We start from the raw sequence: 57,671 nt of genomic DNA, 5'->3' as shown, positions 1-57,671 counted from the left end.
CTCAAGGACCTGGTCTCCCAGGCGCAGGCGCAACCCGGCAAGCTCAGCTATGCCTCGGCCGGCAACGGCAGCTCCGGTCATCTCGCCGGCGAGTTGTTCAAGGAAGCGGCGCACATCGACGTGTTGCACGTGCCTTACAAGGGCGGCGCGCCAGCCATCACCGACCTGCTGGGCGAGCGCATCACGTTCATGCCGATTAACCCGCTCGAAGTCATCACGCATATCCGCGCCGGCACCCTGCGCGCCATCGCGGTGGCGAGCGACCAGCGTGCGCCGCTGCTGCCGGGTGTGCCAACCTCGCGCGAGCAAGGCCTGCCGGGCTTCACCGCTTCTGTCTGGTGGGGACTGGTGGCGCCGGCCAAGACGCCGCCCGCTGTCGTGCGTGAACTCAACACCGCTGCCAATACGGCGCTGGCCGACCCGGACGTGCGCAAGCAGCTCATGCAACTGGGTGTCACCATCCTGCCCGGCACCCCGGAAGCCTTCGGCCAGTTCGTGCGCAACGAAACCTCAACCTGGAACGGCGTGATCCGCAAGGCGGGTATCACGGCCGACTGAAGCCTTCGACGCGACCCAACGGAAATCCCCATGTCAGACATCCACGCCCAAGCGCAATCCCCGGCTCCAGCCGACGCGCAAGCCGACGCAAAGCGTCCCTCTATCCTGGTGGTCAGCGCGCATGCCGCCGATTTCGTCTGGCGCGCCGGCGGCGCCATCGCGCTGTATGCCGAGCGCGGCTACCACGTCAAGATCGTCTGCCTGTCCTTTGGCGAACGCGGCGAGTCGGCCAAGATGTGGCGCCAGCCGGGCATGACCATGGAGCGCGTCAAGGCCGCGCGGCTTGAGGAAGCGCAGCAGGCCGCCGACATCCTCGGCGCCACACTGGAGTGCTTCGACCTCGGCGATTACCCCCTGCGCGTGACCGACGCGGCGTTGCTGCGCCTTGCCGACCTCTACCGCGAACTGCGGCCGGAACTGGTGTTGAGCCATTCGCGCGAGGACATCTATAACTTCGACCATCCTCTCGCCACCCGTGTGGCGCAGGAAGCGCGCGTCATCGCCCAGGCGCATGGCTACAAGCCTGAAGTGCCCGTGATCGGCGCGCCGCCGGTATTCCTGTTCGAGCCGCACCAGCCCGAGCAGTGCAACTGGAAACCCGATTTGTTGCTCGACATTTCTTCCGTTTGGGAGAAGAAGCAGCGCGCTTTCGCCACCATGGCGGCGCAGGAGCACCTGTGGGAGTACTACACGCGGGTGGCGCTGCAGCGCGGCGCCCAGGCCACGCGCAATTCCGATCGCAGGGTGAAGTACGGCGAGGGCTATGCACGTGTGTTCCCGCAAGTATCGGAGAGCCTGGCATGAGGACCGTCGCCTATCGCAATATCCTGCGCGCCGCCGCCGCGGACATTGAGGTGCTGGGTGCCTCAGGCGTGGCCACTGTGCATGAGGCGCAGCGCCGCACGGGACTGATGAAGCCCTATCTGCGGCCGATACAGTCCGGCGTAGCGATGGCCGGCAGCGCCGTGACGGTGCTGATGCACCCGGGTGACAACTGGATGATCCACGTCGCGGTGGAGATGGTGCAGCCCGGGGACGTGCTGGTGGCGGCGCTGGTCAGCGACTGCACCGATGGCCTGTTCGGCGATCTGCTGGCGACCTCGCTCAAGGCGCGGGGCGCGCGTGGCCTGGTCATCGACGGCGGCGTACGCGATGTGGCCACGCTCAATGCCATGGGCTTCCCGGTCTGGTCGCGGGCGGTTTCCGCCCAGGGCGCGGTCAAGGAGACCGTCGGCGCGGTTAATGTCCCGGTGATCTGCGCTGGCGCCAACGTGCGGCCCGGCGACGTGATCGTGGCCGACGACGACGGCGTGGTGGTGGTGCCGCGCCCCCTGGCCGCCGAGACCGCACGCCGCGCCGCCGAGCGCGAGGCCATGGAAGCGGGCAAGCGGGCCACGCTGGCCGCCGGCGTGCTCGGCCTGGACATGTACAAGATGCGCGAGGCGCTGGCGGCCAAGGGACTGGCCTACTCGGATGAGACCGTGGACTGGTATAGCGGTTTCGACGAGGCCTGAGCCAGACGTCGCCCGGCGCGCCCGCATCTGGTATAAGCGACGCAGACAAGCATCCAGGCATCGCGGGGGAGCCAGATGGAACTGCGCCAGCTTCAGTATTTTGTCCGGGTGGTGGAACTCGGCAGCATGAGCCGCGCTGCGCTCGATCTCGATATGGTGCAGTCCGCCATGAGTCAGCAGATCAGCCGGCTGGAGAGCGAACTCTCGACCCGGCTGCTGCTCCGGACCACGCGCGGCGTCGCGCCTACCGAAGCCGGCCTGGCCTTCTTCCGCGAAGCCCAGCTGGCGCTGCGCCATGCCGAGCAGGCCAAGCGCGCCGCCCACCACGCGCGGCTGTCCGGCACGGTCAGCGTCGGCCTGGCACCCACCACCGCCTCCGTGATCGGCGTGCCGCTGATGCGTGCCATGCGCGAGCGCTATCCGGATGTGCGCCTGCATATGGTGGAGAGTCTGTCCGGCCATCTCAGCGCCATGCTCAATGCCCGCCAGCTCGATCTCGCCGTCCTGTTCGATACCAATGTGGCGCGCCGCTGGAGCGTGATGCCGTTGCTGGAAGAAACCCTGTTCCTGATCCGCTCGCGCAAGGTGCTGCCTCCCGGCGTCGATGTCGATGCCCCTGCGCGGCTGCGCATGGCGCAGTTGCAGGACGTGCCGCTGATCATGCCCACCGGCCTGCACGGCCTGCGCAGCACCCTCGACGTTGCCTTCTCCCGCGTGAAGATCGTGCCGCAGGTGGTGCAGGAGGTGGATTCCCTCGCCATGCTGATGGATGCGGTCGACCTTGGCTTCGGTGGCACCCTGCAGCCCTGGGCCGCGGTGGGGCGCTATGCCGATGCCGGGCAGCGCTTTCACCTGGCCGAGATCGCCGATCCCAAGGTGCGGCGCCAGAACGCGCTGTGCAGCCTCTCCGACGATGAGCTATCGCCCGCCGCGCTGGCCTTGCGCGTGGTGCTGGCCGATTGCGCCCGCGAGCTGGTGCGCTCGGGCGCCTGGCGGGGCGCGCGGCTGCTGGGACCGGAGGGCTGAGACGCGGCGGGGCAGGGCGGGGGGTATCACGATTCGTGATGCCCCCATGCGATAAGAGGGCTTAGCAGGGCGCCGGGGGGCCGCTACATTGCGGGCATCCCCACCGGAACCCTTATCGTGCTTTCCAATATTCGAATCCGGGAGCAGTCCCTGCCAGCTTCCCTCAGCCTTGCCGGAGGCGTTCGCCCATGATCGATGTCCTGGTCATTGGCGGTGGCAACGCTGCCCTGTGCGCCGCTCTGATGGCACGAGAAGCGGGTGCCAGCGTGCTGTTGCTCGAGGCGGCCCCGCGCGAATGGCGCGGCGGCAACTCCCAGCACACCCGCAACCTGCGCTGCATGCACGATGCGCCCCAAGACGTGCTGATCGACGCCTATCCCGAAGAGGAGTACTGGCAGGATCTGCTCAAGGTCACCGGCGGCCTCACCGACGAGCGCCTTGCCCGGCTGGCGATCCGCGCCTCCTCCAGTTGCCGCGACTGGATGCGCAGCCACGGCGTGCACTTCCAGCCGCCACTGTCGGGTGCGCTGCATGTGGCGCGCACCAATGCCTTTTTCATGGGAGGCGGCAAGGCGCTGGTCAATGCGTACTTCCGCAGCGCCGAGGCGCTTGGCGTGCGGGTGCGCTACAACGCGCCGGTGGACGCCATCGAACTGGACAGCGGCCGCTTCGTCGCCGCCCGCATCGGTAGCGAGCGCATCGAGGCGCGCAGCTGCGTGCTGGCCGCCGGCGGCTTCGAGTCCAATCGCGAGTGGCTGCGAGAGGCCTGGGGCCAGAACGCGGATGGCGACTGGCCGGCCGACAATTTCCTGATACGCGGCACGCGCTTCAATATGGGCGTGCTGCTGAAGTACATGATCGAGGCCGGCGCCGATGCCATCGGCGATCCTTCGCAATCGCACTGCGTGGCCATCGACGCGCGCGCGCCGCTGTACGACGGCGGCATCTGCACCAGGGTGGACTGCGTCTCGCTGGGCGTGATGCTCAACCGCAACGCCGAACGCTTCTACGACGAGGGCGAGGATTTCTGGCCGAAGCGCTATGCCATCTGGGGGCGGCTGGTGGCGCTGCAGCCGGGGCAGATCGGCTATTCGATCATCGACGCCAAGGCCGTGGGCCGTTTCATGCCGCCGGTGTTCCCGGGCGCGCGCGCCAATACGCTGCCGGAGCTGGCGCTCCAGCTCGGGCTGGACGAGGCCACCTTCGTGCGCACCATCAAGGCGTACAACGCCGCTTGCCGCGTCGGCACCTTCGACCACACGGTGCTGGACGATTGCCGTACCGAGGGCATCGCACCGGCCAAGACCCACTGGGCGCGGCCCATCGACACCGCGCCGTTTTTCGGCTATGCGCTGCGTCCCGGCATCACCTTCACCTATCTCGGGCTCAAGGTGAACGAGCACGCCGCGGTGCACTTCGGCGGCAAGCCCAGCGCCAACCTGTTCGTGGCCGGCGAGATGATGGCCGGCAACGTGCTCGGCAAGGGCTATACGGCGGGGGTCGGCATGGCCATCGGCACGGCCTTCGGCCGCATCGCCGGCACACAGGCCGCAGCGGCCGCGCTCGGACGGCCCGTTCAGAACGAACTACAGGAAGAGCAGCATGCAACATCTTGAAGCGCTGACGCGCGAAGCGGCGGCGCTGGCCCAGGGCGTGCTGCTCACCGGGGACGAAGCCGAGGTTGGCCGCGTCATGCAGATCTGCAATGCCTGCCGCTATTGCGAAGGCTTCTGCGCCGTGTTTCCGGCCATGACGCGCCGGCTGGAATTCGGCAAGGCGGATATCCACTACCTGTCCAACCTGTGCCACAACTGCGGCGCCTGCTACCACGCGTGCCAGTACGCACCGCCACATGAGTTCGGGGTCAATGTGCCGCAGGCCATGGCCAAGGTGCGTGCGCAGACGTATTCCGACTACGCCTGGCCCGCCGCCTTCGGTGGCCTGTACCGCCGCGCCGGCCTGGCCACCGCGCTGGCGCTGGCGGCCGGGCTGGCGCTGTTCCTGGTGATGGTGCTGGCCATGCGCGGCAGCCTGCTGCACGCGCCGCTGGCCGGCAACTTCTACGCCATCTTCCCGCACAACCTGCTCGCGGCGATGTTCGGCGTGGTGTTCGGCTTTGCCGTGGCGGCGCTGGGTGTGGGGGTGATGTGCTTCTGGCGCAAGGTGTCGCCCGGCGAGGCCGAGGGCGAGAAACGCGGTCCGGCCATCGGCGGCGCGGCGCACGACGCGCTGCGGCTGCGCTACCTCGATGGCGGCCACGGCCAGGGCTGCAATAACGCTGACGACGCGTTCACCTTGTGGCGCCGGCGTTTCCACCATTTCACCTTCTATGGCTTCATGCTGTGCTTTGCCGCCACGGCGGTGGCCACGCTGTACCACTACCTGCTGGACCTGCACGCGCCGTATGGGCCGGGCAGCTTGCCGGTGCTGCTCGGCACGGCAGGCGGTATCGGCCTGTTGATCGGTCCCGCCGGTTTGCTTTGGCTCAACCTGAGGCGCGATCCGCGCACAGGCGACGCGGCCCAGAAGCCGATGGACCGGGGCTTTATCGCGCTGCTGTTTTTCACCAGCCTGACCGGCCTGGCGCTGCTGGCGTGGCGCGACACATCGGCCATGGCGTTGCTGCTGGCAGTGCACCTGGGCGTGGTGATGGCGCTGTTCCTGACCCTGCCTTACGGCAAGTTCGCGCACGGCATCTATCGCAGCGCGGCGCTGCTGAAATGGAATATCGAAAAACGCCGGCCGGGCAACCTGTCGCTCAGTTCGGACTGAATACCCAAGTACCCAAGGAGATCCCATCATGGCAAAACCCGGAGTGCTCAGCATTTCCTCGATGCGTGACCAGTGCAGCGAAGCCGAATGGCAGGCGCGCGTTGACCTGGCCGCCTGCTACCGGCTGGTGGAGCTGTACGGCATGGCTGACATGATGGCCAACCATATCTCGGTGCGCGTGCCCGGCGAAGAGGGCGCCTTCCTGATCAACGCCTACGGCATGATGTACGAGGAGATCACCGCCTCCAGCCTGATCAAGGTGGACCATGCCGGCAATATTCTCGCCAAGCCGGATTTCGGCGCGCTCAACTACGGCATCAACAAGGCTGGCTATGTGATCCACAGCGCCGTGCACGAGGCGCGCCCGGAGGTGGCTTGCGTGATCCACACACATAGCTGGGCCTCGATGGCGGTGTCGTCGCTGGACTGCGGGCTGCTGCCGCTCACGCAGACCGCCATGCGTTTCCTCAAGATCGGCTATCACGACTACCAGGGCGTCGTCCTCGACACCGCCGAACAGGCCTCGCTGCTCGAAGACCTCGGCAAGGGCGAGGCCCTGATCCTGCGCAACCACGGCGCGCTCACCGTGGGCAATACCGTTGGCGAAGCCTTCAACTGGATGCACCGGCTGGAGCTGGCTTGCCGCGCGCAGATCGGCGCGATGTCGTGCAACACGCCGCTGCGCGAGGTGGGTGCCGACGTGCTGCAGGAAACCTGGAACAACTACCAGCCCGGGACGCGCCGCCCCTACGGTGTGATGGAGTGGCCGGCGCTGCTGCGCAAGCTGGACCGGCTGGATCCGAGCTTCCGCGACTGAAGCCAGGCTCCGGTGCCCCGCAGCGGCAAGATATAGAAATAAAAGACGGACGGAGAGACAAGATGAACAGAAGACACATGCTGGCGCAGGTACTGGCGCTGGGCGTTGCCTCGTGGGTAGCAGCCGCCCGCGCCCAGGCGATGCCGAACAAGCCGGTGACCCTGGTAGTGCCGTTCGCCCCCGGTGGCAATCTCGACGTGGTGGCGCGCGCGCTGGCGCCGGCCCTGGAACAGGCGCTGGGGCGCAATGTGATCGTCGACAATCGGCCAGGGGCGGGCGGTGTGCTAGGCGCGTCCGCGGTGTCCCGCGCCGAGGCCGACGGCAGCATGCTGCTGGTGACGACGCCGAACGCCATCGTGGTATTGCCGCGCATGACCCGTACCGCCTTCAGCCTGGCGAGCTTCCAGCCGGTCGGGCTTGTGTCCACCACCACATTGGTGATCGTGGTCAAGGGTAGCGACAAACGCTTCGCGGATGTCAAGGCGCTGCTGGCCTATGCACGGGCCAACCCCGGCAAGCTTGCCGCTGGCCACGCCGGGCCCGGCACTACCAACCACGTGGCCACGCTGCAACTGGAAGACGCTGCCGGCATCAAGCTCAACGAAGTGCCGTATAAGGGGTCGGCCCCCGCGCTGATGGACCTGATGGGCGGGCAGATCGATATGGTGGTGGACCAACTCACCAGTTCCGCGCCGCATCTCCAGTCCGGCGCGCTGCGCGTGCTGGCGGTGATGTCGCGCGAGCGGGATGCCACCCTGCCTACCGTGCCGACCTTGCGCGAGGCCGGCCTGGTGAATTTCGAAGCCACTACCGCAACCGGCTTGCTGGCGCCGGCGGGGACGCCGGCTGCARCCATCGAGACGCTCAGCAAGGCGCTGCGCAAGGCACTGGCCGAGGACAGCGTCAAGAGCCGGCTGCTGAACGTCGGCAGCGTGGCGCGCAGTTCGAGCCCCCAGGAGCTGCTGCAAACACTGCAGCGCGAGGATGTGCTTGCGCAGGCGCTGGCCGCTTCCGGGCGGCTGAAAGCCGACTAAGCCGTATTTCGCCCCCCAAAAACTGCCACCATCATGACCCGACCCTGCCTGCCTTCGCTGGACCAATTCACTGCGCCTGCCTTCCGTGCCCCTGCCGGCGCCTGCGACAGCCACGCCCATGTGTTCGGGCCTTACCAGCGCTTTCCGCTGGCCGCCGAGCGCAGCTATACGCCCGCCGAGCACCCGGCCGAGGCATTCATCGCTCACCTGGAGCAGCTCGGTCTTGCGCGCGGCGTGCTGGTCACCGCCAGCGCCTGCGGCACCGACAACGGCTCCGTGCTGGAGGCACTGCGGCGCTACCCGGACCGCCTGCGCGGCATCGCCGTGCCGGCGCCCGATACCAGCGATGCCGAACTGGACGACTGGCACGCGGCCGGCGTGCGTGGCATCCGCATTAACCTGTACCAGGTGGAAGGCCACGCGGTGTACCGCAACGGCGTGGGGCTTGAGGTGCTGGAAGCGCTCGCGCCGCGCCTGGCCGAGCGCGGCTGGCACGCGCAGATCTGGATCCACGCGCCGGACCTGCCGGCGCTTGCCCCGCGCCTGCGCGCGCTAGGCGTGCCGCTGGTGATCGACCACATGGGCCGCACGTCCACTGCGCGCGGCGTGGCCGATCCAGGTTTCCAGTCGCTGTGCGCGCTGCTGGCCGAGGGTGCGGCGTGGACCAAGATATCAGGGGCCGATCGCCTGAGCGCGGCGGGTGCACCCTATGCCGATGTCGATCCATTCGCCGCCGCGCTGCTCGCGGCCAATCCAGAGCGCGTGGTGTGGGGCTCGGACTGGCCGCATATCAATTACTTCGAGGCGCGCCAGGTGCCCGACGACGGCATGCTGTTCAACCTGCTGGCGCGGTGGCTACCGGATGCCGAGGCGCGCCAGCGCGTGTTGGTGAGCAACCCGGCGTGCCTGTACGGCTTCGGCTAAGCGCGCGCTTAGCCCCCAGGCCCTTCACACCCGGCGGTGCCGGTTTCGGCGGCGCCGGCTATGCAGAACACACGGCGGACGCGGCGCCGGCCGTCCATAGGAGACACCATGCATTGTTTTGCCCCAACCATTTCCACGGCCCTCGCACTGCGGTCTGCCGCGGGGCGGGCACGCGCGGCGCTGACCGCCTTCGCTGGCTTCCTGACGTGCGTCGGGGCCGTCAACGCCCACGCCGCCGGCAATGACTACCCCGCCAAACCGGTGCGCGTGGTGGTGGCGTTCACCGCCGGCGGCACCACCGATATCCTGGCGCGCAGCATCAGCCAGGTGCTGGCCCAGCGCTTCAAGCAATCGTTTGTGGTCGACAACCGTCCGGGCGCCGGCGGCAATATCGGCACCGAGGCCGTGGTGCGCGCGCCGGCCGATGGCTACACGCTGCTGGTCACCTCGGTTGGCCCGATCTCGATCAACCAGACGCTCTACAAGCGCCTGAACTACGATCCGCTCAGCGACCTGGTGCCGGTGGTGCAAATTGCCGACGTGCCGAACGTGCTGGTGGTGCATCCCTCACTGCCGGCCAAGAGTTTCGAGGAGTTCGTCGCCTACGCCAAGGCCAACCCCGGCAAACTCAACTACAGTTCCACCGGTGTGGGTACGTCGTCGCAGCTCTCCAGCTTCATGCTGACGCAGCGTATCGGGACCGAGGCTACCCATATCCCATACAAGGGTGCCGATGCGCTCAACGATCTGCTGTCCGGTCGGGTACAGTTCATGTTTGCCACGATCCCGTCGGTCATCGCCCATATCAAGGTCGGCAAGCTGCGCGCGCTGGCGGTGAGCAGTGCGCGCCGTTCGCAGTCGCTGCCGGATGTGCCCACCGTGGCGGAAAAAGGCTTCCCCGGCTTCGAAGCCGGCTCCTGGTTCGGCGTGTTCGCGCCCAAGGGCACACTCAAGCCTGTGATCGCCAAGCTGAACCAGGCAATCAATGAGGCCCTGCCTTCGCTGCAGGCTCAGATGGTGCGGGAAGGGGCCGATCCCGTGGGTGGCTCGCCGGAGCAGTTCGGCAAGTTCACGCACAAGGAATACGCGAAATGGAAAGTGGTGGTGCGCGAGTCGGGTGCTTCCCTGGAATAAGCATGAACATGAATACTAGTAACCCTGCAGCCGCGCAACCCTTGCGGATTCTGCTGTCGGAGGCGGCCTTGCAGCAATATGGCGAGGATATCGGCGCTGCGCTTGGCGGAGCGGCTTTCGTGCCGGTGGTAGCGCCGTCCGGGCAAGGCGCAGCCGTGTCATCCGAACCGGATGCCGATATTGCCTTTGTCTCGCGCGACGTCACTGGCCTGTCCACCAAGCATGAAATCCTGCCCGCTACCCGGCGCTTCTATGACGCCATGCTGGCAAGCCCCGGGCTGCGCTGGGTGCATACCCATTCGGCCGGTGCGGATCGCGCGATCTTTGGCGTGTTGCGCGCGCGCGGCGTGACGGTGACGACTTCGTCAGGCGCCAACGCGGGCGTGGTGGCGCAGACCGCGCTGGCCGGGTTGCTGGCACTGGCGCGGCATTTCCCGCAGATGCTGGCCGCGCAGCGTGATAGCGTGTGGGCCCCCCTGATCGGCTCGGGCCTGCCACGCGACTTAGCCGGGCAGACCGCCACCATTGTCGGCTGGGGCCCGATAGGGCAACTGCTCGGCAGTCTGCTGCAGACGCTGGGGATGAAGGTGATCGTGGTACGGCAGAGCGCCGTGCCGGCCGGCCCTGGCTATGAGACGGTGGCATTCGATGCGGTGCGCAGCGTGCTGCTGCGTACCGACTGGCTATTGCTGGCGTGTCCGCTGACGCCGCAAACGCGCGGGCTGGTGGATGCCGCCGCGCTAGCATTGCTGCCTGTGGGTGCCAGGCTGGTCAACGTGGCGCGAGGCGAACTGGTGGACGAGTCCGCGCTGATCGAGGCGCTGCGAGCCAGACGCCTCGCTGGCGCCTATCTGGATGTGTTCGCGCACGAGCCACTGCCGGCGGATTCGCCGCTGTGGACGCTGCCCAACGTCATTGCCACGCCGCATAGCGCGGGCTTCTCGGATGGGAATGCCGCGCGCGTGGTGGGCATCTTTCTGGACAACTTGATGCGCTGGCAGGCGGGCGAGGGCTTACGCAACCTGGTTGCCTGAGCTGGCAGGCTGGCTACAGGGCAGGCATTTGGAAGCGCTTTGTCACGTTCGTCAGTGAGCAGCGTAAGATCCGGCGATGCAATAGACAAAATCGCTCTATCACGACTACCGGTTTCCTGCCGTTGAGGGAAGCTAACGGCTGCCCTCAACTGAACTGACCATACGAGTGTCGCCAGATGAAATCGAGGAGCCATTTCACGCCAATCCGATGCCAATTTCTGCATGAATGCGGACGATTTCGCGCCCGCTTCGGGTCTGCTTCCCGATTCCGGGCGCACTCATCCCTTGGCTGCCTGCAAACTTCGTCGGCGCATCATCCACAGATTGCTCAAGGCAAACAGTGTGTGCAGTTGCTCGGGTCATCGAATGGAAGGGACTTCCATTCGATGACCCCAACTTAGAGGCCCTCCAAGACCACGCCACAAGCCAATCGCGGAACGACTGCCAGTCAACAGTGCGCGACCATGGCATCCTGCATATCCGGGCTATCGAAACCCTCGGTGAATGTGCTTCGGATCCCATCCAGCAACGCATTGACCGGCTCCGTCCTGCCTTGTTGCCGCCAGAGCCGTGCCAGACTCAGCGTTGCCCGCAACTCAAATGACCTGGCATTCTGCTGGCGGGCTATCGCGATCGCATTGCGAAAACACGCTTCGGCTTCCGTGTCACTCACAGCCTTGAGATCGTGGGGACTCGAATCTTGAAATATCAACTCCCCTTTGATGCGATGCCACTCGGCTTCGCAAAAGTGCTCTCCGGCCCTTTTCACCGCGTCTGCCGCCTCGGCCAGCGCGCTCAGGCCTGACTCGAGCTGTCCCATGCGTCCATAGGCCTGGGCCAGCAGTTCCTGGAAATGAGAATGCCCCAACGCTGCCCCCGTGGCGTGATAGGCGGACAGCCCCTGGTGGATCTGCGCGATTCCCTCCTCATGCTGTCCCTGCTCGGTCAGCGCCCAACCGCGAAGGATGGTCGCCCACGCAAGCCAGAACGGGAAGCCTTGTTCGGTCGAGAGCGCGATTGCGGCGTCGGCGTATTCCTGCGTGAGTTTGAGATCACGGCGGAACTGATGCAACTCCGCCGCCAGGCAGAAGGTGTGCGCCAGACTGAACGGGTGGGAAAGGTTGCGGGCCAGCGCAAAAGACTCCTGCGCTCTCTTGCTGGCCTGTTCAGGATAGCCGAGAGTCCAGCGGACGAGGGCCGAGGTGGATAGCGCACGCACTTCCGGATCCACGCCATGAAAGTTGGGGTGCGGGTGGCGCGGTTCTGAGCCGTAAATTGCCAGCGCATCGATCAAATGGGCATCCGCGGCCCTGAATTTACCCGAGTAATACAGGGTTGTTCCAAGCAAGACATGCGCTTCCCCCAATAAATCCGGGTCTTTCGCGCTCTCGGCCAGGCCAAGAAGTTGCTTCCCTAGCTTGTATGCCTTTCCATGTTCTGCTCGCAGAGAGAAATAGGTTCGCAATCCCACCTGCGTTGGAAAGAGCTGTGGTGTTTCCCCAACCTCGCCGCACAGTGYCAAGGCACGGCTGTAAGTCGCCTCCACCTCAGATGAGGCAAATCCTCTCGCAGCAATCAACGCCGGCCCGATGGCAAGTCGCAAAGTGAGCTCCTGGCGTGTGCGGTCGGGCGTATCGGGCTGGCGTTTGAGCAGTTCCAGGGCTGCATTCAGATGGCGGATCGCTTCCTGATAGGCTGAGCGCTGGATGGCCTGCTGTCCGGTGCGCTGAAGGTACTCCACAGCTTTCGGATCATTGCCGCTAAGGCTATAGTGCCGCGCCAGCTCACTGTAGTAGTCTTTCAGCTGATGCTGGAAGAGGGTCTCAATTGCCTGGGCCGTGCGTTCATGCAGCGCGGTGCGTTGTTCCATCAGCAGGGAGTTGCCTGCGACTTCCTGGGTCAGCGCATGCTTGAACGTGTACTCTGTGTCGGGAAACGCGGGCCGCTCGTAAATGAACTCGCCAGCTTCCAGATGGGCCAGGAGGTGGCGCAGTTGGTCATCCGACTGCGCGACAACCTGCTGGATCAGACTCAGGGAAAACTCCTTCCCGATCACGGCAAGGCTCTGCAACAAGTCCTTCTCGGCACGGGGCAGCCGATCGATGCGGGCAGCCAGTACGCCCTGTACCGTGGTCGGGATATGTAGCGCAGTTGGGGTCTTCTCAATGCGGTAATGGCCAGGCTCGCCGAGGAGTGCCTTCTCCTCAGACAAGGTCTGCACCACTTCCTCCATGAAAAAGGGATTGCCCTCAGTCTTGTCCTGGATAAGTGTCTTGAGAGGCGTGAGCGAGGGTTCATCTCCAAGCAGGGCAGTGAGCAGTTCCTGAGCCTCTACCTGACCCAATGGATCCAGCCGCAACTGGGTGTAGCCGCTCTTGTGCCTCAAGTCATGCTGATACTCGGGCCGATAGTTCAGCATGAGCAGAATCCTGGCGTCTCGCAGGTGGTCGACGAGGACATCGAGGAAGGCCTCTGTTTCGCTGTCCAACCATTGCAGGTCCTCGAACAGCAGTTCGAGTGGCTGGTTGCGGCTCTCGCGGACCAACAGGCGTGTGATCGCTTCGAACGTGCGCTGGCGCCGGATCCGAGGGTCCATGTTCGGTAATGCCGAACCAGGCTCGCTGATGCCCAGCAAGTAGAGCAGGTAAGGCAGCAGGTCTTCCAGTGTACGGTCCAGCATCAGCACCCTGCCTGCGACCTTCTCCCGGCACCTCCGTTCATCGTCGTGCGCCTCGATCTGAAAATAGTTCTTCACCAGCTCGATCAATGGCAGAAAGGCAAAGGACTTGCCGTGCGAGACCGAGAAGGTCTCCAGCACCATGCAGCCTCGCTGCGACAGCACCTTGAATTCGTGGAACAGCCGAGATTTTCCGACCCCGGCGTCGCCAACCACCCCGACAATCTGTCCGAGTCCTGCCTTGGCGCGAGCCAATGCACCATGCAATTGCTCCAGTTCGCCCTCGCGTCCCACGAACCGAGCCAAGCCGCGACGCTGAGCCACTTGCAGGCGTGTGCGCAACACACCGAGGCGCAACACCTCATAGACGGCAAGCGGCTCCGGAATGCCTTTCACCTGGGTCGCCCCCAGGGCTTTGAAGTCGAAATATCCCTCGGTCAGCTTGCAGGTCGCCTCGCTCACGAGAATGGACGACGGCGTGGCGATGCTCTCCATCCGTGAGGCGATGTTGATCGTGTGTCCTACCGGATCGTAGTCCGTGTGCAGGTCGTCCCTTCGGATGGAACGTACCACCACCTCTCCGGTGTGGATCCCCACCCGAATCTGAAGCGGTATGCCTTGTTCGAGACGGATGCGGTCACTGTGACGGCGCATGGCTTCCTGCATCCGCAGCGCCGCATACAGTGCTCGCCGGGGATGATCTTCATGGGCGATGGGCGCGCCGAACAGGGCCAGTATGCCGTCGCCCAGGGACTTGGCCACATAGCCCTCATAGTGGTGCACGGCCTCCATCATCAGGGCCACGACGGGATCGATCAGGCGGCGTGCCTCTTCCGGGTCCAGATCGTGGATCAGCGCCGTGGAGCCGGCCATGTCGGCAAACAGGGCAGTGATGGTCTTGCGTTCACCAGATGGTGCTCCCCTGGCTTCCATGGCAGCCTGTTCGGCCAGAATGCGCTCGGCCAGGTGGCGTGGCGTGTAGTCTATGGGGGCGGGAGCCGTCGACTGGGCGCCGCCGGGCGGCAACTCGGAGAAGAAGGCAAGGGACACGCCGCATTCGATACAAAACTTGTCGGCGGAACCCGATTCATGACCACATTTCGGGCAGTGCCGGGAAAGCCTCGCACCGCAATCCTTGCAGAATCTGGCTCCAGCGGGGCTTTCGGAACCGCAGTTGGTGCAGTGCATATCGCTCTCTTCCCGTCCGGCCTTCGTCTATACGATTAAATGCCTTCTCCTCTACGGTATCAATGGCCGGCACAGGGCCATCGCTACTTCCTCCCAAGTTGGCATCCCCCGGCTCAGAGGGCTTTCGAGGACTCCGCGTGGCCCCGGCCGAGCGGTCAAGATGCGCGGGTCGTGGTCTACGCCTTGGGCTTCGACGAAGCCAAGCTTGCTCGCGTCTCGTTGCTATCGATCCACGAGAAAGTTGGAAGCGTATGGCACAGCACAAGTACGCTGGGCACGCTCAACGGCGAGCCGAACGCGAGCAGTGAATGCTGGTGCGCCCCCCACGGATGCCGATGATGACTAGGCTGCCTTGGGGCTAAAACGCAATTAATCGACAAGATGCTAACCCCGCCTCAAATTGTCGGAAGACTGGCAGAAACACCGCGGCGGCGCTCGTGCCGACTATTTTCGTGGGGTGCCGACATCCGCTAGCCGAGATCCATTCTCGCCGCCGTGATGGGCGGTGGCCTTGCGTCGAAACCCGGGGCGCTCGCGCGGGTTCGTCATCGTGCCGACGCTGGCGTATCTAGGTCTGTGATCTGTGGTCGCACGACGTCCGAGCCGACAAGGCGCGCGCCTATCCCAGTTCAGCCGGGTTTCGACGCGGTTTCGGGTCGAGATAACGCGCGCGCCGCAAGTTGGGTTTGTAGTCCCCGCGCCCGCTTCGCATCGGTCTGGGCAACGTGTCCCGCCGCCTGACCCGCCAGATCCACGCGCGGTGCGCCTTCCACCAGGCAGGTCCAGTAGCGGGTCCCGCGGCACCAGGTCCGGATCGCGTCGCGCAACACCGACTCCGTCAGGCCAAGTTCCTGCGCGTGTTGGACCAGGTCCTCGAAGATGCCGATCTTGAGCGGCACCTTGGGCGCAGGACTCTTCGGAAAGGTCTGCGGGAAGCGCTTTTGCAGCTTCTGTTGAGGATCAGAGATCGTGCGACCGGTGCTCACCATATGCGAGACCAATCACACAGTCCAACCGCTCTKATTTCTATCCGGATTTCGTCCGCAAGTACGCTTTTCGACCGTTGCTGGAAGGCAACAGCAGGGCGAATGACGTGAAGTGTAGTAAGAGTAGTACGTCTGGGACTGAGAGAAAAATTAATAAAATCAAGAGGGTAGCCATTCATGTGCGGACACGCGTACCAACATTGCGACGATTTTGCGAGTAGTAATGTTGGTACTTTCCGGCGCGGAGTAGTAATGTTGGTACTTTCCGGCGCGGAGTAGTAATGTTGGAACTATCACCGGTCCATCACTTGGTAGCATCTTTACTACAGTGTCTGACCTTGACGATCCCTCGCGCCTGTACAGTCACCCACTAGCCTTTGCACGCAATGGATGGCGGCGGCGCATTGAGGTGTTCAGCCCAAAGCTTGGGCGTCGGTTGAGTCTCGGCAGCTATGACGCCTATCGGACCTGGCTGATGGTCGAAGCCAATCCCGCCATCGAAACGTTCACCGAGCGACCGGCCCAGGTCGGCGACGCGGGCAGCGCGGTGATTGATTTCTGGGTGCAAATCAGAGATGCGCGTGCTGGGGAGTTCTGGCTGATAGAGCGTCGTCGTGCAGAAGATGGTAACGAGCCCGGACCTGATGAACCCCCGAGTACCTTGCATGGTCTCCCTGTCCGCGTCATCCATCAAACTGAACTGCAGGCCTGGACAGTGCCGATCGCCAACTGGTCGGGCATTGTCCCTTACCTCGTCAGTTACCGTCGATTCCGCGCCCCTGTGCTCGAGCAGGCTATCGTGGTCTTCCTGAATCAACCGAGGGCGTTGGATGCGATCCTTGAGCGCTTCGCCGAATACGACCCGGCGAGCGTGGAGGCTTCGCTTTTTGCCTTGTTGGCATCCGGCCGCGTTGTCAGTCCTGACTTGGTGGCAGCGGCATTGAGCGGAGCGACTTCCTTTCAAAGGGCATAGGGGGTGTGCAAATGGTCGATCCGTCTCGCGGAATCGATCCGAACGCAATTCGTTTGTCGGATTGGCCCCAATTGGACGAGCGTGCTCTCACGGGTGAAGCGCGGACGACGTTTGGACAGCGCCGCGACGCTGTTGAGGCCTATGCCAGCGGCAGTTCTCTTTTGCATATCTACAAGACCTGGGGCATCCACMGTTCCACGCTACACCGTATGGTCCGTCGCGCACTAAGCGCACACCCGGACGGCCGCCTGTGGGGCTATCGCGCATTGGTACCGCATGTTCACGTACAGGCCTATGAACGGAACAGGGCGCCTCATGTGCTGGTGCACAGCACAGCGGGAAACGCAGGAGTCTTCGGACAGTTGCTGCAGCGTCACCATAATCTGGCCGAGCAGTTGCGCAAAGAGATCGAAACGAGAAAGGTCCATTTGCAGCCTGGTGAGAAAGGCCGTCTGGTAGGCCTCAAGGCAGTGATACAGCGCTTCCACCAGTCCTGCCGTGAATTGGGTCTCGGCGCTGGCGACTATCCGCTGAGCCAGCATGACAGAGCTGCTCGTTCCTTGGCCCGTACACTCAGGGGATGGTTGCAAGACGATTTCGATTTGGCTGCGCGCGCTGCCGGCCAAAGGATCAAGCCCGCATCGGCGCTGCGGCAGTTGCCTGAGCGGGGTAGCGCTGACGCGTTCGATACGGTCGAGTTTGACGCCCATAAGATGGACGTGCGCCTGAAGGTAATCGACAACGATCCACTAGGCGGCGAACAAAGCTATGAGATCGAGCGCGTATGGTTGCTGGCCATCATCGATGTTGCTACGCGCTGTCTTTTGGGCTACACGCTTTCGCTCTCGCGCGAATGTAACCGCTTTGACGCCATCGAAACCTTCAAACGCGCCGTGACGCCGGCGAAGGTCCCCGAACTCACGCTGCCGGGCCTGCGCCTGCTGCCTACCGGTGGTTTCGTCTCGCAGGTCTTGGAGCAAACCAGCTACGCCTGCTGGCGACAGATCCGGCTAGACAATGCGCGAGCGCACTTGGCGGCCACCAGCCTCGATGTCGTCTGCGAGGCGTTGGGTTGCGCGGCCGATTTCGGTCCGGCGTATCAGCCCGATGACCGACCATTTATCGAGCGCTACTTTGGCACGGTCACCGCAACACTTTCGCGGCGGCTCCCCGGCGCGATACGAGGAAAGGATGCGGCAAAGGTCATGCTGAAACGTCTGCGCGACCCGGACGACACTCTGCGGTTACTCGTCACCACGCAGGAACTGGAGGAGCTGCTGCATGTGACGGTGTGGAACTACCACGGCTCGCCTCACGCTGGTCTGGGGGGGCTCACCCCATTGGAGATGATGCACCGGCACGTGCTTGGCATCGGTCGCGACGCGATCCGATTGCGTCTGATCCCCAAGCCGCTACGGGAACATCCCGAACAGCTGCATGACCCGGTACTGTGTCGCGTCCATGGAAACCTCGGCCGCGGTGAACGACCATACATTACCTTCTATCACGTGCGCTACACGAGCCAGAAGCTTGCCCGAAGCAGTGGCTTGATCGGCCAGCGGCTGCGCATCCACTATGACCCGTCAGACTTGCGACAGCTGTGGGCCAGTACTGAAGACGGCCACATGTTGGGCAGTCTGTTCGCTAGCGGCAAGTGGCGTGACGAACCGCACTCGCTGCGAGTGCGCCAGCAAATCTTCAAGGCCAAGCGAGCGCGCGAGCTTGACTTCGGCCCCGGCGACAATCCCATCGAGGTCTTCCTGGCCCTCAGACGCAAGCAGGCCAAAAAGCGTAGGAGGGCGGCCAGCGACATCGCGCAGGTGCAGCGCGAGCGCCGGACAGCAAAGCCCCCTCCCACGGATTCCGCAAGTGAAACTGTGACACCCGAACAGCCGCCTTCGCCACTGGCCAAGGGTCCCGTTAAAGGCAAGGCGTTGCGCATTACCAGGGGGTACTCCCGCTGATCATTGGGGCACGCGCGCAAACGGGCGCTGGCCGGGCCCGACTATAGCCGGCCATGAAGGGCGAAGAGGGACTGATCTCGCCGGCAAGGAGCAGGCATGAACGAGAAGACCACCACGGCCTCGAAAGGCGCACCGCGTGCACGTGTCAGCGCGACCCGAGTCCGCGCAGCCAGCCGCACGCCTCATGCAACGACGGTGAATCCGGCAGACCTGACGGTGCACAATCACCCGCTTGCTCGCCGGCACTATCGGGTGGCGACGGCAGCGATCGAAGGCTTCGTCGACCTCGTCGAACACTGCGTGCGCGTATTGATCCCGGGCGCGTTAATCTACGCCAGACCTCGCATGGGCAAGACTCACGCAATTGACTATTTGGCATTGCACCTAGGCAGGAACCGGGGTGACATCCTCGTGCTAAGGATGTCCTGCGAATATCATCGCACCGACTACGAGGGGGCGTTCTTCAGTGCATTGTTGAGCGCCGCTGGTATCAGGGACCCACAACCCAGGTTCATTGCGGACAAGCGCTTCGCTTTGATGCGTCGGATTAACGAACAACTACAAATGCGCTCGGGTCACATTGTCGTGCTCTTTTGCGACGAAGCACAGCGACTTTCCAAGCACGCACTGGAATGGCTGCGCGACGTCCATGATCAGCTCGCCCACCACGGCGTGCGCCTGATCACCTTTCTGGTAGGGCAGCCGCAACTGATGGAACAGAAGGCGAAATATCAGCTCTCCGGTGACGAGCAAATCGTCGCTCGCTTCATGATCGAGCAACTGCACTTCAGGGGCATTACAGGCGCCGTTGAAGCAGCAACCTGCCTGGCTAGTTACGACATGACGCGCTATCCAGAGGACACCGGGAGCACCTTCACGGCCTTTTTCTATCCCGATGCATACGCCGCCGGCTTAAGACTGGAGCAATCGGCCGCGGCGCTGTGGAATGGCTTCGTGAACGCCCACACGGTCGCGCAACTGGCTGGGCCGATCGAACTGCATATGGATTACTTTAGTCGTGCAGTTGAGTCGGTGCTACTGAATGGCCCTCAGTGGGACAGTGCGGGATTGGTACTAGATTCGGCGCATTGGGAGCGAGCAGTGCGGGAGTCCGGCTACGTCGCCGCGCAACAGACCGTCCAGCCGGAGGTATAGATCATGGTCTTGCCGATCCTTGTGCCGGGCCTGACCGAGTCCGCTCCAGCGAAAGTGTGGATACCACGCCCGTCTCCTGATACCGCCACGCCGGTTGCTCCGCTCAATCGATCGCCTCGGGTGCGTAAGCCCGCTGACTTGAACATGGCGGTGCGAATTGTCACGGAGCGAGAACGGGCGATTGTGAGGATCTTACGTCCGCTGGGGATTGGTCCCCTCTCGCGTGAGCGAGCTACGAAGGCTGGGGAATTGCTTGGGCTCCATTGTTCTTCTGTGTATCGCTTGCGGCGGCGCTTCCTCGCGAATCCTGTAGCGAGCGCGTTGATACCGCATAGCTCGGGACCCAAGGCGGGAGATCTTTTTTTTGCAGCGACGGTTGAGAATATCGTGAAAGAAGTGCTTACCGATTGGCTGCCACGCCAGCCTTATTTCATACATCCGCTTCTTGAGATCTGCGTCGAGATCCGGAAGCGATGCGCGGGGGCGAGTGTTTGTCCGCCCAGCAGAGCTACTATTTCGCGACGCTGGGCCGCCCATCGGAAGGCAGAGGCGGCGGGCAATGCGAGAGTCAAGCCTCCGCTCAGCAAATCGTCTCGGGCGGGTAAGACCACGGAATTGAACATGACGGACACGAATGCAACGGAGCGCGAGCGGGCGATTGTGAGGGTCTTACATCCGCTGGGGAGGGGGCCTCTCTCGCGTCAGGAAGCCAAGAAGGCTGGCGAGTTGCTGGGAGTCCATAGGTCTACGATCTATCGCTTGCGCCGGCGATTCCTCGCGGATCCTGTGGCGAGCGCGTTGATACGTCATGACCCAGGTCCCAAGGCGGGGGTGGAGAGGCATCTAGCAGCGCCGGTCGAAAAGATCGTGAGTAACGTGCTTACCGATTGGCTGCCACGACAGCGTCATCTCACGCATCCTCTTCTCGAGCTCTGCGTCGAAATCCGGAAGCGATGCGCAGCGGCAGGTGTTAGTCCGCCGAGCAGACCTACCATTTCAAGGCGTTGGGCCGCCCAACGGCAAGCGGAGGCCCAGAGCAGTGTGAGAGTCAGGGTACGTCGGTGACGTTTTCGAACAGCATGAGCATTCGCGTGAGCTTCTCATGAAGCTGGCGGAAAGGAAGGGTGCGTCGAACGGCAAAGCCGCCAGATCGTTGTTGCGATGAAGGCCGACCGGCAAGTTGTCGCATTGCTGCCTGAATTGCTGCAGTGAGAAGACTTGAGTCGTGAGAGACGAAACCGGTACAGCCCATGGAGCGTACCAACATTACTACGAAAACGTACCAACATTACTACAGTTCACGATATCTGTTCGCCGTTCTGGAAGCGCGAGTGGCAGGATCCAAATTTTTCAACGTGCGTGCAACATCCCGGCAAGCTTGAAACGACTACCTGGCACTGGTACTACCTTAAGCTTGACAACTTTAATCGGCTGCTTCGAAGAGCGCACGCAACGCGCCACAGGGACATCGTTTCGTATTGAAAAGATACAGTCGCATGAATGCTGAGCGTAAAAAAGCTACAGTCGCATGAACGTTGAGCGTGGGTCGCATTAACCTCGATCTTCAACAGACGTCACACAAATTGCGGAAGCCCCATCATTACTACACTTCACGAATGCCGATAATTTACTTGAGACTGGCCGTTTAAACGGGCGGAAAAGTTATTCAAGCAGCACTCAATCTGCGGGCGACTCGAAGATCCATGGGAGTGGAAAGAAGCTGGGGATGAACCAGGAACTCAGCAATTGACACGGTCAATCCATATCAGTGTACTGTTCCTCCGCCTATCCGACAGTCTGCGTCAGCTGATACGTCGTTGAATAGCTGAAGCGGCTCGCCGGGTGAACCCCCGTCGTCACCGCGATCACCTTGTCGCGTAAGAAATAGGTCCGGATGATGCGCAACCCAGCCGATTTTTCCGGTACTTTCAGGACATCGGCTTGTGTGCCTTCGATCAGCAATCCCTGCACTTCCTGCTCGACTCGCGTTACTTTGATGCCGTATTGCTTTTCGACCATCGTGTACACGGGAACGGCCAGTGTTTCTCCTAGCGGGGGCAGTTCACTGAAAGCCCCCTCGACGTAGATGTCAACAAGTGCGATTGCTTCGTTTGCGGGTGCCCCGCCATATCGCGTGCCGGCAATGTGCAACCAACTTGCCCCAGGCGCGCAGCGCAGCAAGGCTGCATGGGCCTCGTCGGCTTCTATGCGTTCGTAGGCCGACTTGCGCAGCGTTGTACCTTTGGCGTAGCCGACGAGGTCGGCAGGCGAGTCCATTACCTGCAGGAAGCGACTCTGGGGGCGGTCGGAGACAACGCGCGTACCGACGCCGGCCTGTCGGGTAACCAAGCCGAGGCTGCACAATTTCTGCACCGCCTGTCGCACAGCGTAGCGGCTCAAATTCCACTTTTCGCACAGTTCAGCTTCAGTCGGGAGCAGTTCGCCCACGGCAGGATGGCCGTTGTGGATGTTCTGCATCAGGGTGCGCGCCAGGTCAAGGTGGCGGGGAGCTGTAGTAGCCAGGGCGGCTGAATAGGCTTCGATCTCGTCTTGCATGGCGTTCAAAGCGATAGGTATTTTCGGCCTGTCGTCGCGGGGCGGAGGGCAAACTGCCTGCTCTGAGGACCATAAATTTTACCATGGTAGGCAGGGTTATTCCTAATATTCGAATGTTCGAACAAACTTCTATAGTTCGGCCATCGATGCGATGACGGGTCGGTTCGTCCCGCATCCCATCGCCTTCGTTTACTGGAGATACCCTGAGCATGTACCCCATCGACTTCCTGTGGCGCGCCGTTGACCGGCATCCGAACCGGGTGGCCATCATCAGTCCTGCTGGCGAACTTTCCTTCCGTGAACTGGCGCGTATGGTGCTCGAACGGGCGGCCGCACTCACGGCCATCGACCCGGCTCCTCRCAGCCTTGTCTGCGTAGGGGCGGCAAACACCGTGGATCATTTGGTGGGCATCCTGGCCATTCTGGCTGCAGGCAAGGTATGGGTGCCGCTGAACCCGCGCAATGGCGACCCTGAATTGCACCGCATCGTCGAGTTTGTCGAGCCGTCGCTCGTGCTTGCCGATGCCGACATGGCAGAACGGTTGGCTGGCATCTCCGCGCGCCTGCGGCCGCTTGAGGATTTGATGCGCTGTCAGGGTGAGACAGCTGCCGTGATGATGGGCCCGCACTCGCGTGGCGGGATTGGTCTTGACGAACCGCAGGCTATCAAGTTTACCGGGGGCACCACTGGGTACCCGAAGGGGGTCATCCAGCCTCTGCGCGCATGGAACACCAATATCGCAACCCAGGTCCACGAACTCGGCCTGGTTCCGGATGATAGATATCTGGTCGCTGCTCCGATTACCCATGGCACTTCGACATACATGCTCCCCGTACTGGGGGCTGGCGGAGCGCTGATATTTCCGGAGTACGCCAAGGCCTCTGCGCTGCTCGACGCCGCAAGTACGCACGACGCGACCTTGTTCTTCGCGCCGCCCACACTGATTCTTTCGCTGGTGGAGGAGCAGCGCCGCTCGCCCCGTCCACTGCGCGCCTTGCGCTATCTCGTATATGGCGGCGCGCCGATGCGACCGGAGYAGATCCGCGACGCTCAGTCTGTGTTCGGCTCCGTCCTGTGCACCTCGTTTGGCCAGACCGAGGCGCCCCAGATCATCACATTCCTCCCGCCCGCTGACATGGCCGGTGAGAACCTGGCCTCCGTGGGGAAACCATCGCTGCTCACCCGGGTGGCCATCGTCGACAAGAAGGGTACCCCGCTTAAAGCCGGGGAAGAGGGCGAGATCGCGGTACGCGGCGATCTGGTGATGAGCGGCTACCTGAAGGCGGAAGACGAAACACGCAAGACACTGGTCAATGGCTGGCTGCGTACAGGCGATGCCGGGATCTTCGACGAGCGTGGTTTCCTATTCCTGCGGGACCGCATTCGCGATGTGATCATCACCGGTGGCTTCAATGTTTATCCCAGCGATGTCGAGGTGGTGCTGTCGGCCCACCCGGCTGTCGCGGATTGTTCGGTGGTCGGCATCCCGGACGCGAAGTGGGGAGAGGCCGTCCATGCTGCCGTGCAATTGCGTCCGGGAATGAGCGTCGACACCAACGAACTCGTCGCTCTTGTCAAGCGCGAACTCGGCTCGGTCAAGACGCCCAAGCACGTACATCTGTTCGAAGCGCTGCCGCGTAGTTCAGTCGGCAAGGTACTAAAGCCTGCGGTTCGCGAGACCATCCTGAGCAATCGGAGCCACTAATGACCAATCCGAACGAAGCCAAAGCGGCACGCACGAAGCTCTGCCACTACACCACGCAGGCTGTCTATTATGGCGACGATGATCTGGTAGGCGACCTGCTCGGCCAGGTCAGCTTCGTTGATGTCTTCATGAAGCAGACCTTTGGCATCGTGCCGACAGCGGCGCAGCGCCGGATTGTCGAAGCCGTGCTCGTGACGCTGATGGAGCACGGTATGACGCCTAGCGCGATCGCTACGCGCATGATCTACGCGAGTTCACCGGAAAATCTCCAGGCTGGCGTCGCAGCTGGCCTGCTGGCCGTAGCCAGCCGCTTCGTCGGTACGATGGAGCCGGCAGCCGAGCTCCTCGGTCGCATCGTGGATGCCGGCAACCAAGGGCCGACCGAAGCGCAGCGTATTGCCCAGGACTTCCGCACGCGGCGGGAAGCGGTGCCAGGCTTTGGCCACCACCTGCATCGGCCAGACGACCCGCGTGCGATTGCGCTATTGAAGCTGGCGCGCGAAGTCGGTACCCACGGACCACATTGTGCAGCGCTGGAGCAACTGGCTGCCGAGGTCGACGCTGCAGCCGGACGTCACATAACGATCAATGCAACGGGTGCAATCGCCGCCATCCTGGGCGATATCGGCATCCCCGCAGCGCTCATGCGCGGCTTCGCTGTCCTTAGCCGCGCGGCTGGCTTGATCGCTCATATTGCCGAAGAACAACGCGAGCCTTCGGGACGATTCATCTGGGATCTGGTCGACGGCGCGATGACGCCTGAACATTCGGCGGAGTGACCATCCCCAAACGGCACGCGAAGTCTTCCTGATTTTTCGTACCATCCAATCCGCAGTAGGAGGAGACAAAAATGACCCAAGCAAATCATTCCATTCAGCGCCATCACCATATCACCCTGAATGTCGGCACGGCCCAGGAAGACTATGACTTCCACACCAAGGTGCTCTCACTCAAGAGCGTCAAGAAGACCCTGATCTACGATGGCGGTACGCCGTTCTACCACCTCTACTACGGCAATGACCTCGGCGAGGAGAGCACGCTGATCACCTGCTTCCCGGTAGCTCATTTCGGCCGGAAGGGCAAGCGTGGGGCCGGGCAGATCGGCAACTTGGCGCTATCGGTGCCAGCGTCAGCCATTCCGTTCTGGGAGAAGCGCCTGGCCGACCACGGCTTTGAGGTTGGTCGCTCCGAGCGTTTTGGCGAGCAGGTCATAACGTTCGCGCATCCCTGTGGCATCGAGTACGAGCTGATCGGTATCGCCGACGACGCTCGCAAGCCTTACTCCAATGGCGAGGTGCCGGCCGAGTTAGCAATCCGCGGCCTGCACACCATCGCAGTGAACGTGCGGGAGATGGAACCTTCGCAGGAGTTCATGCAGGACGGCTGGTCTGCCCGCGAGGTGGCGCGAGACGGCAAGTACGCTCGCTATGCATTCGGCGAGGGCGGCTCCGGCAAGTTCGTCGACTTTGCCCTGGAAACGAGCATGCCCCAGGCGAGCTGGACCTATGGCGAGGGCACCGTGCATCACTGCGCGTTCCAGGTAGCGGACCATGTTGTCCAGGACCTGGTCAAGGCCAGGCTCGAGGGCATGGGTTTGACCGACACCTCCGAGCGCAAGGACCGCGGGTACTTCGAATCGATTTACGTGCGCACGCCCAGCGGCGCGATGTTCGAGGCCACAGTATCCAAGCCCGAGGGCTTCCTGATCGACGAACCGTACGAGAAGCTCGGCACCGAACTGCAGATCGCACCCCAGTTCGAAAGCCAGCGCAAGACGATCATGGAATCGCTGGAGACCTTGAAGTACTGAGTCCGAGCGGGCGCACAAGCTGCGTCCGACTGCACGCTACTGGAACACCCCGCGCAACGCCACATGCAATACGCCAATCCTCATATGCATCAACCGGTAAGTAGCTTCGGAGCAGCCGCAGCGCGCGATGCGGCGCTTGCTGTCATCCTTGTGCATGGCCGTGGCCAGTCGCCCGCGCTGATGCAGGAGATGGTGGTCAGCCGTTTTGCGCGCCCAGACATCGCATGGCTTGCACCGTTGGCGGCGGAAAATTCCTGGTACCCGGAGCGTTTCATCGAACCACTTGAGGTCAATGAGCCGCGGCTTTCGCAGGCGCTTGAACGCCTGGATACGCTGTCGGAGGAACTGCGGATGCTTGGTTTCCCATACGAGTCCCAGGTCCTGATGGGGTTTTCGCAGGGCGCGTGTCTTTGCAGCGAGTTTGTCTGGCGTCAACGACGACGTTACCGCGCGTTAGTCGCATTCACCGGCGGATTGATCGGCCCGCAGGGCATGCTACGCGACACTTCGCATCGCAATTTTCAAGGAATGCCCGTGCTGTTTTCAACCTGGGAGCAGGACCCGTTCGTACCTGCGAAGAGTGTGCGGGAATCAGCCGCACAATTCCAAACGGTGGGTGCTGACGTGACTTTGAAGGTGGAGGCTGGCACGGAGCATGGCATCCGCGATGTCGAAATCGGCTATGCCAGGGCCACCGTGGACCAGAGCGCGTCGCAAGTCCACTTTAATTCCGCCCGGAGCCGTTAGCATGCAGCCCTTTGTGCACGAAACCCACGGAGCCCGCGTTGTCTTTGGCGGCGGGGCGCGCCACTTCCTGCCGCGCGAACTGGAGCAACTCGGGGTCAAGCGGGTGCTGGTGCTGACCACGCCTGAGCAGGTCGCTCTTGGTCAGCAGTTGGCGGACATCTTGGGCGATCAATGTGTTGGCGTCTATGGCAAGGCAGTAATGCACGTGCCTGTCGACGTCGCACGCGCGGCAGTCGATGCCGCGAAGAGCTTGGGCGCCGACGGATGCGTCGCCGCCGGTGGGGGATCGACCATCGGTCTCGCCAAAGCGATCGCGCTCGAATCGAACCTGCCGATCATCGCCTTGCCGACGACCTATGCTGGTTCAGAGATGACGCCGCTGTACGGGATTACCGATGCGGGAATCAAGAAGACCGGGCGGGACTGGCGCGTGATGCCACGCGGCGTGATTTATGACCCGGAGCTGACGCTGACGTTGCCCCAGGCCATCAGCATGACGAGTGGGATGAATGCCATCGCGCATGCCGCCGAGGCGCTGTACGCTCGCGACGGCAATCCAGTCTATAGCTTGATGGCAGAAGAAGGAATTCGTGCCCTCGCGAATGCATTACCGCGTCTGAGGCTCGATGCCACAGATGTCGACGCCCGTAGTGACGCGCTGTATGGTGCCTGGCTGTGCGGCACCGTGTTAGGTAACGTGCAGATGGGGGTGCACCACAAGCTATGCCATACGCTGGGCGGTAGTTTCAACCTGCCGCACGGAGAAGTGCACACCGTCATTTTACCTTACGCGCTCGCCTATAACGCTGCGGCGGCGCCACAGGCGATGGCACGTATTGCGCGTGCGCTGGGGCGAGAACACGCGCCTGCCGGGCTGCGTGAACTTGGTGAGTCGCTTACCGTACCGCGTTCGTTGCGCGAAATCGGTATGCCAGGCCTCGGCCTCGATCGCGCAGCCGATTTGGTGGTGGAGACGCCCTATCCCAATCCGCGTCCGATTGAACGAGGGCCGATACGCGAGCTGTTGCAGCGTGCGTACGAAGGGGCCGGCCCGGCCTGAGTAGCTGACGCTAAAGACGCTGTTGCCGGCGCAGCTATGATTTTTAGCGACGCCGATACTAATCCCGTTACCCAAGCTCAGGGCCGGATGCCTGAGCGCCCCAGTGGAGGGAATTTGCCATGTCATACATTATTCGCGCGTACTTTCGCCAGCAGATGGAGGAGACGCGCCTTAAGCTTCGGCCTGAACACATCCGCCACGTCATCTCCAAGTTGCCAGGGATTGTCTGCGCCGGTGCCTTGTGTGGGGAGGATCTGCGCCCGCAAGGGTTGTTCCTCGCCGTCAACTGTGCCGACAGGGAACAGGCGGAGTCGTTAATCGCCGATGACCCTTATTACCGCGCAGGATTGCTCGAACGGGTAGAGGTGGAACGCTTCATTCAATTTGCTCCCCACGCGAATCCACGCATCTTGCACGAAGAGTTGGAGCGAGCGCTGCAAAGCGCTAATTCTGCTGCGAGCTGAGGGTTTCAGGCGCCATTCTTCCAGCTTGCAGCGCACGCTACAGAGAGAAAAACGGTAAGAGACGGCGGAGCGCATGCGCGCATCCGCTGCCAACCAAAGGCTAGGAGACACCATGTACGACTTCACATACTCGGCACGGATGCCAAGACCCCGCGCTGCCTAGTGTTCACCTAGGCGCCGCGGCAAAGACTCAACTCTGCGATTGTGCCGCGAGTGCCTATTTATCAGATTCAGCAAAGAAGCGCAGTGCAACCCTGCAGGGCGGCATTCGCCCACGGCAGGCATGTGCGCACGCGATGGCAAGCCGCGGGGTGCATTGCCTACGCGTGCCATGTGCCGCCCACACAAGCAGCCTTTAGGTGTCCTTTTCAGAAAGAAGACATGAGTCATGGAACGCATCAAACGCATCATCCTGTCGGGATTACCCCTCGCCATTATTGGGGGACTCCTTTATGCCGGCCTCTTCGTCAAGCCCAAGCCGGTCGGCAAGCCTGTCGAGCAACCGCTCGTCGAACGAGGTGATGCCTTCTTCGGCATCGTCGCCCTGCCTAATGGGCCCATGTGGGCAGTTGGTTCCAATGGGAAGATCCTGCACAGCGAAGATGCCGGGCAGAACTGGCGCAAGCAACGTGCGGCCAGCCACGAGACGCTGCAGGATGTCGCCGCCTGGGACGCGCGCCGGGCTGTTGCCGTAGGCAACGAAGGCGTGGTTCTAACGACGGAAGACGCGGGGCACTCGTGGGAGCAGGCGCAGGCACCGAAGTCGGCCATCAGCAACAAGCTGATGCGCGTCCACGTCAGTCAGGACGGCGGCGCCTGGGCGGCTGGCAGTGGCGGTGTGCTGTTGCGCTCCCGCGATTATGGAAAGAGCTGGCAATCCGCGGCGCACGGGGAGGACACCGCCTGGAATGGCATCGCCTTCGACGGGCAGCGCGGATGCGTGGTGGGCGAGTTTGGCCGCATCCGCATCTCAAATGATGCTGGCGAGAACTGGACAAGCGTTGCCAGTCCGGTCAAGCACAGTCTGATGTCGGTCAGGTTCAGGGACGCCGGCCACGCTGTCGCCGTTGGTCTCAGCGGCACGGTACTGGTGAGCGATAACGGCGGGGCAAGCTGGATGCAGGTCGGCAAGGCGACAGAAGAGGATCTCCTGGACGTTGCGTGGGATGGCAAGCAATGGATTGCAGTGGGCGACAAGGGTGTCGTCCTGGTCGCCGGGGAGGATGCCGGCAAATGGCGTCTGACCCGCTTCGCACCACAGGACCGCGGCTGGTACACCAAGGTGCAGACACAGGGGGGCAAGTACTACGTCGCCGGCTCACGCCTCGCCGTTAAAGACGCCGCCGCTTTGTAAGGCAGCACAGAGAGCATTTGGAGGAGAACATGAATACGATGGATCGAGGCAGGCTCGAACGCTTTGTCGAGTACTGCATACACCGGCGAGCTTACGTGACCGGCATCTTCTTTCTGGTGACGGCCGTGATGCTGGTGGCCGCCTTGCGGGTGGAAGTCAGAACCGTTTTTGAAGACCTGCTGCCGCGCAGCCACCCCTATATCCAGGTTCACGAGCAGTACAAGCAGGCGTTCGGCGGCTCGAACGTGGTCAGCATCGTGCTCGAAGCCGAGAAAGGGGACATATTCAACACCCCGTTCCTGAGCAAGGTCAAGACGGTGACTTCTGCCTTGCAGCAGGTTGATGGCGCAAATCAGTTCCAGATTGTTTCGTTGGCGTCGCGCAAACTCAAGGAGATTCGCGGCTCGACCGAGGCCATCGAATCGAACCCGCTGATGTGGCCGGATGTGCCGAAAAGCCAAGCCGGACTGGAGACTTTGAAGCAAGCCGTGCTGAACAATCCGCTCGTCTATGGCGCCTATGTCTCGAAAGACCTGAAGGCTGCCCTGGTCACGGTGGATTTCTATGAGAAGGCGGCCGACTACAACAAGATATTCCCGCAGGTGATGGCCATCGCCGATGCGGCGCGCGGCGACGGTGTGCGGGTGCGCGTGACTGGCGAGCCCATTCTCTACGGCTGGGTAAAGCACTTCCTGCCAGAGACTCTGCACATCTTCCTGTTCACGATCGGCTGCCTCGTGTTGCTGCTGTTCATCATTGCACGTACCTGGCGCGGAACCCTGCTGCCACTTCTGGCAGGACTCAGCAGTGCCATCTGGGCCCTCGGCGTCGCGCGTCTGTTGGGCTTTAACCTGGACCCGCTTGTGATTGTGATCGCGTTCCTAATCACGGCCAGGGCTATCTCGCATTCCGTGCAACTGGTATCTCGCTTCGATGAGGAGATTGCCGCGGGCGCCAACACCACAAAAGCGGCTGCGAAGGCAAGCATGCTGCAGCTTTTCAAGCCGGGCATGCTTGGCGTGATTGCTGACGCCGGCTGCATGGTCGTCGTGGTGCTGACCCCCATCCCGCTGATGCACAAGGTCTCAATCATCGGTACGGTGTGGGTGATGACGATCGCGCTAAGTGCCTGCGTCATGACGCCGGTACTGCTCTCGTGGGTGCGTTACCCGCGCGGGTACGCCCACCGCCTGGACCTCGGGCGTTACCTGGACCGCATCCTGAATGTCTGCGTACGGAGTGCGACCTCGCGGTGGCGCTATGCAGTGCTCGCGTCTGCGGTTGCTGTGTTTGCGGTCTCCGCATGGTACGCCACCCGCATTCAGGTAGGGGACGCGCAGCCCGGCTCTCCGATTCTCTGGCAGAACTCCTCCTATAACCGCGATGCGGCAGCGATCAACCAGCAGTTCCAGGGCGCTGACCGGCTGTACGCCGTGTTCTCGGGAACCAAGCCAAATGCTGTGAAGGAGCCCAAGGTTCTCGAGAACATTACCGGATTGCAGCGCTACATGGCCGCTCAACCCGAAATCGGCGGCAGCGCCTCGATCGCGGATGTCATCCCCATGGTGAGGCGAGTCCTGAACGAGAACAATCCGCGCTACCAGGAACTGGGCCGTACCGCACAAGAGAATGGGGAACTGATGTACATGTTCGTCTCCGGATCCGATCCCGGCGACATGGCCCGCTTTACCGATGCCCAATCGCAGAACGCCTCGGTGACGTTCAACTTCCGCGATCACCAAGGCGAGAGCATTCGCACGGCAATGGCACGACTTAAGGCCTATGTGGATGCCCATCCCCTTGCCGAAGGCACTTATCAGTTGGCGGGCGGCCTGGTTGGTGTGCTGGCGGCGGTCAACGAGGTGATTCTCGCAGGACAGATTGAAAGTATCGCGCTTGCGCTACTGGTGCTTGTGATTTGCTGCGCGGTGGCCTACCGCTCCGTGACGGCCGGCATCTTCTTCATGGTGCCCGTGATTCTCTCCAACACCATCACGTTCAGCTATATGGCGTGGAAAGGCATCGGCATGAACCTGAGCACGCTGCCGGTGGCGGCACTGGGCATCGGCTTGGGGGTGGACTACGCCTTCTACATCGTCGACGGCATCAAGGAGAAGCTCGGCGAAGGCAAGGAGCTGCCGGCGGCCACGATCGCCTCGCTGCACGGTGCCGGTCGCGGCGTGGTGGTTACCGCGCTCACGCTGACTACCAGCGTGGTGCTTTGGTGTGCCTCGTCGCTGCGATTCCAGGCTGACATGGGTGTGCTGATGGCCATCTGGCTATTCGTCTCGGCGCTGAGCGCCCTGTTCATCATGCCGGCGATGGTACTGGTGTTCCGGCCGGCGTTCATTGTAAAGACGGCGGGCAAGGGGGTGACGCCGGGAAGTCACAACGTCGCAATGAGCGCGGTGCCGGAGGTCTACTAGGCACCTGCTTCGGTGAAAAAAACAATAAGAGAACATTAACAGGAGGAGACAGTGAAATTGAATTCTTGGTATGAACGCGGCATGAAATCCGGTGCGGCTGGTCTGGCGTTGGCTCTTCTAGCCGCCTCATCGAACGCTGGCGCCGCCGAGGCGGACGAGTCCGCCACGGTCAGTGCGCAAAACGCCGCGGACAGCGAGAGCAACTCGGAGAACTACAGCTTCCACCTGGGCGGATACGCCCGGGCCTGGGCCTCGTTCAATCTGCAGAACCCGCCGGAGACGAGCAAAAACGACAGGTATTCGCCATCCATGGTACGCGGTTCGCTGCTGCTCGATGCCGATGCGAAGACTGGCCCGATTACATGGAAGGTCGTGGGGCGGGCGGACCAGGAATATAAGACGCCCTATCTCAAGGATCTTGAGCGGCTGAACCAGGAGCATTCGCAAGGTGGGCCGGGTAGCCGCTTGATGGACCAGTACAACCAAGCGGACCTGCGTGAATACTACGCGGATTTCTCACCTGTAGAGCGCGTAAATTTCCGCATCGGCAAGCAGCAGGTTGTTTGGGGTGAAACGGACTTTTTCCGTGCACTCGATCTGGTCAACGGTTTCGACTACCGCTGGCGTTCCTTCCTGGAACGCGAAGGCGACGAACTGCGCAAGCCGCTCTTCCTGATCAAGACCAAGATCAATGTCCCGGAGGCGGACGGGAGCCTGCAGCTGCTGTTCCGCCCCGGCATTGATCGCAATCGTGACGTAGGCAATAGCTACGACCTTTATGGCGGCCGCTGGGCGGGACAGCCCTACAAGGGTGTGGACTTTCTTGCGCCCGGGGCGCTGAACTACAACTATCGACAGCCTGGCGCCAATGTGGAGGACAAGACGGGCGGCGTCCGGTGGGAGGGTATCGCGGGGCCGGTCAACTATTCGTTGGCGTATCTCAAGACCTTTAGCAACGATCCTGTCGTGAACTCCGCCTTCGCGCCGTCCGGCGCCACGCCGACCGGCGCGCTGGGCGATTTCATCTTCCCGAAGATCGACCTGTTCGGCGCGACCGTCAGCGGCTATGTGCCGGCCATCGATTCGGTGCTGAGCACGGAGCTCGTCTACACGCGCAATGCACCCTACAACGTCGGTACCAACTTCTTTGGCGGGGCCCTCCCTGGATTCGGCGGCATCATCAAGAAGGACCTGGTCACCACCATGGTCCGAATCGACAAGAACCTGAACCTGACCAAGCTGATCGGCACGAGCCGACCGTCATTCTTCTCGGTCCAGGTGTTCGATAAGTGGATTCAGAACTACAAGCAGTCGGACGATATCGTCAACATGGTCGGCTATGGCGCGGCGGCGAAGGAGCACTCCACCATTGCCACCGTGATTCTTGGCCTGAACTACAAGAACGACAAGATCAATCCCCAGCTAGCCGCAGGTGTGGACCTGCAGGGCCGCGGAGGCTTTCTGATCCCGAGCGTCGAGTTCGTCTACGGCAACCACTGGCGCCTGGTGCTGGAGGCGGACCTGTTTTTCTCGAAGAACCAACGATTGCCCGGCCAGGTGGAAGGTTCAACGCGCCTGTTCGGTTCCTTTGCCAACAATGACCAATTCATCGCTCGTTTGACACGACAGTTCTAAGCAGGAGACATAAACCATGTATCGCATTAAGAAGACCCTCGCGCTGTGCATGTTTGCGGCATTCAGCGCTGGCGCCACGGCAACCCTTGCCGCGGAACTGCCCGCTGGCACCGTGATCGACAAGGCCAACATTGATAAGGTCAAGAACGAAACGTTCGATGGCCATACCATCGCGAGCCTGCTGACCGAGAAGCTCGAATGGCAGATCCGCAATACCGGGCTGAAGATTCCACTTGGCCACGCCAAGCCTGTGCAGCTTGATCCCAAGTACCTCGAGGCTACCAAGAAGAATGCGGGCAAGGCGCAATTCGATGAGAAGACGCGCGAGGTCACGGGCTGGGTGGCCGGCATCCCCTTCCCCGAAGTCAGCCAGAGCGACCCGCATGCGGGCGACAAGCTGATCTGGAATTTCTACTACGCCTCACCGGAGGGTGACGTCATCAACAACAAGGCGACCTTCCTGATGATCAGCGGCGAGAAGGGCCTGGAGTCGACGCAGGACTGGCTGTTTCAGCGCTACTACATGAAGGGACGGCTTAGCGGCGACAAGCCGGTGCTGGGCGACGGCGGTGTACTCAGCAAGACGCTGTTTGTAGCGACGGCACCCGAAGACATCAAGGGGGTGGGCACCTTCACCATCCGCTACGACGATCCGAAGCTGGAGGACAGCTGGGCCTATATCAAATCGGCGCGGCGCACCCGTCGCCTTTCTGGCGGCGCATGGATGGACCCGGTTGGCGGGCTTGATGTCCTGAATGACGATATCTATGTATGGAACGCCAGGCCCTCGTGGTATCCGAAGACTAAGTTGGTGAGTCGGCGCTGGATCCTGGCGATTTCGGATGCCAAGCTCGGCTACACGCCGTCAAAGAAAGGAACACCGGAAGAGTGGAAAACGGTGGACTTAAAGGAGCCGCCGTACTGGAACCCGGTACAGACGTGGCAGCCGCGCGAGGTCTGGGTCATCGAAGGTACACCCCCGACGGAACATCCCTATGGCAAGAAGGTGGTCTACATGGACGTGAATTATCCGCGCGTCTATATGGGCGAAGCCTATGACAAGAAAGGGGAATTCTGGAAGTTCATTAACTTCCACATGACGCCTTCAGTGGGTGAGGATGGCACGAAGTACTCCTCGTCGATCCAGGGAGACATCATCGACTTCAAGGCACGCCACGCGTCCATCTATCTCTTCCGCGGTTACAAGCTAAACGAGGCGAAGATCAAGGAAAGCGATATGACCTATAGCGCGCTGGAGTCGATCGCCAAGTAGCACATGAAAGGTGTCCACCGGCGTCCACGTGGGGCGGGAACCTTCTTGCACTGTTCACGGCCAGAATGCCGATCATCCTCCGGGGAAAAGCGATGCGCAAACCGGTCGCAAGCTACGGGGATCATTATGAGATTGCCGTGGACGGAGCACGGAACAGAATGTACCTCACTATCAAGGGATACTGGGCCTCAGCGTCAGCCGTACCCAATTACCTTCGCGATATCCGGAAGGCCATTGGCCTGTCGACTCTCGGGCTCGCTATTTTGGCGGACCCTACCTCTATGACGATGACTGCGGGTGATGTCGGCATACCGCATCAAAAGGCTCAGAAGCTGTGTGCGGCAAGGGGATTGGGGGCCGGCGCGGAGGTATGCGCCAGCGCAACCGCTAAGATGAGCGCAGACCGGTTCAACCGCAACTCTGGCATTCGGAAGCGGGTCTTCTCCAGCGTGGGCCTGGCTGGATTCCCTCTGACAACAGGTCTACAAGCATCCTAAAGCGGGTGAGTGATCATGGAAACTAGAACAATGACGGATGAGCAGCGCAAGGCGATTGCGCTGGAGTACTTCAAGCGCATGGACAGGGGCGAGAGCGTCCTTGACCTGTTTGACGAGCACGCTGAGTTTTGCTTTCCCAAGTGGGGTATAGCGCAAGGCCATGAGCAGATCGGCCAACTATTCCAGGATTTGATGGGTATCCTGGAGTCGCTTGCGCACGATATTGCCCATGCGAACGTCATACAGCAGGGGGACCTGTTGGTGGTTGAGGGTACATCCAGCGGAAGCCTCAAAAGCGGCGAGATGTGGCGCGCGGGGGTGACCCACGCGGGACGTTGGTGCGACGTTTTCGAGATCCGAGACTTCCGGATACAGCGCTGCTATGTCTATCTGGACCCGGACTATGGAGGCTTGGACGTAGAACGTTATCCCTGGCTGCGGAAGCGGGGCAAGGACGCTCGTTAAGAAGGGACACACCAAACATAAGCGCGGGTAGCGGATTCAATCGCCATCTATCCTATGTTTCGTCAAGCTTGCTAAATCGTGCGGCTAAATAGTCGATCAGCGCGCGCACCGAGGGTAGGAGTCCGCGCCGGGTAGGGTAGACGGCGTGGATAATTCCACCTCGCGGTTGCCAGGCGGGAACGAGGCGCACAAGCTGTCCTTGCCTTAGCTGATCTGAAACGAGCATCGACGGCAAAGGCACTATGCCCGCGCCGGCAATCGCAGCCTGGCGGAGCGTGAGCATATCGTCGGTTACCAGTCTCGGCACATGCCGCACTTCGGCCGTTGCACCGTTCGGCCCCTCCAGCTTCCACACATGGCTCGGTTGGGCAGGGCCGATGTCCAATGTCGGCAGATCTGCAAGGTCTGCCGGAGTCTTCGGCGCCGTTCCATCAGGCACCAAGCGTGGACTGGCCACCATACACCACGCGCGCTCTGTCAGCACTTTCATCACGAGTCCGCTGTCTTCCAGTGGCGGAACACGCACGCGAATGGCGACGTCAACCCGTTCCCCGATGACATCCACCCTCCGGTTAGTGGCATCCAGGTGCACCGTGATCTTTGGGCGGGCGGCCATGAAATCTGCCAGCATTTCACCGACGCGAGTGTGCAGCAGCGCCACGGGGCAAGAAACACGGACCGTACCCTGTGGCTCCGATCGGGTGAGATCAATGGCCTGCTGTGCCGCGTCAGCTTCCACCAGCATGGCCTTGCAATGCCCGTAGTAGCTCTCTCCAATCTCGGTCACCGTGAAATGGCGGGTGGATCTATGGATGAGCCGCACGCCCAATCGTTCCTCAAGTGTGGAAATGCGTCGACTTAGCTTGGACTTCGGGATCCCGAGCGTGCGACTCGCAGCGGCGAAGCCCTGATTGTCGACAACCTGGACAAAGTAGTAGAGATCGTTCAAGTCTTGCTGCATGACTGCATCATCGTCCTATTTGTAGAACACAGAGGATAAACCAGGAGGGCTACCGGAGCACTCGCCGTCTACCTATGCTTACTGCATGGCAATACCGGCTTGCCGGTTGATCGAACAGGAGCATTAGATGAAGGAAATTCGTGGTGTGTACAGCAGTCCCCGCGGACACTGGGTTGGTGACGGTTTCCCGGTACGTACACTCATTTCGCAGGACAATATCGGCAGTCACGCCAGTCCCTTCCTGATGCTGGACTTCGCGGGCCCAGCGCAGTTTACGCCGACGGCTCATCGTCGTGGCGTTGGCGAGCATCCGCATCGCGGCTTTGAGACCGTCACCATCGTTTATGAGGGCGAGTTGGAACATCGCGATTCGACCGGGCAGGGCGGCAGGATCGGTCCGGGCGACGTGCAATGGATGACCGCGGCAGCCGGCATCCYGCATGAGGAGTATCACTCCGAGGCTTTCGCGCGCAGTGGCGGTACCCTCGAAATGGTGCAACTCTGGGTCAATCTGCCCGCGCGTGCAAAGCTGAGCGAGCCCGGTTACCAGACGTTGTTGAATGCCGCGATTCCGCAAGTGGCGCTACCGAATGGGGCGGGCTTCCTGCGTGTCATAGCTGGCGATTATCTGGACGCCCATGGGCCGGCCAGGACTTTCACGCCGATCAACGTGTGGGATGTGCGTTTGCAGGAAGCCAGTCAAGCCCGATTCAGTCTGCTCGCTGGGCACACAGCCATGCTGGTCGTGCTGCGCGGCAAGGTGATCGTGAATGGCAGCCAGGCGGCACAAGATGCGCAGTTGGTTGTACTGGATCGTTCGGGCACCGAGTTTGACTTGGAGGCTACCAGCGATGCCACCATCTTGCTGCTCTCGGGCGCGCCTATTGATGAACCGGTGGTCAGCTACGGGCCTTTTGTCATGAACTCGACGGAAGAGATTGAGCAGGCTCTGTCGGACTACCGCAGCGGGCAGTTTGGACAGATCCGGGCCAGCCATACATGAATACATGATGCCGTCACCGCAGCAACCGCTTCGCGGCGCGCAGGTCGCGCGCCATTCCAGGCACGGTGGCGCTTCCGCCGCCCTGCAAATTACCGCTCCAGGAGATATACCATGAGCAGTCCCGCCAACTTCAACGGCAAGATCCCCACCATTGACGTCGACGACTCGGCCATGCTGCTGATCGATCACCAAAGTGGCCTCTTCCAGACTGTCGGAGACATGCCGATGACCACGTTACGTGCGAACGCGACGGCACTAGCCAAGGCGGCGACCTTGGCAAAGATCCCGGTCATCACCACCGCATCCGTGCCACAGGGGCCAAATGGTCCGCTCATCCCCGAAATTCACGAATTTGCGCCGCATGCGAAATACGTGGCGCGCAAAGGCCAGATCAATGCCTGGGATAACCCGGATTTCGTCGATGCGGTCAAGGCGACGGGCAAGAAGACTCTGATCATAGCCGGCACGATCACCAGCGTGTGCATGGCGTTTCCGAGCATCAGTGCCGTCCATGACGGCTACCGGGTGTTCGCGGTGGTGGACGCATCCGGCACCTACTCCAAGATGGCGCAGGAAATTACCCTCGCACGCGTGGTGCAGGCTGGCGTGGTGCCGATCGACACCGGCGCAGTACTTTCCGAGTTGCAGAAGAGCTGGAACCGCGAGGATGCGCAGCAGTGGGCTGAAGCCTATGCCGATGTGTTCCCGCCCTATCAACTGCTGATCGAAAGCTATATGAAGGCGCAGCAAGTTGTGAAGAATAACGAAGAACTGGACTCGATGCGCAAGTAAGTCACGCATATTGAATGATGCTTGAAGGCGCGCGTCATATGCGTCTTCAAGCGCGCATCCAAGGCTGCACCGACTTGGCTGATCGCGAGCCGATTGCCTTGAAACATTTGACGGCTTCGATGGCCAATCTAGCGAAAGTTAAAGGCGGCACGGTCACCCCGTCCCTCCTTGCGGTGAGAAATGCCCATGATTGCAAAACTCGTCAGCCGGAAGCTGGTCCGGCAAGTGGGGCAGAGCAGCATTGCGCCGTCGATTCTTGCTGGCCTCGCGTTCTTTGTTGGCACGAACGACATCCTTGCCCAGCAAACGCCCGCCACCGCTGGCATCGCGCCGCCGTACAAGTCGCTACGCTACGATGAGAACTATTCATATCATCGGATCCCACGAAGCGAAGTGATCTTTGGGATCCGGCATTTGGAGAGAGACGACGAACGACGCTGTCTATACGGCGATAGCCACTCCCATCGCGGGTACGGCGGGACGGCCTGGCCGCTACTCGGGGAGCCAGTTTTCTGTTGACTTGTTCTGGCAGATGGACCGGCACATTGCGATCAATGCCGGCGTCGTCCATGTGGATGTGGCAAAGATACTTAGCAATGTTGGCGGCCACAATACGAATTTCACCTATATTTCGGCTGACTACAAGTTCTAGCAAGCCGCCGCTTTCCGTTGGCATGTCGACGGCAAAGCTGCTGGCGGGACCGCACACGAATACAACCCCCCTCTGATCCCATGACGATGCGCTCCTAGTGTCCCGTTCCGCTGATTCGTTTGCAAAGTCTGCTGAACTTGGCGAGGATTGAATCAGCGGTAGCGGTCCAAGTGAATGGTTTGCAATTCTGTAAGCGCTAAATCCAGCACACCTTGAGTATTCAAGGAGTTCCGGACTTTGGGCGACGATCAGTCTCGCTCAGGCTGGGCGCGGCGGCGCGGTATGGTGGCGTGCGAAGTTAAACGGCAACAGGTCGCTGATGTCAGAGTCCGGCGCGCGCTGTGGCAGCTCTGTGAGGACATGAAGCAGATAGGCATACGGCTCGACGTTACAGGCGCGGCACGTAAGCATCAGGCTGTAGACCATGGCGCTCGCCTTCGCGCCAGCGACGGTGTCAGCGAAGAGCCAGGCCTTTCTCGCTGTGCAGAATGGTCGGATGTCTCTTTCTATCGCGTTATTGTCCACCGGGGCCCGTCCCTCGGTGACGTAGCGGCTCAGATATTCCCACTGGTTGCGCGCGTAGGCGATGGCCTTGCCCAGCAGGCTCTCTGGCAGTACCTGTGGCGCCTGCTCATCCAGCCATGCCTTGAAGGCGTTCAGCAGCGGCGCGCTGTGCTGTTGACGCAGCCGGTACGTGTAGTTGACACGCGTTTCGCCTTCGGGCAACTCTGCCTTGGCGAGCGTCTCGACCTCATAGAGGGCTTTGAAGTACTCGAGCGCCTTAAGCACTCGCGCGCTGGGCTTCTTCTGCCCCTTTTGCGCATCAACGAACATCCTTCTCGAATGCGCAACACAACCGAAGTGCGTGACGCCTTCGAGGGTACGCCAGGCACTGTAGCCATCGGTCATTAGCATGCCCTCGTAGCCTGCGAGAAACGCCTGCGGATACTCCTGCCCGCGCCCCCGCTGGTAGTCAAACAGCACCACGGGATGCTCGCAATCCTCGGCGCTGCGCTGGGTAGCCGGACGCAGTTGCCCGCGCCCGGCCCCCTAAGAACTGTACGTGCGAGTTTCCCCGCATACAGCTCAAGCCCCTACAAAGGCACCTTTTCGGCACCCGTTTTCACCACTTGTGTTCCAGCGTATTACTGATTTCCATGGCAATTGGGATGGTGCAGTTGAAGATTACTCGCCGCGTCCGACCCRCCTTCAGTTCGTTTCACGATGAAGCGGGTATCCCAAGGGGTACCCTTTGTGAGCGGTTCATGACAGGTCGGACACAGACCATCTTGCCTTACCCAAACTCGGTAAAGCGTCGCGCGGCCACGGGGCGAGTTCAGCATTTTCTTACCCCAGCGGGTTTCGAAATATGCTTCCCACTTCGGGTCGTGCGGATTGGCATTGCCTTTGATTTTGATATGCCGCTGTATTGGCGTATCCGATTCTTTCAGTAAAGTGATCGTTCTTCGACTTCCATCCTCATTTTTTTCTGTCGCAGCAAATACCCAGTTTCGGAGGCCTTGGGCTTTGAAATATCTATCTTTCACCCATCTGGCTCCCTTATCCGGATGCCTTCTTACTGCCCATTGCCACAGCATTGACCAGACATTTGAATCAACCCGAGCAAAGGTTTTCTTGGCAACCACATGGCGGTGATAGTTCGCCCATCCCCGTAAAATCGGGTTGAGCAGCCCTATCAAATTTGCCTGTTTGGCCGTCTTGTTGCCTTTGATGACTTCCCGGATTTTGTCAAGATGAGCTTCGACGTTTGCTTTCGACGGCTTCATCAACAGCTTGCCGTCGTTGTACTTGCGGATATTCCATCCGAGGAAGTCGAACCCTTCGCTGATGTGTGTTATTTTGGTTTTTTCCGGCGATAGGATCAACCCGCGTTCCGCCAGAAACGCAACCACTGCGGGCTTGACCTCGTGTTCCAGCCATTCTTTCGAGTGGCCGGTGATGATGAAGTCATCCGCATAACGCACCATGTTCATTTTCAAGCCCCTCTGCTTCGCCCTCGGGAATTTTTCCGCAAGCATCGCTTCGAGACCATCCAACGTCATGTTGGCCGCGACCGGTGAGATAATCCCACCTTGCGGTGTACCGGCATCGGTCGGGAAGAGCTCGTTCTGATACACATATCCCGCCTTGAGCCATTTCTGTAAGATCACCTTGTCCGTGGGGATATTGGCGAGCATCCATTCGTGGCTGATTTGGTCGAAACAGGCTTTGATGTCGGCCTCTAACACCCATTGTGCACCCGCTTTTTGCGCCAAGCATACGAAGCATTGCGCTCCCGCATCGGCGGTCGAACGTTCCGGCCTGAATCCATACGAATTCATGTCGGCGGTGGTTTCCGCAATAGGCTCCAGTGCCAGTAGATGCAGTGCTTGCATCGCCCGACACCGCATCACGGGGATGCCCAGAGGTCTTGTCTTGCCGTTCTTCTTCGGAATCAATACTCTCCGAAGCGGAAGAGCCGAATAACCCCGTCTCTTCAACGACCCGATCGCGTTGGTCTTTGCCCTCGGTGTTTTCCAAGTCGCCTTATCGACGCCGGGGGTGTTCTTGCCTTTATTTTCAGTCACCCGCTTGACGGCTAGTGCCTTGCCGCTAAACGAGTGGGTCAGCAGCCATTGCAGGGCTTTCGCCTTGTTATGCCTGCCGGCCTGTGTCGACTTCACAATACGGATTTGCAGCCGTCTTACATGACGCTGGGCATCGGCCCAATTGATGCCGTCCCATGCCACGCCGAGAGGCGCACACGCCGGTGTTGCTGCGTCCATTTGCTTTCCTCCTGTGCAGATGGTTCTATAAACTCTCTTGTGACGAGAGACCATAAGGAAGTCTGCCCGCTTTCGCGTGGGATGATGTTGCAATCCCTATCCATCCGATTACAGGATGGCGTTCGCTTTGTCCTCGTTCCTACGCCCGCACCGCCATGGGCAGACCTTACGGTCTGCTGCCCCCGAAGGGAGCGATACGGGATTTCCACGTTCCAATTGCAAAAGTACGTCGACTTAGGCGTCTGCTGTCGGCCGGAAGGCGTATGGGTCACGAGGACGTATCTATCAAACGCCGCTCCCACCTTCGTTACCGTTTTGGTTCAAGCGTAACAGCCACTTCCGCTTGTCATGTGTTACGACCTTTAGCGCAGATTTACTTGTGTTCGCCATATCGACTATCTAGCACTCATCCGGCGTGTGGCTGCCAGAAGGGTATGTCTCTCACGATTGATACCCCGCACCCTGCGGTGCTTCGTTGCGTTGTCAGGACCGCTCTTTATTCAGGTCCCTAGATTCATCCGGTGACACGGATGGTTCCCTCCTGTTGAAGTGGAAACAACTTCTGCAAACGACTTCGTGTCGCAAGGTAGACCCACATGTACGATTTGCTCTGCGCGGCTTTGCCTTCCTCCTTGAGGACCTGTATCGTCGTCTCGTCGCCATGGATTAGTGTCTGCGCCAGCAACGTGCGGCGCAGCGCCTCGTATAGCCGGCTGTAGTGCAGTTGCGCGGGCCGGATGATCCAGTTGGCCAGCGTGCCACGGCCAACTGCAATGCCGGCGCGACCCAGCGCGTCTTCCATGCGATACAGCGGCGTGCCATCCACGTACTTGGCGGTGGTCACCGTCGCCAGCATCGCCGGGCTTGCGTTGCTGCCCGGCAGTGGTTGCGCTGGCATCGGCGCGGTCACCACCGGCGTGCGTTCGGCATTGCGCTCACAGTGCCGGCACGCGTATTTGAAGCGGACGTGCTGCAGTACGGAGACCTTTGTTTCGATGTGCAACTGCTCGCTGACTTCCTCGCCCAAGCGGTGCATCGAGCCTTGGCAGCAAGGGCAGATCTTCTGGTCCTCGGTCAGGTCATACTCGATGCGCTGGCGCGGCAACTCCGCCGGCAGCGGCTTGCGGCCACGTTTGCGGCCTGCAGGTTTATCGGGCACTGGCAGGCCTGTGTCCGGCGGCGCGAGCGCGTCGTCCTCCTCCTCCTCATCATCGTCGTCGGCCGGCTCCGCAGCGGCCATTTGTTCGGCTTCGTCAAACACGCGATCCTTGAGCTTCTCACTACTTGGCGCGAAGCGTTTGGACTGCGAGAGCCGGAACTGTTCTTCAAGAAGCTTGATGCGATCGTTCAACTCGGCAATGTGCTGAGCGTCGGCCGCAGCCCGCGCTTCGAGTTCGCGGATATAGGCCTGGGCGGCCGGCGGCAATTGCGAGAGGTCGTGTTCGTTCATGCTGAACACGATAGTGCAGCCGCCCCTCAATCGGGTATACGTCACACCGAACGGCCATCAAGCCGTGTGCTGATATTTGCGCGAGGGGTGCCGCTTCACGGCGTCCAGGTCGATGTCGTCCAGTAGCCAGTGCAACTGTTCGGTCGTGAGCTCGATCACCGCGTGCTCACGCCGCGGCCACACAAAACGGTCTTCCTCCAACCGCTTCATCAGCATCCAGAACCCGTTTCGATCCCACAGTAAAAGCTTGATGCGGTTGCGCCGACGGTTATGAAAGGCGTAGACGGCGCGGGAAAACGGATCAAGCTGCATCGACTGCTCGACCAAGGCAACCAACCCATTTATCCCGAGGCGGAAGTCCACGGCATTGCGGTGCAGGTAGACCTGCAGATCAGCGTCGAGCCGGAACATCAACGCGCTCCCAACGCTTCGATCATCGCCTTTACCAGCGTAACGTCCTGTCCACCACATTCGAGTTCCACCGTCACGCCGTTGGGCAGCCGCGCCGTGAGTAGCGCGGTCAGAGGTGGGCGCGGCGATGTTTGGGGGGAGGCAGACGCCCGGGCCGGCAGGCATTCCAGCGATGCCGGAGATTCCGGAACGCGCATCGCGCCGCCAACCTCGACGACCGGTACGAACGCTGGCAATGCCGGTTCCCCACTATCGGCCGCCGCGGCTTCCGTTGTCGCCTGGTACAGCCGAATCCACTTGCGCAACTGGTTCGTATTGATGCCGACCTTAAGTGCCATCCCAGCTACCGATACCCCTGGCCGTAGACACGCTTCGACCAGTTGGCGCTTATCCCCGGGGTCAAAGTCTCGCTTTCCGTTGGAGCGAACCCGGATCACCCTCAGTGGCGGAACTTCACATTCGAATTCCATCATGGCTTGCGTCCGCAAATAGTGGTTGCGGACGCAAGCCTGCCCACTTTCAGCAGCAAACGCTAGGTGTGCTTATTTTCGCGCTTACGCAATTCTGGTTGTAGTGAGCGACGAAGTGATCGATCTTTTGAACCAGTTCCCTGACCGAGGTGAAGGAGCCGCGACGGATTGCCTTGTCAGTGATGATCGAGAAGAAGCGTTCGACTTGATTCAACCAGGAACTGTAGGTTGGGGTGAAGTGCATATGCCAGCGCGGCCGGGCCGCCAGCCACGCCTTGACCTTGGGGTGCTTATGGCTGCTGTAGTTATCCACGATGCAATGCACATCAAGATCGGCCGGAACGGCCTTGTCGATCGAGCGCAAGAACGCGAGGAATTCTTGGTGCCGATGGCGCGGCTTGCACTCGGCCAGCACCGCACCGTTGAGTACGTTCAGCGCGGTCTACGGCTGTCCTATTCAATTTCCACCACATCTACCATTTGCTGCTGATTCCTGTAGCGGACTTCCTGACGCATGACGAATCGCCGGGCGGGACAATACCAGTCGGTCATGTCGAGCACCGTCGGCTCCAGTTCGATATCAGTATCGACCAACCGAAAGCTGCCTGGATCAACGAACTTGGTATATCGGATGGGCCAGCAGAGTAGTGTGCCGGTGGCAAGTTGCAAACGCTGCAGTGGCCCCACCGTCCGCTCGGACAAGGTCAGGCGGACATTTGAACCGAAGAAATCGGAGACCTTGGTGCCGGTGCGGCGATCCACGATACGAAAGTCGTAGCGGGACACAAACGTTTCCGCAGGGAGTACCTGGCCCTCGACCAGCGTCGGCGGGTAGAGCAGCAGTCCGTTCGAGTTGGTACTCATTTCCCCGTCCAGATCGGTGTACTGGCCGTGGGCCTGAACACGTGCGTTCAGACTGTGTACGATCGGTTGTCCTGAGCGCTCATCAATCACGAGCCGGTGACGCTGCACTGTCTCGACGGGCGGCCCCATCAAGCGCCGGAGGGCTGACTTGGAGTAGATATCCAGATCGAGCGAACAAATGTCGCGCTCGAGGTCGTTGACGTTCCTGAAGAAGGCTATCGTCGTCATCGGCGTCAGTCCATCCGCTTCGAAACGGATCTGCCCGCCCTCATGAACATAGGGCGCGTCGCATATTTGTCCGGCGTACACGCGGTGACACGCGATCCCTAGCAGACCACTTGCGGCGAGCCAGGCCGCCGCAAGTGATTGCCAGAGCGGCTTGCACCGGCGTGCCGGCCATCCCGGTATATGAGCGATCCTGCCGTAGGGTCTTGGGTCATGAGTCAATTTCATATGGATAACCGTGCAGAACGTGGTGGCATGCTCGAATCCGGCGGTGCGCCTGCAGATGACCGGTCCAGTGTAGTCGTAATCGGCGGGGCGAAACAGGCGTGCCGGCCCGGAGCGCCGCATAATTGAGCGCGGGTGCGCGGAGAGCCTCGTTCGGCCTGATGCAACCTCGCGTTCTTCGCATCGGGGCTACTTCATCGCGAATCTTTCCCGTACACTCGGGCTGGGCCTCGACGTCATCCGGTGGGTGGCACGCATGGAGCGCTCACGCAGATATCACGCCGCCTGCCGGCATTTGCAAATTCCTGTGACGCAATGCGTCTCGATTTCACGAGGATCATGATGTTGAGCAAAATTCTGAAGACAGTCCTGGTAGCAACCGTTGTCACTGCAGGCGCAGCTGTGCCAGCCTTCGCCCAGTCGAAAAAGGCGGACCCGTACACCGATGGTGCCAAGGTCGACAAGGCGAATCCCTACACCGACGGTGCCAAGTCGGGCAAGTTCGACCCCTATACCGATGGCGCAAAGCAATCGACGAAGAGCAACCTGAAGCCGGGAGACAGCACGGCGAAGGCCCGCGATCCGTATGTGGACGGCGCCAAGGCCGGCAAGGCGGATCCGTACACGGATGGGGCGAAGAGTGGAAAGGCAGATCCATACACTGACGGTGCGAAGAAGCAGTGAGCGGTGGCCGCGCAAGTTGCGCGGCGTAGTAAAGGATGTTCGATGGCAATCGGGTTTCATATACCGGTTGCCATTTTTATTTCCAGGACGGGTTCCAGGCCATCTGCGCGATAACAAGCCGGCATGGGCTTGAACGAAAAAATGATAATGGACTCGCCCAGGCGAGGTTTCTAGAATTCCATCACGCTTGCCGCCGGGAATTCGGCCGAATACCCGAATCTGATTACTGAACTCATTTGCCGACGTCAGGCCGGCACGGATTCGTGCTGCCTGCCGCCGCAGCTTCGGGGTTGGCGTCTTCGCAAGCCGCGATTGAAAAAATAGAGCGAGATGGAGACAGAACGAAGGAAAGACCGAAAAGTGCTGCGATCCATGTATTCGGCATGAGGCGGCCGCTTCTGAGTGGCATCCGCCTTCTGTATCGCGTGCATGAGCAGCCGCAAGGCCCCAATCCATTCAGGAATCGCCCCGAAATGCAAATCAGGAAACTGTTGCGCGCCGTATTCTTGTCAGTACTGTGCAGTCCCATGCTTGCCAGCCTTGCTGTCGCCGATGAATATCCCAGCAAAGCGATCCGTCTGATCGTGCCATTTGCCGCAGGCAGTGCTACCGATTTGCTGGCGCGTATCGTCACCGCCGAGATGACTACCGGTTCGAACTACCAGATGGTCGTAGACAATCGCCCCGGTGCGGGAGGCACCATTGGCACCTCGGCAGTGGCCAAGGCCCCGGCGGATGGCTACACCCTGTTGCTGGTATCGGCAGGCGACGCGGTCAACCCCACGTTGTACCCGAAGCTTTCCTATGACACGACGAAGGACCTGATCGGGATCTCTACGGTGGCGACGATGCCATACCTGCTGGTAGTGGGCGCGTCGAGCCCTTACAAGACCCTAAAAGACCTGTTGGCTGCCGCGCGTGCCAGGCCGGGTGAGGTGACGTACAGCTCTGCCGGGAACGGGAGCTCTTCACATCTGAGCGGCGAGCTGTTGGATCTCAAGGCCGGAGTGGAAACCCGGCATATTCCGTACAAAGGTGCTCCGGCCGCGATCACGGACGTCATGAGCGGGCGTGTAGATATGTTCTTTGCGCCCGCCATCACTGCGATGCAGTATGTAAAGGACGGCAAGCTGCGCGTTCTCGGCGTGGCGACGCCTTCGCGGGTGCCGTCGATGCCGGACATCCCCACTATTTCTGAAGAGGGCGTGCCGGGTTACCTGTTCGATGCCTGGTTTGGCGTGCTGGCACCGGCAGGGACGCCGAAGAATGTGGTCGCACGCCTGAACGGCGCCATGCAGAAAGCGCTGGCTTCGCCTGCCACCCGGGAGAGGCTTGGCCTGCAGGGCGCCGACCCGATGCCATCAACTCCCCAGGCGGTCGATCGGCTGATCGTGGCTGAAATCGCCAAGATGGAGCCAGCGGTCAAGCGGTCGGGCGGGATTGCGGGCCAGTAGGCATCGGCAGCCGCATGTCGGGCCGTAGCCGGTTTGGCATGCGGGCCCAGACACCTGCCACGCCGTGGCAGTGCGGATGATGCCTTCGTGCATGCCACGCTTGCGGTTGCGCGCGGCCGAAGCAGGGCGGTATTGGAGCGGGTGGTCAACGAAATGTCCGATACCCTGGCCACATTTTTCTCGCAGCTCGATCGGCAGCGCTATCTCGCGCTGTCGATCGAGCTGCGAGAAAAATGTGGCATGTGGGCATACAAGAGCCTGAACAACATTCATCAGCGCTATACGGGATGCGCTGATTCATTCAACGGACGCTAGCAAGCGGCTGTATGGCCAACTGCCGGTGAGCGAGAGTTCGTTGGCGATGGTCTGTATCGCCTCGATAAGGGCCAGCGTGGCACGTGATGGCGGCCGCGCCAACGCGTAGCCGATCAGCCTCTGCAATTCCAGATCGCGGATCGGCTTCGCCTGCAGCTGACCGGCGCTCAGTTCGTCGCGTATGGCTGCTGCGAAATGCACGGTCCAGCCAAAGCCGCGCGCGACAAGGCGCTTCGCTACCTCGATCGACTCCACTTCCATTGCGACCTGGAATTCCACCCCCCGGCGCGCCGCAGCGGCTTCAAGCGCGAGCCGCACGCCCGACTTCGATACGCCGGTCAAAATCAGCGGGATGCCCTGCAACTGTTCAATATCGACTGCCCCATCACCAAGGCTGTTGTCACCCGGCACACCAATTACGCATAATGCTTCTGCCACCAGTGGTACGGCACTGATGCCCGGACTTGCCACCGGGCCGCTTAGCAAGGCAACGTCCAGCGTGCCCTGCAGCAGGGAATCCGCGAGCGCAGGAGCAAAGTTCTCCACCAGCCGGAGCCGGATCTCGGGAAAGCGCTGCCTGAGGACTTCTGCCAGTGGCACGAACAGCAGCGGCGCAAGGGCCGGCGTCAGCCCTAACGCGACAAGTCCCCTTGGGGAGGCGGCAAGGTCGGCGATATCGACCTTGACCTGGTCAGCGTAGCGCAGCAGGAAGGAGGCCCGGTCGAGCAACACGAGCCCTTCCGGGGTTGGCGTGGCGCCCCGCGCGTGGCGTTCCACCAGCTTGACGTTGAGTTCCTCTTCAAGAAGGCGTATCTGGCGGCTGAGCGCTGGCTGCGCGATATGCAGCGCGGCCGCTGCGCGCCCGAAGTTCTCTTGAGTGGCAAGTACTTTGAAATAGCGCAGTTGTCTCAGGTCCAATGTGACACCTCATGGCTTGGCGGCATTGCCGTCCTCAGTTGCGGGCAGCTAACTGATTGAACCGGCTTGCCAAATGCAATCGATTGCATTAATGGTTGAATAAAAACATCCGGCTCGCACCGCAAGCGCTTCAGACGGTCCGCGTGGATGCGCGCACGATCAGCTCGGGTTCGAGCGACATTTTTGCCGTACCGCTCGTGTTTCCGTCGAGTTCGCCCAGCATGAGTGCCGCGGCGCGCGCCCCCATTTCATAGAACGGCACCCGGATGGTGGTGAGGGCCGGGGAGATCGCGTTCATGAAGATCATGTCGTTATGGCCAACTACGGAAAGATCGTCGGGGCAGTTGCGGCCCGCAGCCTGCAGCGCGGCGTAGCAGCCGAGCGCCAGAAAGTCGTTGGCGGCGACAACGGCCGTGATCCGATGGCGGCCGGCAAGCAACTGCTCGCATGCCGCCCGTCCCGCCTCTACGGTGTAGGCCGGCGCGCGCGCTACCGGACATGCCGAGCGCGGCAGGCCGAATGCGGCAACCGCCTGCAGGAAGCCGGCCTCACGCTCGCGCCCGGTGGAGAGGTTGGAGGGGCCGGCCAGGTGCCCGATCCGCCTGTGCCCCAGGGCATGGAGGTGAGCCACGGCGAGCGCCATGGCCTTGTTGCTGTCGCTGACCACGCTGGACACACGCCCAGCATCGTCGCTGCGGTTCACCGTCACGATTGGTACACCCTGTTCCAGGCAATGGGAAACCACCGGATCGTTGCGCTCTGCCGTAGCCAATATCAGGCCATCCACCTGGCGGCCCAGCAACTGGTCGACGATAAAGGTCTGCCGTGCCTTGTCGCCACCGGCATTGGCGACAATCCCAACGTACTGTCGCTTGAACAGCACATGCTCGATGCCGAGCACAATGGGCGGGAAAACCGGACTGCCGATATCGGGGACCACAACGCCGATCGTGCCCGAACGCTTGGTTCGCAAGGCCGCGGCTATGCGGTTTGGCGAGTAGTTGAGGTCATGTGCGGCCTTGAGTACACGCGCGGCAAGATCCGCGCCGATGCGGTGGCGCGTTTCGGGATTCAGCACGCGCGACACCGTGGACGGGTGTACATCCAGCGCATCCGCAATCTGCTTGATCGTAGGCTTTCTGATTTGGTTCATGCAGGATCCCGGGCCTTGCGAGTTGGTGTCATATCACTTTGTTATCGGACGCAGCCAAAAGTGCTATTGGATGCCCTGTCGCAAGGGCGCCTAAAATTTCCTGGAAGCACTTCGTCAACTCGTATGGAAATCGCGTTGGCTACTTGCGCAATCGATTGCATTATAGAAAAATTGGGTTCGGATGCCAAGGCAAGGCATCCCACTTCACACAGCATCAGGGCATCAGGAGACTACGGTGAGAGCAGCCGTTTCGCTGGCAGGCCGCCAGCCCAAGTATGAAGAGTTCGGCGACCCCGTCGCTGGCGATGGCAAGGTCGTCGTCAGAATGCATGCAGCGGCGCTGACGCGCTTTGATATGGCGATCGCCAGCGGGCGGCATTACTTCAAGCCGCCCCCCGGCGCCTTTGTCGTGGGCCGCGAGGGTGTCGGGCGCCTGGCCAGCGGGCAGCGCGTCTACGTCAACGCCAAGGCAACCGCGGGCGTATTCGGGACCATGGCGGAGCAGGCGCTGGTTGATCCGGCGCTGGTCCTTCCCGTGCCGGATGGCATTGGCGACGACTATGCCGCTGCCCTTGGCAACGCCGGTCTGGCTGCATGGTTGCCGCTGTCCTGGCGCGCGCGCATGCGACCCGGTGAGACGGTGCTCATCCTTGGCGCGACCGGCGTTACGGGGCTGCTCGCGGTCGCGTCGGCAAAATTGCAGGGCGCCGGGCGGGTGATCGCAGCTGGCCGTGACAAGGCGGCACTGGCACGGGCCAAGCGGCTCGGGGCGGACGCGGTGGTCGAGCTCGATGATGGTCCTGACCTGGTGAGCGCGTATCGGCAAGCCGCGGGCGGAGACATCGATATCGTTCTCGATTATCTGTGCGGCGCCCCGGCGGAAGCCGCATTGCAGGTGCTGGGGACTGGTGGCCGGCTGGTGCACATTGGCACCACCGTAGCGCAAACGATGACATTCGCGGGAGGATGGGCGCGCAAGGCCAACTTTGACATCATGGGGTTCGCCTACTATCACGCCCCGGTTGACCAGCAGGCGGAGGCCTACGCCCAGTTATGCCGCCATATGGCTGCGGGAAGGATGGAGGTCGATATCTCGACGGCACCGCTCGCCGACATCGGGCGGGTCTGGGCAGCGCAGTCGGCAAGCGCCCGCCACAGGTTCGTGCTGGTTCCATAGGCAGCGGGCGCAGTGCTGCTGCGGGATTCGCATTGAGTCCCGAAGGCCGGCCCGCTTGCCGGCTTTCAGCATTCCCGCGGCCGGCAAGTCCGCATCCAGATGACGCAACCGGCGCGGGACCCGGAAGCTGGCATCAGCGAGAAGATCGTACGGCGCCGAGCCGGAGCGGCACCGGCCCGGCTCATGTTTCAGCAAGCCTGGACCTCAATTCCACGATGCCATTTTGTTATGGCGCCGGAAGAAAAATGCTACTGGATTGATGCGGGCGTGCTGCGTAGAGTTTCGGGTACAGAGTGCCGGCAAGCGGCATCTGCGATAACTCAACGACATAGAAACAGGAATGGACATGGACATCACGCCAGCAGAAATGGAAGCCACCCGTATCGCCCGCTGGGGCAAGGTCGAACCGTACGGCGAGACCTTTATCGAGAGCCGCCTGCCTGGCATGGAGAAGCGCCTCTACAAGCTGATCAACCGCGGCGTGCTGGAGAACAAGGGCGTGCAGCCGGCCATCCAGGGCGAGCACAGGTTCGGCGTCACGCTGATCGAAGTTCCCGTGGGGCAGGGCGCGAGCCTGCACTCGCATGTGACAGAAGAAGTGTTCTTCCCCCTCAACGGAAAGATGCTCGTGGTGTGGGGCGACAAGGGCGAGCACTCGATCATGCTCAACCAGTGGGATTGCATTTCCATGCCGGTTGGCGTGATGCGTGGATTCCGCAATCCGAACGACCACGATCTCGTTGTCTACTCCGTGGTGGGTGGAACGGATATGGAAGTCGGCCGCATTGCCTGGCATCCGGACGTCATCAAGGCTGCCGAAGGCACCGGATTGGCCTATGGCAAGGACGGCTACCTTGAGCAAGAGGCGGCAAAGTAGTACGACGAAAAGCGCCGCGGCAGTGGACCGGCCGCCCGGCCACAGCATGCCGGAGATGAGAAGAACGGACGCCTTGCAGCGTCCGTCAGGAGACGACGGATGTCACAGCCGAAGATATGCGCCAGGGACTGCGATGCGATGGACGCGCCGGCATCGCCGCGCCGCCGCAGCCTGCTGCGGCTCGCTGTGGCGGGCCTTGCGACGATGCCGGCAGTGCCGCTCTTCGCAACGGAGGTTCAGCGTCAGCCGCGCTGGAGCCCGGATGGCAGCGTTCGGATCGTCGTGCCGTTTGCGGCAGGCGGGACTACAGATATGGTTGCCCGCCTGTTGGCAGACGGGCTGGGCCGGCGGCTTGGCCAGCCCGTGATCGTCGATAACCGTGTCGGGGCCGGCGGCAACATTGGTATCACCAACGTTGCCCGTGCAGCCGGTGACGGGCGCACGCTCTTGCTGGCATCAACGGCTTTTCTTACCAATCCGGCCTTGTATCCTGCCAGGCCGCCGTACGACCCCGTGCATCAGTTTGCTTCGATCAGCGAACTGGTCAGCGCACCGGACGTCATCCTGGTTCGCGCCGCCAGCCCGCTGGCAAGCCTTGGCGACCTGATTGCACAAGCCAGGAAGAATCCCGGCGCGGTGAGCTTTGCAACGCCTGGCAAGGGCAACAGCGTGCATCTTGGCGGCGAGCTGTTATGGCAGAAGGCTGGCGCCGAACTGATGCATGTTCCCTACAACGGTGCCGCACCGGCCATCCAGGCAGTCCTCGGCGCACAGGTCGATTGCGCACTTACCGCTTTGCCGCCGGCGCTGCCCTTGCTCAGTGCCGGCAAGCTTCGCGCGCTTGCTGTAGGCGGACGGACACGGTGGTCAGGCATGCCTGGCGTGCCGACGATTGCGGAATCGGGGTTTGCCGGCTATCGATCCGAAACCATGCAGGCGCTGTACGCACCGGCAGCCGTGCCGCCTGCCATTGTTGAACGCCTTTACCACGAAGCCGCCGATGTCCTCGCCGGAGCGGACGTCCACCGGCGCCTTGGGGAGATGGGCTTCGACGTAGTTGCCAGCTCGCCGGATGCGCTGGCGAGGCGCGTGGCAGAAGAAGTGCCACGCTGGGCAAGCGTGGCGGCAAAGTCCAATATTCGGGCCGACTAACAACCCTGCGCAACGCGCGCAAGAATCCGGCGCTGCGACCACAATCGTAGCGCACGGCACACAGACCCATAGCACAGGAAGCCCTACGATGTCAGAACTCAATCCGGCCGCATCGCGCGCCCACGATTCTTCCGAGCAACGTTCCATACCGGCCGATCCGGCTGCACTGCTGCAGGCAGTACTCCGCGCGAACCAGGGCACCAGCGATCCTCGCGCACGCACCGTACTGGATGCCGCCATCCGGCATCTGCATGCCTTTGCCGCCGAGGTCGAACTTACCTACGAGGAACTGCACGCCGGCCTCGACTTCATGGTCAGCATCGGCAAGGCGACGGGCCCGAAGAAGCATGAGGGCATCCTTCTCGCAGACATTCTTGGCGTGGCGACGCTGGTGGTCTTGATGGACGCCAAGGCAGCACTGGCCGCCGGTGGCACCGAGCCGGCCCTGATCGGGCCTTTCTGGCGCGAGAATCAGCCGGTGCGGCAGAACGGGACCAGGATCGCCAGCGAGGACACTGCCGGTGAGCGGCTGGCGGTGACGGGGCGCATTCTGTCCCTCGACGGTACGCCCATCGCCGGGGCACGCGTGGAGACCTGGCAAGCTGCGCCTAGCGGCTTGTATGAGAACCAGGATCCGGAGCAGGAAAGCATGAACCTTCGCGCCTGCTTCGAAACCGATGCACAAGGCCGCTTCTGGTTCGAGAGCGTCAAGCCATCCGGCTATGGCGTTCCCACCGACGGGCCCTGTGGAGACCTGCTTGTGCTGCAAGGCCGTCACCATATGCGCCCCGCACACCTGCACTTCATCGTGATTGCGCCGGGCCACAAGATGCTGGCGACGCAGATCTTCGACTCCCTGGACGACTATGCGTACAGCGACGCCGCGTTCGGCGCGGTCGGCTCCCTGTTGCGCGACTTCGAGCCGGACGGTGAAGGCGGCTACAAGCTGGATCTGGAGCTGCGCCTGGAGCTGGGCGTGACTCGGGTGCCCCGTCCGCCGCTGCCGTAGCCGGCTGAACGGAAGGGCCTTTCGTGTGCACCTGGAGCAGTGCACACGAAGCATGGTGCGCAGGCACACGTGCCGGATCTGCCCGGCAACGGCCTTCGCGCATCGCTTTCATTATTGTTGAGGTTTCCCTGATTCGCGACAGCGCAAAAACAACCACCGTCATTCCCGCGCAGGCGGGAATCCAGCGTCGTTCACTTTCCCTTCGGGGAAAAGTCACTGGGTTCCCGCCTGCGCGGGAATGACAAGCAAGAAACGTTGTCGTGAATTTCGGAAAACATCAGTAAGCCAGCGCGACCAGCCGCCGCTGCTGGTCGCCGAATTCGCTGGGTATGACGCCCGCGTGTCGCGTCGAACTTCCGGCGGCCAATCTCACTCGGTCTTTTGCCGCCGCCAGGCGGGCCGGCTGTGCCATCTGGCCTCAATCGCTCAAGCCTGCCATGACATGAACATGCCGTACAGGGCGCGCTCCGTTGCCACTTGTTGCGCCACGCCGGCATTCAGCAGAGCATTCGAGATCCGTCGAAATGGCGCTCCGGAATTCAACCCGGTTCATATCAATTTGTTATTGCATCAAGACGAAAATCATAATTGACGACGGTTCTAGCCGCCTTCTACACTTCGGCTCCATAAGCTCCATAAGCTACATAATCTCCATAAGAGCCGCGACGGATTTATTGACCGGGATCTAATTCCGGCGATGCCTGGCCTTAATTCTGGCTTCCGATAATCGTCTTCAGCTCAGCGTTAGCACATCGAGCTTGGAATGAGTTCTCGCTTCCGCCTGTTCTTGTTCATTGCTGTAACTCACGATCCGATTTGGATCTTTGCTGAAATAAAAATACAAGGAGAAAAAAGTTGAAAGCCAGATGTTCTTTCCGAAAACGACTTCCCGTGGCTATTGCGTTCCTCGCCTGCCTCGGGTCCTCACCTGTCGTCCACGCCGCCGACGGCGTAAGACTATATGGTTTGCTCGATACCTATGTTGGCAGCATCAAACCAAGCGGCGCGCCGAAGAGTTCGTTCCAGCTTGACAACGGAGGCGAGACAACCCCGTTTTGGGGAATGGGAGGAGAGGAGAATCTCGGCGGCGGGCTGAGCGCCGTATACGCGCTTGAAAGCTATTTCGCCGTCGACAGTGGGGCTGTCGGAAGAACGCCAACCGATTCCTTCTTCGCCAGGAGTGCCTATGTAGGCCTGTCAGGAGGAATGGGTGAGATCCGGTTCGGACGGAATTCAACGCCGCTTTTCTATATTACCGGGCAGTTCGACCCGTTTTCCGGATCCACACGCTTCTCGCCACTCACCAATCAGAACTGGACGCCGAATTTCGGCAGGCTGATTCACGGCGATACCGGCTGGAGTAATTCGGCACGGTATCTCTCGCCAACCCTTGGCGGCTTCAGTGCCCAGATCATGTACGGGCTCGGTGAAGCCTCGGGCAACAATGGCACCAATAATATTGGCGGCATACTGCGCTACCAGAACGGCCCGATTGATCTGGCAGGCGGCGGCAACCATACCAAGGTCGGAACGGCCATCACTGCCTTGGAGCCGGCCCAGAAGGTGCTGTTTGCCGGAGCCTCCTATGACTTCAAGGTCGTTAAAGTGTTTGCGACTTTTAACCTGACGAAGAACGAAGGGTCAGAGCTGCGTACCTACACTTACCATGTCGGCGCGTCGGCTCCGGTGGGACCGGGCCGGCTTAATGCCAGCTACGTCTGGACCAAGAACGACAGAAGGACCCTGGCAGACTTCAATCGCGCGACCGCGGGGATTGGCTATAACTACAATTTCTCAAAACGGACGGATGTCTATGCCAACTATCTCTATGACAAGCTGAGCACTGCCGGCACCGGTAATACCTTTGGTGTCGGCCTTCGTCACAAATTCTGACTGCGGCGTCGGGTTTTGTTGCTGGACGGGAAGCCTGGTACTCATCGAGTCCCAGGCTTTTTGCCATTTCGCGAGTCGACCGGAGGCGTAGCCGGGTGGTCACTGGCACTACGCGCGGCAGCGCTGGCATACGGAGGAAAACGGGCAATCCATCCGCTATGCTTGCTCGATAGTGCCCATCGCGCCAAACGCCGGGCTTGGCGTGCCGCCCCAGAGATCGGCTGCGTCCTTTCCGCGCTCCATCATTCGCGCTTCGCGCGCGGTGGCTTCCGGAAATTCTTCCATGCCAAAGCTGTACTCGGCAGTCAGTCCATCGGGGTCCGAGAAGTAGAGAAAGATGCTGCCAGAGTTGTAATGGCGGCCCGGGCCAAAGCTGATATCCACTCCCGCATTGCGCAATCGGTTGACGGCCTTCCCGATATCGTCGATCTCGGAAACCATGAAGTTGACGTGATGAAGCTGGTTGTCACTGGTTTGGCCCACCGCGAAACTGTGATGATAGGGATTCGGAAAGCATCGAAGGAATGCAAATCTTCCCGGCGTGTAGTCCGATACCTTAAAGCCGAAGTCCTTGAGCAGGGACTGATAGGTGGCGTCGAAGGAGCGCGCCCCGATCACGACATGGCCTAGTCTCTCGATCTTGGTGTGGGGTGAGGAAAACGGCCGGATCATCTGCATCACCTCCGCATAGAACTCAAAGATGAGGCCACTGGACGGCTCTCGGACGCGGAAGCTGCGCCCTTGCTTGAGCGCTTCGCACTCGGCCGCCGCGACTTCGACAGGGCGCAGGCCGCGCGCCTCGAAATGCGCGAATGCGTCATCGAGTTGCCGTGCGTTTTCAAGTTCGAAGCCCGCCCGGCGAAGTCCAGGCAGCGGTGATTCGACAAGCACGAGATTGTGGTGGTCGGAAGAGCACCTGAGGAATGCCGCTTCGCTAGTCCGTTGCGTCAACTCCAGCCCGACAAGATCGCGATAGAAGGCGATGGATCGATCCAGGTTGGTTACGTTGAGCGCGACATAGCCAAGCTCGCGATAGCGGAATGGTTGGTTCACTGCCTTCTCCTTTGCCTTTTCTGTTTCCGTTGGTCCGCACACAATCGTTTCATCAGGCGGATATATAGACCGCCTGACGATACTTTACTCATTGATCAGCACAGATGCAATCGCTGGCGAAAGGCTGCGGCCGCCTTGCCTGTGGTCGGGGTGACCTGACTTTCGGAGATCCGCGCCGGGCCGTGTCCTTGCTTCCCATTGCTGTGCACTGACCGTGTCGTTCCAGCTTGACAAGGCTCTGAGTGATAGCTAGAGTTATCGAAAATGAAACAGCATGTCCGCATGATGAAACTTGATAAGTTCATCGGGACGCAAGTCAACAAGGAGCCATCGGGTGTCGGAGACAGGAGCCATCGGGTGTCGGAGACAGAGGTGCTGATCGTAGGGGCGGGGCCGGT

The 57,671-nt window shown here is 61.3% G+C and carries 48 protein-coding genes and 4 pseudogenes (1 of these 52 running past the window's edge); 38 read left to right on the top strand and 14 right to left on the bottom strand.

The annotated features are described in order from the left end of the window. The 11 genes from AC1DT6_RS28165 to AC1DT6_RS28115 all read left to right on the top strand — a co-directional run. Positions 1–558, top strand: the 3' portion of a protein-coding gene (locus tag AC1DT6_RS28165; RefSeq protein ID WP_441633014.1) for a tripartite tricarboxylate transporter substrate binding protein. 414 nt of this gene lie to the left of the window's left edge; only the last 558 of its 972 coding nucleotides appear in the window; the start codon falls outside the window, past its left edge; the stop codon is at positions 556–558. A gap of 30 nt (positions 559–588) precedes the next feature. Continuing rightward, positions 589–1,362, top strand: a complete 774-nt coding sequence (locus tag AC1DT6_RS28160) for a PIG-L deacetylase family protein (RefSeq protein ID WP_441633016.1) — start codon at positions 589–591, stop codon at positions 1,360–1,362. Next, on the top strand, positions 1,359–2,072 hold the full coding sequence (locus AC1DT6_RS28155; RefSeq protein WP_441633018.1) for a 4-carboxy-4-hydroxy-2-oxoadipate aldolase/oxaloacetate decarboxylase: 714 nt from the start codon (positions 1,359–1,361) through the stop codon (positions 2,070–2,072). Before AC1DT6_RS28160 ends, AC1DT6_RS28155 begins: the two co-directional genes overlap by 4 nt. Positions 2,073–2,147: 75 nt before the next feature. Continuing rightward, positions 2,148–3,098, top strand: coding sequence for a LysR family transcriptional regulator (locus AC1DT6_RS28150; protein ID WP_441633020.1), 951 nt, complete (start codon positions 2,148–2,150; stop codon positions 3,096–3,098). 188 nt (positions 3,099–3,286) lie between these two features. After that, positions 3,287–4,714, top strand: a complete 1,428-nt coding sequence (tcuA, locus tag AC1DT6_RS28145; RefSeq protein WP_441633022.1) for an FAD-dependent tricarballylate dehydrogenase TcuA — start codon at positions 3,287–3,289, stop codon at positions 4,712–4,714. After that, positions 4,701–5,870, top strand: a complete 1,170-nt coding sequence (tcuB, locus tag AC1DT6_RS28140) for a tricarballylate utilization 4Fe-4S protein TcuB (protein ID WP_441633024.1) — start codon at positions 4,701–4,703, stop codon at positions 5,868–5,870. The genes tcuA and tcuB overlap by 14 nt, the downstream gene beginning before the upstream one ends. A 28-nt stretch (positions 5,871–5,898) precedes the next feature. Then, the gene (locus tag AC1DT6_RS28135; RefSeq protein ID WP_441633026.1) at positions 5,899–6,687 is read left to right on the top strand and encodes a class II aldolase/adducin family protein; all 789 of its coding nucleotides are present in this window, start codon (positions 5,899–5,901) and stop codon (positions 6,685–6,687) included. 62 nt (positions 6,688–6,749) lie between these two features. After that, on the top strand, positions 6,750–7,721 hold the full coding sequence (locus AC1DT6_RS28130) for a Bug family tripartite tricarboxylate transporter substrate binding protein (RefSeq protein ID WP_477115129.1): 972 nt from the start codon (positions 6,750–6,752) through the stop codon (positions 7,719–7,721). Between the two features lie 33 nt (positions 7,722–7,754). After that, positions 7,755–8,645 (top strand): amidohydrolase family protein, encoded by an 891-nt coding sequence (locus AC1DT6_RS28125; RefSeq protein WP_441633030.1) that lies wholly within the window; start codon positions 7,755–7,757, stop codon positions 8,643–8,645. A gap of 108 nt (positions 8,646–8,753) precedes the next feature. Beyond that, a complete protein-coding gene (locus AC1DT6_RS28120; RefSeq protein WP_441633032.1) occupies positions 8,754–9,779 on the top strand; it encodes a Bug family tripartite tricarboxylate transporter substrate binding protein in 1,026 nt (341 codons plus the stop codon). Between the two features lie 8 nt (positions 9,780–9,787). Beyond that, positions 9,788–10,813: a D-2-hydroxyacid dehydrogenase gene (locus AC1DT6_RS28115; protein ID WP_441633034.1), complete on the top strand. Its 1,026-nt coding sequence runs from the start codon at positions 9,788–9,790 to the stop codon at positions 10,811–10,813. Positions 10,814–11,261: 448 nt separating this feature from the next. Here AC1DT6_RS28115 and AC1DT6_RS28110 read toward each other — a convergent pair whose 3' ends face one another. Both AC1DT6_RS28110 and AC1DT6_RS28105 read right to left on the bottom strand, forming a co-directional pair. After that, positions 11,262–14,678 (bottom strand): adenylate/guanylate cyclase domain-containing protein, encoded by a 3,417-nt coding sequence (locus tag AC1DT6_RS28110; protein WP_477115128.1) that lies wholly within the window; start codon positions 14,676–14,678, stop codon positions 11,262–11,264. Between the two features lie 629 nt (positions 14,679–15,307). After that, positions 15,308–15,628 (bottom strand): annotated as a pseudogene (locus tag AC1DT6_RS28105) (ProQ/FinO family protein); the annotation flags it as partial. 511 nt (positions 15,629–16,139) lie between these two features. Between AC1DT6_RS28105 and AC1DT6_RS28100 the strand changes: the two are divergent. The 3 genes from AC1DT6_RS28100 (at position 16,140) to AC1DT6_RS28090 (ending at position 19,756) form a co-directional block, all read left to right on the top strand. After that, on the top strand, positions 16,140–16,637 hold the full coding sequence (locus tag AC1DT6_RS28100; RefSeq protein WP_477115127.1) for a hypothetical protein: 498 nt from the start codon (positions 16,140–16,142) through the stop codon (positions 16,635–16,637). Positions 16,638–16,648: 11 nt separating this feature from the next. Further along, positions 16,649–18,601: a hypothetical protein gene (locus AC1DT6_RS28095; protein WP_477115126.1), complete on the top strand. Its 1,953-nt coding sequence runs from the start codon at positions 16,649–16,651 to the stop codon at positions 18,599–18,601. Between the two features lie 96 nt (positions 18,602–18,697). After that, positions 18,698–19,756 (top strand): AAA family ATPase, encoded by a 1,059-nt coding sequence (locus AC1DT6_RS28090; RefSeq protein WP_441628284.1) that lies wholly within the window; start codon positions 18,698–18,700, stop codon positions 19,754–19,756. Between the two features lie 1,785 nt (positions 19,757–21,541). Here AC1DT6_RS28090 and AC1DT6_RS28085 read toward each other — a convergent pair. Further along, on the bottom strand, positions 21,542–22,312 hold the full coding sequence (locus tag AC1DT6_RS28085; protein WP_477115125.1) for a GntR family transcriptional regulator: 771 nt from the start codon (positions 22,310–22,312) through the stop codon (positions 21,542–21,544). Between the two features lie 209 nt (positions 22,313–22,521). Here AC1DT6_RS28085 and AC1DT6_RS28080 point away from each other — a divergent pair, with 209 nt between their 5' ends. From AC1DT6_RS28080 to AC1DT6_RS28030, 11 genes are all read left to right on the top strand, one after another. Further along, the gene (locus AC1DT6_RS28080; RefSeq protein WP_477115124.1) at positions 22,522–24,018 is read left to right on the top strand and encodes a class I adenylate-forming enzyme family protein; all 1,497 of its coding nucleotides are present in this window, start codon (positions 22,522–22,524) and stop codon (positions 24,016–24,018) included. After that, on the top strand, positions 24,018–24,797 hold the full coding sequence (locus AC1DT6_RS28075; RefSeq protein WP_477115123.1) for a citryl-CoA lyase: 780 nt from the start codon (positions 24,018–24,020) through the stop codon (positions 24,795–24,797). The genes AC1DT6_RS28080 and AC1DT6_RS28075 overlap by 1 nt, the downstream gene beginning before the upstream one ends. A 71-nt stretch (positions 24,798–24,868) precedes the next feature. Beyond that, complete coding sequence (locus AC1DT6_RS28070) at positions 24,869–25,828, top strand: VOC family protein (protein WP_477115122.1); 960 nt, start codon at positions 24,869–24,871, stop codon at positions 25,826–25,828. 63 nt (positions 25,829–25,891) lie between these two features. Continuing rightward, complete coding sequence (locus AC1DT6_RS28065; protein ID WP_477115121.1) at positions 25,892–26,575, top strand: alpha/beta hydrolase; 684 nt, start codon at positions 25,892–25,894, stop codon at positions 26,573–26,575. Position 26,576: 1 nt separating this feature from the next. Further along, a complete protein-coding gene (locus AC1DT6_RS28060; RefSeq protein ID WP_477115120.1) occupies positions 26,577–27,635 on the top strand; it encodes a maleylacetate reductase in 1,059 nt (352 codons plus the stop codon). Positions 27,636–27,754: 119 nt separating this feature from the next. Continuing rightward, positions 27,755–28,099, top strand: coding sequence for a YciI family protein (locus AC1DT6_RS28055; protein ID WP_477115119.1), 345 nt, complete (start codon positions 27,755–27,757; stop codon positions 28,097–28,099). A 388-nt stretch (positions 28,100–28,487) separates the two neighbouring features. Continuing rightward, a complete protein-coding gene (locus AC1DT6_RS28050) occupies positions 28,488–29,453 on the top strand; it encodes a WD40/YVTN/BNR-like repeat-containing protein (RefSeq protein WP_477115118.1) in 966 nt (321 codons plus the stop codon). 29 nt (positions 29,454–29,482) lie between these two features. Continuing rightward, positions 29,483–31,879 (top strand): efflux RND transporter permease subunit, encoded by a 2,397-nt coding sequence (locus tag AC1DT6_RS28045; protein WP_477115117.1) that lies wholly within the window; start codon positions 29,483–29,485, stop codon positions 31,877–31,879. 51 nt (positions 31,880–31,930) lie between these two features. After that, positions 31,931–33,514 carry a DUF1302 family protein gene (locus AC1DT6_RS28040; protein WP_477115116.1) on the top strand — a complete coding sequence of 528 codons (1,584 nt, stop codon included), beginning with the start codon at positions 31,931–31,933 and terminating at the stop codon, positions 33,512–33,514. A gap of 16 nt (positions 33,515–33,530) precedes the next feature. Continuing rightward, the gene (locus AC1DT6_RS28035) at positions 33,531–34,787 is read left to right on the top strand and encodes a DUF1329 domain-containing protein (protein WP_477115115.1); all 1,257 of its coding nucleotides are present in this window, start codon (positions 33,531–33,533) and stop codon (positions 34,785–34,787) included. A gap of 512 nt (positions 34,788–35,299) precedes the next feature. Next, the gene (locus AC1DT6_RS28030; protein WP_477115114.1) at positions 35,300–35,749 is read left to right on the top strand and encodes a nuclear transport factor 2 family protein; all 450 of its coding nucleotides are present in this window, start codon (positions 35,300–35,302) and stop codon (positions 35,747–35,749) included. A gap of 52 nt (positions 35,750–35,801) precedes the next feature. Here AC1DT6_RS28030 and AC1DT6_RS28025 read toward each other — a convergent pair whose 3' ends face one another. Then, complete coding sequence (locus AC1DT6_RS28025; protein WP_477115113.1) at positions 35,802–36,710, bottom strand: LysR family transcriptional regulator; 909 nt, start codon at positions 36,708–36,710, stop codon at positions 35,802–35,804. A gap of 127 nt (positions 36,711–36,837) precedes the next feature. Here AC1DT6_RS28025 and AC1DT6_RS28020 point away from each other — a divergent pair, with 127 nt between their 5' ends. The 4 genes from AC1DT6_RS28020 to AC1DT6_RS28005 all read left to right on the top strand — a co-directional run bounded on the left by AC1DT6_RS28020 (position 36,838) and on the right by AC1DT6_RS28005 (position 39,157). Continuing rightward, positions 36,838–37,713 (top strand): pirin family protein, encoded by an 876-nt coding sequence (locus AC1DT6_RS28020; RefSeq protein ID WP_477115112.1) that lies wholly within the window; start codon positions 36,838–36,840, stop codon positions 37,711–37,713. A 111-nt stretch (positions 37,714–37,824) separates the two neighbouring features. Then, on the top strand, positions 37,825–38,505 hold the full coding sequence (locus AC1DT6_RS28015) for an isochorismatase family protein (RefSeq protein WP_477115111.1): 681 nt from the start codon (positions 37,825–37,827) through the stop codon (positions 38,503–38,505). A 186-nt stretch (positions 38,506–38,691) separates the two neighbouring features. Then, the gene (locus tag AC1DT6_RS28010; RefSeq protein WP_477115132.1) at positions 38,692–39,024 is read left to right on the top strand and encodes a hypothetical protein; all 333 of its coding nucleotides are present in this window, start codon (positions 38,692–38,694) and stop codon (positions 39,022–39,024) included. Then, positions 38,906–39,157, top strand: a complete 252-nt coding sequence (locus tag AC1DT6_RS28005; protein ID WP_477115110.1) for an alginate export family protein — start codon at positions 38,906–38,908, stop codon at positions 39,155–39,157. Before AC1DT6_RS28010 ends, AC1DT6_RS28005 begins: the two co-directional genes overlap by 119 nt. Positions 39,158–39,415: 258 nt before the next feature. Here the strand turns inward: AC1DT6_RS28005 and tnpC (AC1DT6_RS28000) are convergent. From tnpC (AC1DT6_RS28000) to AC1DT6_RS27970, 7 genes and pseudogenes are all read right to left on the bottom strand, one after another. Further along, positions 39,416–40,171: pseudogene (gene tnpC / locus AC1DT6_RS28000) on the bottom strand (IS66 family transposase); the annotation flags it as partial. 131 nt (positions 40,172–40,302) lie between these two features. Further along, positions 40,303–41,943, bottom strand: a complete 1,641-nt coding sequence (gene ltrA, locus AC1DT6_RS27995) for a group II intron reverse transcriptase/maturase (RefSeq protein WP_477115109.1) — start codon at positions 41,941–41,943, stop codon at positions 40,303–40,305. A 562-nt stretch (positions 41,944–42,505) separates the two neighbouring features. Further along, positions 42,506–43,393: pseudogene (gene tnpC, locus AC1DT6_RS27990) on the bottom strand (IS66 family transposase); the annotation flags it as partial. Positions 43,394–43,450: 57 nt separating this feature from the next. Continuing rightward, positions 43,451–43,804 carry an IS66 family insertion sequence element accessory protein TnpB gene (gene tnpB / locus AC1DT6_RS27985; RefSeq protein ID WP_477115108.1) on the bottom strand — a complete coding sequence of 118 codons (354 nt, stop codon included), beginning with the start codon at positions 43,802–43,804 and terminating at the stop codon, positions 43,451–43,453. After that, complete coding sequence (tnpA, locus tag AC1DT6_RS27980; protein ID WP_477115107.1) at positions 43,804–44,277, bottom strand: IS66-like element accessory protein TnpA; 474 nt, start codon at positions 44,275–44,277, stop codon at positions 43,804–43,806. The genes tnpB and tnpA overlap by 1 nt, the downstream gene beginning before the upstream one ends. A gap of 85 nt (positions 44,278–44,362) precedes the next feature. Beyond that, positions 44,363–44,713: pseudogene (locus AC1DT6_RS27975) on the bottom strand (IS630 family transposase); the annotation flags it as partial. 14 nt (positions 44,714–44,727) lie between these two features. After that, positions 44,728–45,591 (bottom strand): hypothetical protein, encoded by an 864-nt coding sequence (locus AC1DT6_RS27970; RefSeq protein ID WP_477115106.1) that lies wholly within the window; start codon positions 45,589–45,591, stop codon positions 44,728–44,730. Positions 45,592–45,930: 339 nt separating this feature from the next. Between AC1DT6_RS27970 and AC1DT6_RS27965 the strand changes: the two genes are divergently transcribed. The 3 genes from AC1DT6_RS27965 (at position 45,931) to AC1DT6_RS27955 (ending at position 48,041) form a co-directional block, all read left to right on the top strand. Beyond that, the gene (locus AC1DT6_RS27965; RefSeq protein ID WP_477115131.1) at positions 45,931–46,272 is read left to right on the top strand and encodes a hypothetical protein; all 342 of its coding nucleotides are present in this window, start codon (positions 45,931–45,933) and stop codon (positions 46,270–46,272) included. A gap of 473 nt (positions 46,273–46,745) precedes the next feature. After that, positions 46,746–47,726, top strand: a complete 981-nt coding sequence (locus tag AC1DT6_RS27960) for a tripartite tricarboxylate transporter substrate binding protein (RefSeq protein WP_477115105.1) — start codon at positions 46,746–46,748, stop codon at positions 47,724–47,726. Between the two features lie 33 nt (positions 47,727–47,759). Beyond that, complete coding sequence (locus AC1DT6_RS27955; protein WP_477115104.1) at positions 47,760–48,041, top strand: hypothetical protein; 282 nt, start codon at positions 47,760–47,762, stop codon at positions 48,039–48,041. Here the strand turns inward: AC1DT6_RS27955 and AC1DT6_RS27950 are convergent. Continuing rightward, positions 48,024–48,959 (bottom strand): LysR family transcriptional regulator, encoded by a 936-nt coding sequence (locus AC1DT6_RS27950; protein ID WP_477115103.1) that lies wholly within the window; start codon positions 48,957–48,959, stop codon positions 48,024–48,026. The two genes, AC1DT6_RS27955 and AC1DT6_RS27950, sit on opposite strands and share 18 nt — an antisense overlap. Positions 48,960–49,089: 130 nt before the next feature. Continuing rightward, positions 49,090–50,103 (bottom strand): LacI family DNA-binding transcriptional regulator, encoded by a 1,014-nt coding sequence (locus AC1DT6_RS27945; protein WP_477115130.1) that lies wholly within the window; start codon positions 50,101–50,103, stop codon positions 49,090–49,092. A gap of 244 nt (positions 50,104–50,347) precedes the next feature. Between AC1DT6_RS27945 and AC1DT6_RS27940 the strand changes: the two genes are divergently transcribed. The 6 genes from AC1DT6_RS27940 (at position 50,348) to AC1DT6_RS27915 (ending at position 56,220) form a co-directional block, all read left to right on the top strand. After that, positions 50,348–51,289: a quinone oxidoreductase family protein gene (locus tag AC1DT6_RS27940; protein WP_477115102.1), complete on the top strand. Its 942-nt coding sequence runs from the start codon at positions 50,348–50,350 to the stop codon at positions 51,287–51,289. 346 nt (positions 51,290–51,635) lie between these two features. Continuing rightward, on the top strand, positions 51,636–52,166 hold the full coding sequence (locus AC1DT6_RS27935) for a cupin domain-containing protein (RefSeq protein WP_477115101.1): 531 nt from the start codon (positions 51,636–51,638) through the stop codon (positions 52,164–52,166). A 99-nt stretch (positions 52,167–52,265) separates the two neighbouring features. Beyond that, on the top strand, positions 52,266–53,318 hold the full coding sequence (locus tag AC1DT6_RS27930) for a tripartite tricarboxylate transporter substrate binding protein (protein ID WP_477115100.1): 1,053 nt from the start codon (positions 52,266–52,268) through the stop codon (positions 53,316–53,318). A gap of 88 nt (positions 53,319–53,406) precedes the next feature. Continuing rightward, a complete protein-coding gene (locus AC1DT6_RS27925) occupies positions 53,407–54,327 on the top strand; it encodes a dioxygenase family protein (RefSeq protein ID WP_477115099.1) in 921 nt (306 codons plus the stop codon). Between the two features lie 238 nt (positions 54,328–54,565). Then, positions 54,566–54,919, top strand: coding sequence for a hypothetical protein (locus AC1DT6_RS27920; protein ID WP_477115098.1), 354 nt, complete (start codon positions 54,566–54,568; stop codon positions 54,917–54,919). A 299-nt stretch (positions 54,920–55,218) separates the two neighbouring features. Then, positions 55,219–56,220, top strand: a complete 1,002-nt coding sequence (locus AC1DT6_RS27915; RefSeq protein ID WP_477115097.1) for a porin — start codon at positions 55,219–55,221, stop codon at positions 56,218–56,220. A gap of 156 nt (positions 56,221–56,376) precedes the next feature. On the opposite strand, the gene AC1DT6_RS27910 is transcribed toward AC1DT6_RS27915, so the two are convergent. Then, positions 56,377–57,273: a VOC family protein gene (locus tag AC1DT6_RS27910; protein WP_477115096.1), complete on the bottom strand. Its 897-nt coding sequence runs from the start codon at positions 57,271–57,273 to the stop codon at positions 56,377–56,379. Positions 57,274–57,671: the final 398 nt, after the last annotated feature.

The sequence above is a fragment of the Cupriavidus sp. 01L45 genome (assembly GCF_056399885.1).
The sequence above is the reverse complement of the archived record's forward strand: the minus strand, read 5'-3'. Positions and strand labels throughout refer to the sequence as shown.

Coding starts and splice junctions, on each gene's coding strand:
- AC1DT6_RS28085 (WP_477115125.1), bottom strand. CDS start 22,312: ATGCAAGACGAGATCGAAGCCTATTCAGCCGCCCTGGCTACTACAGCT.
- AC1DT6_RS28065 (WP_477115121.1), top strand. CDS start 25,892: ATGCAATACGCCAATCCTCATATGCATCAACCGGTAAGTAGCTTCGGA.
- AC1DT6_RS27965 (WP_477115131.1), top strand. CDS start 45,931: ATGTTGAGCAAAATTCTGAAGACAGTCCTGGTAGCAACCGTTGTCACT.
- AC1DT6_RS27935 (WP_477115101.1), top strand. CDS start 51,636: ATGGACATCACGCCAGCAGAAATGGAAGCCACCCGTATCGCCCGCTGG.
- AC1DT6_RS27970 (WP_477115106.1), bottom strand. CDS start 45,591: ATGAAATTGACTCATGACCCAAGACCCTACGGCAGGATCGCTCATATA.
- tcuA (WP_441633022.1), top strand. CDS start 3,287: ATGATCGATGTCCTGGTCATTGGCGGTGGCAACGCTGCCCTGTGCGCC.
- AC1DT6_RS27920 (WP_477115098.1), top strand. CDS start 54,566: ATGACAAGCAAGAAACGTTGTCGTGAATTTCGGAAAACATCAGTAAGC.
- tnpA (WP_477115107.1), bottom strand. CDS start 44,277: ATGATGGAATTCGAATGTGAAGTTCCGCCACTGAGGGTGATCCGGGTT.
- AC1DT6_RS28060 (WP_477115120.1), top strand. CDS start 26,577: ATGCAGCCCTTTGTGCACGAAACCCACGGAGCCCGCGTTGTCTTTGGC.
- tcuB (WP_441633024.1), top strand. CDS start 4,701: ATGCAACATCTTGAAGCGCTGACGCGCGAAGCGGCGGCGCTGGCCCAG.
- AC1DT6_RS28050 (WP_477115118.1), top strand. CDS start 28,488: ATGGAACGCATCAAACGCATCATCCTGTCGGGATTACCCCTCGCCATT.
- AC1DT6_RS28075 (WP_477115123.1), top strand. CDS start 24,018: ATGACCAATCCGAACGAAGCCAAAGCGGCACGCACGAAGCTCTGCCAC.
- AC1DT6_RS27925 (WP_477115099.1), top strand. CDS start 53,407: ATGTCAGAACTCAATCCGGCCGCATCGCGCGCCCACGATTCTTCCGAG.
- AC1DT6_RS28100 (WP_477115127.1), top strand. CDS start 16,140: ATGGTCGAAGCCAATCCCGCCATCGAAACGTTCACCGAGCGACCGGCC.
- AC1DT6_RS28150 (WP_441633020.1), top strand. CDS start 2,148: ATGGAACTGCGCCAGCTTCAGTATTTTGTCCGGGTGGTGGAACTCGGC.
- AC1DT6_RS28120 (WP_441633032.1), top strand. CDS start 8,754: ATGCATTGTTTTGCCCCAACCATTTCCACGGCCCTCGCACTGCGGTCT.
- AC1DT6_RS28025 (WP_477115113.1), bottom strand. CDS start 36,710: ATGCAGCAAGACTTGAACGATCTCTACTACTTTGTCCAGGTTGTCGAC.
- AC1DT6_RS28070 (WP_477115122.1), top strand. CDS start 24,869: ATGACCCAAGCAAATCATTCCATTCAGCGCCATCACCATATCACCCTG.
- AC1DT6_RS28055 (WP_477115119.1), top strand. CDS start 27,755: ATGTCATACATTATTCGCGCGTACTTTCGCCAGCAGATGGAGGAGACG.
- AC1DT6_RS28155 (WP_441633018.1), top strand. CDS start 1,359: ATGAGGACCGTCGCCTATCGCAATATCCTGCGCGCCGCCGCCGCGGAC.
- AC1DT6_RS28160 (WP_441633016.1), top strand. CDS start 589: ATGTCAGACATCCACGCCCAAGCGCAATCCCCGGCTCCAGCCGACGCG.
- AC1DT6_RS28030 (WP_477115114.1), top strand. CDS start 35,300: ATGGAAACTAGAACAATGACGGATGAGCAGCGCAAGGCGATTGCGCTG.
- AC1DT6_RS28035 (WP_477115115.1), top strand. CDS start 33,531: ATGTATCGCATTAAGAAGACCCTCGCGCTGTGCATGTTTGCGGCATTC.
- AC1DT6_RS28090 (WP_441628284.1), top strand. CDS start 18,698: ATGAACGAGAAGACCACCACGGCCTCGAAAGGCGCACCGCGTGCACGT.
- AC1DT6_RS28015 (WP_477115111.1), top strand. CDS start 37,825: ATGAGCAGTCCCGCCAACTTCAACGGCAAGATCCCCACCATTGACGTC.
- AC1DT6_RS28135 (WP_441633026.1), top strand. CDS start 5,899: ATGGCAAAACCCGGAGTGCTCAGCATTTCCTCGATGCGTGACCAGTGC.
- AC1DT6_RS28045 (WP_477115117.1), top strand. CDS start 29,483: ATGAATACGATGGATCGAGGCAGGCTCGAACGCTTTGTCGAGTACTGC.
- AC1DT6_RS27930 (WP_477115100.1), top strand. CDS start 52,266: ATGTCACAGCCGAAGATATGCGCCAGGGACTGCGATGCGATGGACGCG.
- AC1DT6_RS28115 (WP_441633034.1), top strand. CDS start 9,788: ATGAATACTAGTAACCCTGCAGCCGCGCAACCCTTGCGGATTCTGCTG.
- AC1DT6_RS27960 (WP_477115105.1), top strand. CDS start 46,746: ATGCAAATCAGGAAACTGTTGCGCGCCGTATTCTTGTCAGTACTGTGC.
- AC1DT6_RS28125 (WP_441633030.1), top strand. CDS start 7,755: ATGACCCGACCCTGCCTGCCTTCGCTGGACCAATTCACTGCGCCTGCC.
- tnpB (WP_477115108.1), bottom strand. CDS start 43,804: ATGTTCCGGCTCGACGCTGATCTGCAGGTCTACCTGCACCGCAATGCC.
- AC1DT6_RS28010 (WP_477115132.1), top strand. CDS start 38,692: ATGATTGCAAAACTCGTCAGCCGGAAGCTGGTCCGGCAAGTGGGGCAG.